The sequence below is a fragment of the Marinococcus halophilus genome, from assembly GCF_900166605.1.
GTDB lineage: Bacteria > Bacillota > Bacilli > Bacillales > Marinococcaceae > Marinococcus > Marinococcus halophilus.
Window position 1 is genome coordinate 1,490,161 of the sequence record NZ_FVZD01000006.1, and the last position, 57,344, is coordinate 1,547,504.

Sequence of the window (57,344 nt, forward strand, 5' to 3'; positions counted from 1 at the left end):
AATGTCGAGCAGCAATTTTCCGAGGAATTTACCGGCCGAGACAGCATCAGCATCCGGATCAAAACTGAAGAAGCGGAGTACCAGGGGCTCGTTCAATTTAAGAATATCGAAGGCAGCGATAAGAAGCACTGCCACCTGGACGGCCTTGACGAACTGGTGCAGGTGTAGCGAGTGCCTGGAACGAGGGCGGCAGCTGGGGCTGCCGTTCGTTTTTTATATAGCTGGCCTCCCGATGGACGTTTAATACGCGTAAAATAGGGGATTATAGCTGTGAAAAGAAGATCGATGATTGGAAAGGAGAGAAAAACATGAGTCCAAGAAAAGAAGCGATGGCCCAGCTGGCCGGAAGAGTGGAACGGGGAGAAATTGGAGCGGAATGGTCGCCGGTGGATGAAATCGAGCAGGATCGTTTCCAGGAGCTTGTCGAGCACGGCTACGTCACGTACGCCGACGCTTCCGGGGAAAAGGAAGAGGCGGTCTACAGCGGCATTGCCATCACAAAAGAAGGCCGGGAGCTGTTTGAAGAATATAAGCGCCAGGTAGATGAATAACCTGAACGTATCCGGCGGGCGGTGTTAAACCAGCCGCCTTTTTTCATAGACGCTGGTGAATGCGAAGAAATTTGAAGATTGAACCACCGCCTGGGACGGGAATGGAAGCAGACAGCAACCATAAAACCCAGGAGGATGCAATGCCGACATTAACGCTGGAATCTATTAAAACAGTTACTACAAATGAAGTAATTCATATAAACGATGGCAAGCTCTACGCAGGAGAAGGACCGTTGGAGCGCTGGACAGTGTCCATTATGGACTGTGAAAACAAAGAATTTTTCTATCAGGCATTCAACAGCGCTTCTCCCGCGCTGGATTTGTTTTTCCGGACCGGGGAAGGCTTTCATTTTGGCGGCCAGGTGTACATCACCCGGGCGGATGAGGAAAATATAGAGCTTGAAGGAAGCAGCGCGCTTCAGGAACAGTCTTAATCCCTTCATTAAAAATCGGATCTAAGGAGGATGACTATGCCACAGGAACCGGATTTTTCCCGGGAAGGCTGGAAAGGCTACCGGGTACGCCCGCTCCATTTTGCCGGTGAATCGCTCGAAGTGTATCACGAAACAGAACTGGAGCTGCTCGTCCAGGTGACTACCTCGGCGATGGCAGCTGAAGCAAGTTTAAAGGAAGAAAACGTGCCGGAATGGTTATGGGAGATCGGTATCGATTATCTGACCAGCAAACAGCCGGAGGAAAGAAAACGCCTGGTAATAACTGTGCAGGACGTCACGGACGGCGAAGTAAACAAAGCGTATGAGAATTTACTACGGGATTTTGAAGCACCCTCGATCTGAGAGGGTGCTTTTTGCTTCTATTATATAGAAGAAACAAGGGGAGAACTGGCAGAGAGAGCCGCAGGAGGAGCTTTTCGCTCGCGGACAGGGAAATTCTTTCAGAAAAAACGGGCAGGTGGCTTCTCGAACGGAAAAAACTGTGGTATAAATAAGTAGAGGGGGTGGATGACAGTGGCTTTAGTGGAATTCAAATGCAGAACGCAGCCGCAGGTGACGTACAGCAGTGACGGTCATGAAATTCATTACAAGGTGATTGAATACGCCGACGGCTATGAAGTGGTGCTTCATTCGATGAGTGATTTTCAGCCGGCCGATGAAAAACTGCTGTTTCATCAGGGAAGTCAGGTCATTCACGCCAAAGAGCATACTTACGTATTAGACACCTGTGATTGTGTATACAGCGGGGAGTCCGATGAAACGATCGATCACTCGATCTGTCACAAACCATATTCTAAATCCATGTAGCGGTTAAACGGAGCTTTCCTTCCCGGGAGGCTCTTTTTTGTGGTAGACGCTTGCGCGCATACAGGCTCATATTTGTAATCATTCCGGAAAAGAGAAAGGGGCATACACATGCTGCATTTTGAAAAAAAGGACCTGCACAATTTAAACCACGCGGAGGCGCCGTACGTCTCCATTTACCAGTACGGAAAAACGGATATCAGCAGCCATCCCTCCGACAGCAGCCGCGTGGGACTGTCCAAGCAGGGTATGATGAAGCTGGTGAACTACTGGATCCAGGAAGGCAACCTTGATGATAACGACAAACAGCAGATTAAAGAATGGCTTGACGAGTAACCTCCGGAAGGCGCGGCAGTGAAATTTCGGGTTTAGCAGGAAGGGCGCCGGGAAAAGGAATCACAATTCACCAATCGAAAAACGAGCTTCGGGCACAGCTCAGTGCTGAAGTCGTTAAAGGGGGCAATCGTGATGGCACGCCTGCTTGACTTTTACCAGGGACCGTATGAAGGGAGCCCGGGAGAGTCGGAACATTTCAATGGACCGGTGCTCCACATTTTTGAGCGCGGTCAGCTGCTGCTGTCGATGCAGATTACGGCAGAAGCGCTCCAGAAAAATGAGCTCAGCGTAGACATGATGACGGTGTATGAGTGGCTCTGGCACCGGGGGCTTGAATTTATTGAACGGGAAAACATTACGGCAGCCACGGTGGTAATAATAACCGACCGGGATATCGAAAAGGACGAAATCATTACGGATTACCGGACGCTTGCTTTTCGGAGATAGAACAAAACAGGGCGCCTGCATTCAGTGCAGGCGCCCTGTTTTATGGGATTAAAAGATGGTGCGGAAAACGCCGGTGACTCTGCCGAGTATCGTACAGTTTTCTAAAATAATTGGATCCATGGTGGCATTTTCAGGCTGCAGCCGGATAAAGTTTTCTTCTTTATAGAACCGCTTAACCGTCGCTTCCATTTCGTCTGTCATTGCAACAATGATATCGCCATTATCTGCGGTCTGCTGTTTTTGAACAACGACAAGGTCCCCGTCAAAAATCCCGGCTTCAATCATGCTGTCACCCTGGATGGTAAGCATGTAGACCTGCTCCTCATCGGTCACCATCCGCTCTGGAAGAGGGATGTATTCTTCAACATTTTCCACCGCAGTAATAGGCTCCCCGGCCGTGACTTTACCGATGACCGGAACATACACGGCTTTGCTTTCGTGAATCGGCTCGCTGCCCTGTTCTTCAAGCTCAAGTACTTCAATCGCCCGTGGCTTTGTCGGGTCGCGGCGGATTAGATTTTTGTTTTCAAGGCGGGCGAGGTGCCCGTGAACCGTGGAACTCGAAGCGAGTCCGACAGCTTCCCCGATCTCCCGTACCGAAGGCGGATAGCCTTTTTCTTTTACTTCTTCTTTTATATAATCAAGAATTTGCTGCTGGCGCTTGGATAGCTTCATCTCCGCACCTCCTTTTGAGGAATTTTTCTGAATAAAGTATAGCATGAGGGGAACAAAAACGCAAACACCCGTTCTAATATTTTTGTTGACGGGAACAGGCATTCTGGTATACTGGATGAATATAAGAACATACATTCTCATTAAGGGGGAACGCACACATGAATAAACTAAAAACTTTTACTTCCACGGACTGGACCATGCTTGCCTTGTTTGCATTTGCGCTTATGTTTCTGGTATATTCAGCGGACGCTTCAATCACTCCGGAAACGCTGGACGGCACGGATACAGACCGGCCGGCAGAAATCGTCCATGAAGAACAGCATCCGGTTTTAAAAGACAAGTTAGTCTACCAGGAAGAGCCGTGGGAACGGACAGTGACATTTGACGCTCCCGAACAGTAAAACCCGAACGGAAAGGACCGCAAAGACATGAAAACATGCATTATCTATGCCCGGGTAAGTACGGAAAAAGAAGAACAGCAGTCCTCGCTTGCCAGGCAGCAGGAAGAGCTGGAGGCTCTTGCGGCCGCGAATGGCTGGGCTGTGCAGCAGGTCATTACCGAACAGGAAAGCAGCTATTCGGTGGAACGGGACGGGCTTCTCCGCGTGTTTGAGCTTCTTGATGATACCGAAGCGGATACGCTGTTAATCACGGACGATACGCGGCTTGGACGTGGAAATGCCAAAATCGCCGTGCTTCACGAACTGCAGAAACGGGGCACGTTCATCTATACGGTAAAAGAGGACGGAGAGCTCGAAATTGCGGATACTGACCATATGATTATGGATATTTTGTCCATCGTCGAAGAACACCAGCGCCGGCTCCATAATTTCAAAATTAAGCGGGGGATGCAGCGGGCGGTGGAAAACGGCTATCATCCGGAGGAAAACTTCGGACTGAACCGGAGCGGCGGGCGAAAGAAAAAAGAAGTGCCCATTGAAGAAATTGTTAAACTGAAGCAGCGGGAGCTGACGTTTAAAGATATTGCCTCTACGCTCCGCGGCCTCGGCTACGATATTTCCAAAGCGACGGTGCACCGCCGTTATAAAGAACACGAAAAGCAGGCGGCCGAAACAGAGCAGCAGTGATTTATTTGCGGGAGCGCCAGGTTTTTAATATAATGAATAAGGAACGCACAATTTAAGGGAGGCAACTTATGCTTTCGAAAGAAAAAATTGACCGGATTAATGAGTTGGCCAAACGTCAGAAATCGACAGGGCTGACAGCGGAAGAAGAAGAGGAACAGCACGCGCTGCGCCAAGAATATTTAAGCAAATTCCGTTCTTCATTCAAAAACCAGCTCGAAAACGTCAAAGTGGTGGACGAAGAAGGCACGGATGTCACTCCGAACAAGCTTGAACGTGTGAAACGACGGAACCGCAGCTTCCGGCATTAAGAAAAGGAGGCCTGGTCTTGAAAAAGAGCAGGCCTTTTGATTTTGTTCTTTCTCCGCTAACCCGCTTGTGTAATCGTTTTAAAACCTTTATCATAAAAACGTACATGTACACGGAACCCCCTGCTGAGCCACTTGAGTGGCACGGGTTTCCATAAAAATACATACTGTGGAGGGACATATGCATGGCAATTAGCACAGAACAATTAGCAATTAACACGATCCGGACGTTGTCCATCGAAAGCATCGAAAAAGCCCAGTCGGGCCACCCGGGGCTTCCGATGGGCGCCGCGCCGATGGCCTACGCACTCTGGACCAAATCCATGAACCATAATCCGGGCAACCCGTCCTGGTTTAACCGCGACCGCTTCGTGCTGTCGGCCGGCCACGGATCGATGCTTCTATACAGCATGCTGCACCTGAGCGGCTACGACCTGTCGCTTGACGAACTCAAGCACTTCCGCCAGTGGGGAAGCAAAACACCGGGGCATCCGGAATACGGCCACACCCCGGGCGTGGAAGCAACGACCGGCCCGCTCGGGCAGGGACTGGCCATGGGCACCGGCATGGCGATGGCCGAACGCCACCTGGCGGCCAAGTACAACACGGACGATCACGCCGTGGTGGACCATTTCACGTACGTGCTCTGCGGCGACGGCGACCTGATGGAGGGCGTGTCCTCCGAATCGGCGTCGCTGGCCGGCCACCTGCAGCTTGGCAACCTGGTGGTGCTGTATGACTCCAACGATGTCTCCCTGGACGGCGCCCTGAACCAGTCGTTTTCGGAAAACGTGCTGCAGCGCTACGAGGCGTACGGCTGGCATACCATCCTGATCGAAGACGGCAACGACGTGGCGGCCCTCGAGGCAGCGATTGAAGAAGCCAAGCAGTCCCCGAAACCGTCCATGATCGAAGTGAAGACCGTGATCGGGTACGGGGCGCCGAACAAAGGCGGCACAAATGCGGCCCACGGCGCGCCGATCGGCGATGAGGAATACAACCTGGTGAAAGAAGCCTACCAGTGGGACTACGACGCGTTCCATGTCCCGCCGGAAGTGACCGAGCTGTTTGCGGAAGTGAAAGCCTCCGGCGCGAAAGCCGAACAGGCATGGAACGAGCTGTTCGCCTCCTACAAAGAGGCCAATCCGGAACTGGGCAGCGAACTCGAGCAGGCGATCGCCGGCGAGCTCCCGGACGGATGGGACGCGAAGCTGCCGGTCTTCACCGATGAAAAAGCAGCCACCCGGGCTGCGTCGGGTGATGTGCTGCAGGAAGTAGCGGCCGCGGTGCCGTCCCTGTTCGGCGGATCGGCGGACCTGGCCGGCTCCAACAAAACGCTGATCAAAGCGGAGAACGATTTCAGCCGCTACGACTACACCGGGCGCAACATCTGGTTCGGCGTCCGGGAATTCGCGATGGCCGCTGCTGTGAACGGCATCCAGCTGCACGGCGGTTTGAAGCCCTTCGGCTCGACGTTTCTCGTGTTCTCCGATTACCTGCGGCCGGCCCTGCGCCTGAGCGCGCTCATGGAGCTTCCGCTCACGCACGTGTTCACCCACGACAGCATCGCGGTCGGCGAAGACGGCCCGACCCACGAGCCGGTGGAACAGCTGGCCGCGCTCCGGGCGATTCCGAACCTGAACGTGATCCGGCCGGCGGACGGCAACGAAACGGTCGCGGCCTGGCGCGTGGCGATGGAGAGCGAAACCACGCCAACGGCGCTGGTGCTGACCCGCCAGGGCGTGCCAACGCTCGAAGACACGAAGGACAAAGCGGTGGAAGGCGTGCGCCAGGGAGCGTACGTGATCGGCGAACAGGCCGAGCGCCCGGACCTGCTGCTCGTCGCTTCCGGCTCCGAGGTGTCGCTCGCGGTGGACGCGAAAGCCCGGCTGCAGGAAGACGGCTGGACGGTGAATGTCGTCAGCATGCCGAACTTCCACGCCTTCGACCATCAGTCCGAGGACTACCGCCGCTCGGTGCTGCCGGACGGCGTGCCGGCGATGGCCGTGGAAATGGGCTCCTCCTTCGGCTGGTACAAGTACGTCGGCGCCGAGGGCGCCGTGTACGGCATTGACCGCTTCGGGGCGTCCGCGCCGGGCGGGGAAGTCGTGGAAAAGTACGGCTTCACCCCCGACAAGGTGGCCGAAGCAGCCAGACAGCTGATCAAAAAATAGCAGTGTTTGTGAAGAAAGCAGCCTGCGGGCTGCTTTCTCCTATTTTTAACCGAAAGAAAAACAGAGGAACAGGCTCGGGGACTTTCGAATCGATGCTTTCTTTACCCAAAAGAATGCGTTATAATAAACAAGGTCTGTTTAGAGACGCTAACAACACACACATATATGTTAGGTATTCGGGAAAGGGGTAAGAAGACACATGGGCTGGCTATGGTTAACAATTATCGGCATTGTCATTTTACTGGTTGGTATAGCCATCGGTTTCTTTATCGCAAGAAAAACGATGATGAACTACTTGAAAAAGAATCCTCCTATTAATGAACAAATGCTGCGCGTCATGATGATGCAGATGGGGCAGAATCCGTCCCAGAAGAAGATCAACCAAATGATGAAAGCAATGCAGCGACAACAAGATAAGAAATAACGATCAGCACCCTTCTAGCTTCTGGAGGGTGCTTTTTTATCCATAGAGAGGAGGACAACCGGATGCGCGCTTTTTGGGATTTACGCTGGTTTTTCTGGCAGGAGCGGTTCAAGTACAGCTTTGGGATCCTGCTGCTTATTATTGTGGCGCTGTTGTCGCTTCTGCCGCCGTATGTGGTCGGAGTAGTGGTGGATGCCATTGAGCAGAACCGCCTGACCACGGACATGCTTGCCGGCTGGATGGGAGCGATGATGGCGGCAGGGATATGCATGTACGTTCTCCGGTACGTATGGCGTATTATGATTTTTGGTTCCTCGCTTCATCTCGGGCGCACGCTTCGTTACAATCTGTATCAGCACTTTACACGGATGAGCAGTGATTTTTTCGGACGGAAGCGGACCGGGGATTTGATGGCGCACGCGACCAATGATATTACCGCGGTGCAGATGATGGCCGGCCAGGGGGTTTTAACGATTGTGGATTCGCTCGTCATGGGAGGCTTCGTGGTACTGGCGATGGCGGTTGGGATCAGCTGGCAGCTGACGCTGATCACGCTTTTGCCGATGCCGCTGATGGCGCTTTTGACGAGCTGGTACGGCCACCTGCTGCATCAGCGGTTTGGTGACGCCCAGCAGTCCTTTTCCCAGTTGAACAACCGGACGCAGGAGAGCATTTCCGGGGTGAAAGTGACGAAAACGTTCGGCTACGAACAAGAAGATATTCAGGCTTTTGACGAGCAGTCGCGGGACGTCGTGGATAAAAACGAGCGGGTGGCCCGGATTGACGCCCTGTTTGACCCGACCATCACACTTATTATCGGGGTGTGTTACCTGCTTGCGATTGGCTTTGGGGCCGGATATGTAACCGATGGGACCATCACGATCGGCCAGCTGACGACGTTCAGTGTTTATTTGGGCATGCTGATTTGGCCGATGCTTGCGTTCGGGTGGTTTTTTAATATTATTGAACGCGGCCACGCCTCGTATGACCGTATTCGGCAGCTGATGGCCGAGCGGACGGATATTACCGACCAAAAGGCCGGGGTGAAGGACGTACCGGCCGGGGCGGTGCAGATAGACATAGACGAGTTTTATTACCCGCGGTCGGAAACGAGGGCGCTTCACGGCATCCGTGCGTCGGTGCAGCCGGGAGAGACGATCGGAATCGTCGGGCGGACCGGCGCCGGAAAAACCACGCTTTTACGGCTGCTTCTGCGGGAGCTGAAAAGCGGGGACGGGGCCATTACAATCGGGGGAGTGCCGGCGGAAGCCTATTATCTGGATACGTACCGCCTGGCGTTTGGAAACGTGCCCCAGGAGCACTTTTTATTTTCGATGACGCTTGCGGACAATATCGCCTTTTCTAACCCTGAAGCCACCCAGCAGGACATTCAGCGCGCGGCGGGCCTTGCAGCCATTCATGACGATATCGTGGCGCTTCCCCAGGGCTATGCGACAGCGGTTGGAGAGCGCGGGGTCACGCTTTCCGGGGGGCAGAAGCAGCGCATTTCGATTGCGCGGGCGCTTCTTCAAAACCCGGAAATCCTTATCCTGGATGACGCCCTTTCCGCCGTGGACGCAACTACCGAGCAGCAGATTCTCGAAGCGCTGAAACGGGAGCGGGAGGGCAAAACGACCTTTATCGTGACGCACCGCATGAGCACGGTGAAAGAAGCGGACGCGGTATGGGTGCTGAAAAACGGTACCGTCGTCGAAAACGGCTCCCACCAGGCCCTGATGGAAGCCCGGGGCATTTATGCAGAAATGGTGAAACGCGAAGAGCTGAAGGCTCAGGTGGAAAGGGGGGACCGCTGATGCTGCATGAGGATAAAGTATTAACCAAACAGGAGCAGCGGGCGATCGTCAAGCGGCTGTTAAAGTACGCAGCTGTACACAAATGGCTGCTGGCGTCGGCCTGTACGTTTCTAGTGATCGGCGTTGGAGCGGAGCTTCTCAGCCCGTATCTCGTGAAGGTGTTCATTGACAGCTACGTGACCCCGGGCGTGTTCCCCGCGGGCGAATTGACGTGGCTGGCGTCGGTATTTGCGGCAGCTACCGTTCTTTCTGCGGTGATGGTGTACTTTCACACCTACTGGTTTCAGCGGATTGCCCTGAAAAGCATCCAGCAGATCCGGGTCGACGTGTTTTCGAGCGTCGAGGGCGCGTCGATGCGTTTTTACGACCAGACACCCTCGGGGGCGCTCGTAAGCCGTATTACTAACGACACCGAGCGTATCCGGGAGCTGTATATGGAAGTGCTCTCCACGTTTATTCAAAACGGGGTGTTTCTTATCGGCGTACTTGTGGCGATGTTCTTTCTGGACGTCCGGCTGGCAGCGGCAGCGATACTGATCATGCCGCTCCTGCTTATGTTAATGGCGCTTTACCGCCGCTACAGCTCCAGGTACTACGGGGAAATGAGCGGCAAGCTGAGCCGGCTGAATACGAAGATTAATGAAAGCCTTCAGGGCATGTCGGTCATTCAGCTGTTTCGGCAGGAAAGCCGGATGAAACAGGAATTTTCCGGTATTAATGATGCCCACTACGAAGCCGGGCTGAAAAGCATGAAGATCGACGGCCTGCTGCTTCGTCCGGCGATCGATCTCGTATCGGTGCTTGCGCTTATCGGCGTGCTCTCCTATTTCGGCATTTTGTCGTTGGAAGGGGCTGTGCAGGTCGGGGTGATTTATGCCTTTGTCAATTATTTTGAGCGCTTTTTTGAACCGGTCAATGAAATCATGCAGCAGATGTCGCTGTATCAGCAGTCGATCGTTTCCGCCGGCCGGGTGTTTCATTTAATGGATATCACGACAGAGGAAGCGGCCGCCGGGCACAAACGCCAAACGGGGGAGGCGTCCCCGAGCGGGGAAATCGAATTTGAGCATGTGACCTTCAGCTATGACGGCGAGCACCCGGTCCTCCGCGACATTAACCTGTCGGTCAAAGAGGGCGAAACGATCGCGATCGTCGGCCACACCGGCAGCGGTAAAAGCTCCATCATTAACCTGCTGCTCCGGTTTTATGACTACGATACCGGCACGGTTTTTCTTGGCGGAAAGGATCTGCAGCGCTGGCCGGAACAGGCGCTGCGCCGGCACGTCGGGCTCGTGCTGCAGGATCCGTTTTTGTTTACCGGCACGGTGCGGGAAAACATTGCGATGCACAATCACGGGCTAAGCAACGAGGAAGTGCGGCAGGCCGCTGCTTTCGTCGGCGCGGACCGGTTTATTGAAGCACTGCCGAACCAGTACGACGAGCAGGTAGGCGAGCGGGGAAGCTCGTTTTCTAATGGCGAAAAACAGCTGATTACGTTTGCCCGTACAGTCGCCCATGACCCGAAGGTGCTCGTGCTTGATGAAGCCACGGCCAATATCGACAGCGAAAGTGAAGCGGTGATCCAGCAGGCGCTTGCGAGCCTCGTAAAAAACCGGACAACCATCATGATTGCGCACCGGTTGTCCACGATCCGGCACGCGGACCAGATCATCGTCCTGCACCAGGGGGAAATTGCCGAACGTGGCACGCACCAGGAGCTGCTTGCCTCCGGAGGGCTGTACGAAAAAATGTACCGACTGCAGCACGAAAATGAAGAAGTAAGATAAAAGCGGGAACAATTGCGAGCCGCCGCTGCGGGGTGTATCATAAAGGCAGGAAAGCCTTCATGTGATACACCCTATTTTTATAGAAAGGAAGGCGGCCGAAGTGAATACACTGCTGATTATTACGACCCTGACGGCTTTTTTTATGGCTTCAGTCGTGATTGTTATCCGCATGAAAGCCATCAAACAGCCGGCAACATTTAAAAAAATCGTGCTGCCGCCGTTTTTCATGGCGACGGGAGCGTTAATGTTTGTTTATCCTCCGGCCCGTCCCACCGGAATGGAAATCGGGGAGGCACTCTTAGTTGGATTTGTTTTTTCGTTTCTGCTGATGGCAACCACGTCCTTTGAAATCCGGGAACGCGAGATCTTTGTGCGCCGCTCCAAGGCCTTTTCATTTATTCTGGTGGGCCTGCTGATTGTCCGGACGCTCATTAAGCTGATTATCGGCGATGCGATCGAGCCGGCGGTGCTTGCCGGCATGTTCTTTCTGCTCGCCTTTGCCATGCTCGTCCCGTGGCGCGTGTATATGGCCGTAAAGTACAAGCAGCTGGAAAAAGTGCTGCGGCGCGAGAGAGAGACCGGAGATTCCGTGCCTTCCCGCCATTCATCTTAACGAAAGGGAGAAGTGACCATGTCCAATGATGTAAACGAACACCTCCAAAATGAAATACACGGCAAAAAACTGCCTAATGAAGCGGAGCGCCGCCTGTACCTCGACACGTACCGCGAACGCGTCATCCTCGCGCTGACGAAAAAACAGGTAATGGAAAAGGGAATACGACAGGAAGTGCTGAACGCGATGCACGACCGGAAGGCAGCAGAAGTGCTTGTCGACGGTCATCTGAGCCTTGAGGCCCTGCGGCCGTACCGGAAAGCAGCCGAGACCCGCCGCGTGCCTTACCGGCGCGTCACGCTCGATGAGCCGGAGGGCACCTACGGCCTGGTCGTCGCCTCCGACACGGCCATTGACCGCGAGGACGTGTTTGCCGAGGACGAGCCGGATACAGAAGGCGGCAAACCGGAAGCGGACGGGAAAAAACCGTGGTGGAAAAAGCTGCTTGGCCTCTGAAAAACGAAAAAAGAGGCAAGCGTTTTCCGAATTTTTATCCGAAAATATTTATCTTTGAGGAAAGTTTTGCTATTCTATGAAAGTGGGTCGAGAAACAGATCAGGAAAGGCGGCAGTGAAGTAATACAGCTGCAGACCTTTCTGCTTATCCTCATCTACTTTTTCGACAACGTTATTGGATTGTTGTATAATAGATCAAGAAGGAGGGGTACATATGGCTCAAAATCAAGACGTATTCAATGCTCGCAAGGCTTTTGAATCGAATGGCAAAACGTATTATTATTACGACATTAAAGCTATTCAGGATGCAGGAGTTGGCGATGTATCGAAGCTGCCATATTCCATTCGTGTGCTGCTCGAATCTGTACTAAGACAGTTGGACGGCCACGTAATTAAACAGGAACACGTAGAAAGTTTAGCAAAATGGGGTTCCGAAGAAGGATCCAAGCAGGACGTACCATTCAAACCATCCCGTGTTATTCTCCAGGACTTTACCGGGGTTCCGGCAGTGGTGGACCTTGCGTCACTGCGAAAAGCAATGAATGATTTCGGGGGAGACGCGGATGTCATCGACCCGGCAATTCCAGTTGACCTTGTGGTGGACCACTCGGTACAGGTGGACCGTTACGGCACTAATGACTCGCTGAACCAGAACATGAACTTTGAATTTTCGAGAAACGAAGAGCGCTACAAGCTCCTCAGCTGGGCGACCAAAGCGTTTAACAACTACAGCGCTGTACCGCCGGCTACAGGCATCGTGCACCAGGTGAACCTGGAATACCTTGCCTCCGTCGTACACACGAAAGAAACTGAAAACGGCGAAGTGGACACGTATCCGGATACGCTCGTCGGTACGGACTCCCACACGACCATGATCAACGGCCTCGGCGTTCTAGGCTGGGGTGTTGGCGGTATCGAGGCGGAAGCGGGCATGCTGCAGCAGCCGTCCTACTTCCCGGCTCCTGAAGTGGTCGGCGTTCGTCTCGTAAACTCCCTGCCGAATGGTTCAACAGCGACAGACCTCGCGCTGCGCGTTACCCAGCGGCTCCGGGAAACGAACGTGGTCGGCAAATTTGTGGAATTCTTCGGCGAAGGCCTGGCGGAAATGCCGCTTGCTGACCGCGCGACGATTTCCAACATGGCACCGGAATACGGCGCGACCTGTGGGTTCTTCCCGGTCGACGAAGAAGCGCTCAACTATCTGCGCCTGACCGGACGCGACGAAGAGCACGTGCAGCTTGTGAAAGACTACTGCAAGCACAACCACATCTTCTTTGATCCGTCCGAAAAAGAACCGCAGTTCACCCAGGTGATTGAAATTGACCTCGCGGATATTGAACCAAGCCTGAGCGGTCCGAAGCGCCCGCAGGATTTGATTACGTTATCCGACATGAAAAAACAGTTCAATGAGGCGCTGACGGCTCCAGCCGGCAACCAGGGATTCGGCCTGTCTCCGGAGGAGATCGACAACGAAGCGACCATCGAACATCCAAACGGCAAAACGTCGACGATGAAAACCGGGGCGCTTGCCATCGCAGCCATCACCAGCTGTACGAACACGTCCAATCCATACGTAATGATCGGGGCAGGCCTTGTCGCCCGTAACGCGGTGGAGAAAGGGCTTGAAGTACCGGAATACGTAAAAACGTCGCTGGCTCCAGGCTCCAAGGTTGTTACCCGCTATCTCGACGACTCCGGCCTGATGCCGTATCTGAACGATCTCGGGTTCAACCTGGTCGGCTACGGCTGCACGACGTGTATCGGCAACAGCGGCCCGCTGCTCGAAGAGATCGAAAAAGGGATCACAGACAGCGATCTCCTCGTTTCCTCTGTGCTGAGCGGTAACCGTAACTTTGAAGGACGGATCCACCCGCTTGTCAAAGCCAACTACCTGGCATCGCCGCCGCTTGTTGTCGCGTACGCGCTGGCCGGTACGGTTGACTTCGACATGTACCGTGATTCGTTCGGCAAGGACAAAGACGGCAACGACGTATACTTTAACGACCTGTGGCCATCCGCCGCCGAAGTCAAAGACTTTATCACGCAAAACGTGTCTCCGGACCTCTTTAAAGAAGAGTACGAGAATGTCTTTGACAATAACGAGCGCTGGAACGAGCTGCAATCGGACGAAAATGCAGAGCTGTACGACTTTGACGATGATTCCACGTACATTCAAAACCCGCCGTTCTTTGAAGAAATGTCCAAGGAGCCGGAAGACATTAAACCGTTGACTGCTCTGCGGGCCGTGGCGAAATTTGGCGACTCGGTTACGACCGATCACATTTCTCCGGCAGGGTCCATCGCAAAAGACAGCCCGGCCGGCCGTTATTTGATGGAAAAAGGCCTGAAGCCGGCGCAGTTTAACTCCTACGGTTCCCGCCGCGGTAACCATGAAGTGATGATGCGTGGAACATTCGCCAACATCCGGATTAAAAACCAGCTGGCTCCTGGCACAGAAGGCGGTTATACGACCTACTGGCCGAACGGCGAAGTGCTGTCCATCTATGATGCAGCGATGAAATACAAAGAGGAAAACACTGGCCTGCTTGTAATGGCCGGCAAAGATTACGGCATGGGAAGCTCCCGTGACTGGGCAGCAAAAGGAACAAACCTGCTCGGCATTAAGACCGTTATTGCGGAAAGCTTCGAGCGTATTCACCGCAGTAACCTTGTGCTGATGGGCGTGCTCCCGCTGCAGTTCCAGGAAGGGGAAAACGCTGATTCCCTTGGTTTGACCGGGGAAGAGCATTTCGATGTGAAAATTGATAATACTGTAAAGCCGCACGACATGATCGACGTCGTAGCCACTGACGAGGACGGCAAAACGACTACCTTCCAGGTGGTCGCCCGTTTTGACAGTGACGTTGAGATGGATTACTACCGTCACGGTGGTATTCTGCAGATGGTGCTTCGTAACAACCTTGAAGCAGCAGAGGCAAAACGAAGCCAGTAATGGTGTAATGAAGCCTCCGGTTCGCCGGGGGCTTTGTCTTACATAAATTAAAAATTTCACATACCGTAATGATAAAATTTGTCACACCTTTCTCAACCTCTTATAATAAAAATGAGGACTAACGCGTGTTCAACCAGGGAATACGATAAAGATGACTACTCATTTTCGTCCTTTTCCCGATAGGGGGTGCCTTTATTGCAAATTAATGAGCAAAATAATATTTACGATATAATCGATAGATGGGAAAAAGAAGAAAACAACATTACGGTCAAACGGGCCTATGAGTGCATCCGGACGCTCGAGGAGAGCGATCAGCCTTCCGGCTGCGCCCGCGTGTACGCCCTGATGGCCAGAGACCGGTGGAAGCACCAGCGCCGGTTTGATCCGATGATCCGCAACTGGCTGCAAAAAGCAGAAGAGCTCGATGACACGGTGCCGCTTTTGCAGCAGCTGCGGCCGATGGAGCGGATCGACAGCATCCAGGAAAACATTCTGGATACCCAGCTGACGCCGCTTCGCGAAACGGACCCGGCGTCGGCCCGCTACCGGGTGGCTGAACAGCTGCGGGAGCAGTGCCGGCAGATGATCCAGTACCTGGACGATACGCTCGATACGTGGAATCCGGAAGAATTGACAGTAGACTTTTTAAACGAAGTGGAAAACGAGCATTTGCGGGAGCTTCCGTTTCTGCTTGAAAACATTAAGCAGGCGTGTGAGCGGCTGGCGTCAAGTACGCAGACCTACATGGACACTGCATCGGGGTCCTTTTATTCGCCGGAGGCCGTCCGCGAAATCAAAGAAGCGATCAGCCATGTGGAGCAGCTGAAGGAAAAGTGGAACGAAGCATCGAGCTCGCTCACGAAGGTGGGCGAGGAGTATACCGATCCGCTGGAAGAGCTGAATGACATGATCGGCCTGCACGGCGTGAAGTCCCGTGTGCATAACATGTATCATTACCTGCAGTACCAGAAGCGGCGGAAGGAGCAGGGGTACCAGTGGAAGGATGAACGAAGCCTTCACATGATTCTGACAGGAAACCCCGGCACGGGCAAAACGATGCTCGCCCGCCTGCTTGCTAAAATTTATCACCAGCTCGGCCTGCTTCAGCGCGATGAAGTGCTAGAAACCGACCGTTCGCGGCTTGTCGGCTCGTATGTCGGCCAGACCGAGGAAAAGACGATGGCGCTGATCAAGGAAGCGGTCGGCGGCGTATTGTTCATCGACGAAGCCTACAGCTTAAAACGCGAAGGCATGGCCGGAAACGATTTTGGACAAACAGCGATTGACACCCTGGTGTCTGCGATGACGAGCGGGGAATATGCCGGCACGTTCGCGGTTATCCTGGCCGGCTACCCGGAGGAAATGCGGCAGTTCCTGCATGCCAATCCGGGGCTTCGCAGCCGGTTTCCGGAAAGCAATCATATCCATCTGCCCGACTACAGCATGGATGAGCTGATGGAGATCGGGGAGAAAGTCGCGCTTGAAAACGACTTTTTCCTAAGCGAGGAAAGCAAGCGGGTGCTTGAAGAGCGGATCGAAAAAGAACAGGTGGATGAAACGTTCGGCAACGGGCGGACAGTCAAAAACATTGTGCTCGACAGCATTTTCCAAAAAGGGGCGGCGATCGGCAATCAGGACTATATCGGCATCGATGACTTTTCGCTGTTGACGGCCGGAGATATTGAGGAACCTGAAGGCGAGCAGCCGAAGGACAAACGCTCCGCCGTCCAGCAGCTTGATGACTTTATCGGTCTCAACCACGTGAAGCAGGAAATGAAAAAGCTCGCCTCCTTTATCCGCGTACAGCAGCAGCGCCGCGAAGAAGGAGCCCCGACCGTGCCGATTCAGCTGCACACCGTCTTTTCCGGGCCGCCGGGCACCGGCAAGACAACGCTTGCCCAGGTGTATGCCGGCATCCTGAAGGAATACGGCTTTTTAAAACGGGGGCACTGCATTGTGGCCGGCCGCAGCGACCTGGTGGCCGAGTATGTCGGCCAGACGGCCGCAAAAACGAAGCGGAAGGTCCGGGAGGCCCTCGGCGGGGTGCTGTTTATTGACGAAGCATACGCCCTGATGTCGAGTTCGCGGAGCGACTTCGGCCGGGAAGCGCTGGATACCCTCGTCGAAGAAATGACCAAGCACGACGAAAATCTGGTGGTTGTACTTTCCGGCTATCCGGATCCGATGAAGCAGCTGCTTGAAATGAATCCGGGTCTTGAATCCCGCTTTAAAAAAACCTTTTACTTCCCGCCGTACACGCCGGAGGATCTGGCGGAGATTACAGAGCGTTCGGTGGAGCGTTTTGGCTATCATTTTGAGCCGGAGGCGCGCGAGCTGCTTGAGAGCAGGTACGCTGTCTCGAACACGGACGGCAACGCCCGGCTCGCCGAAGACGTGGCCGAAGAAATCTTTCAGCAGCAGGCCTTCCGGCTGTTCCAGTCGGAAAAGAATGATGAAGACCTGCATGAGCTGACGGCTGAAGACGTGAAGCATGCGATTGAAGTACGGGTGAAATCTGAAGGAGAAGAAGGACATGAAGAGCGTTCATACACCAATTGAAGTACGTTATGCTGAAACGGACCAGATGGGAATCGTTCATCACGGTTCCTATGTGGTCTGGTGCGAAATCGGGCGCACGCACCATATGAAGGAGATGGGCTTTTACTATCCGGATATTGAAAGGGCCGGCTATTTGTTTCCGGTGCTCAGCATTAACATCGATTACGAAACGCCGGCCGTCTACGGCGAGGATGTGGAAATTGAAACGTGGATTGATTCTTATGACGGAGTGCGTGTAAAATATGGGTATATTGTGACTAACGCCAAAGGACAGACGTGCATCCGGGCGTTTTCAAGCCACGTGTGCGTCCGCAAGGAAACGTTCAAACCGGTAGCTATCCGAAGGGCACTGCCGGACTGGCATAAGGCGTACAGCCGGCTGGCGGAGTCCACGGCCGCCGGTTCTGCCAAAGGCGGTGGAGACGATGGCATTTGGCATTAAAGCCCACGAACTAAAAGCCTGGAAACGAAAGGCCGCGGCGGGAGAAGTGGCCCTCTTGACGCATTACTGGTATGACCCGCGTTTTCCCGACTGTGACACGGTGACGAAAGCCTCCTGCCGGGATGTGGAAACGCTCGCCCGCTGGGGCAGGCAGTACGGGTTGAAGGCCGGCTGGATCCATTACCGGGACGACTACCCGCACTTTGACCTGCTGGGAGACTATGAAGCGCATATTCTCTCGGAAGAAAAGCAGTGGACGCAGATGGAACGGTTTGGCATTCAGGCGCCCCGTTCAACTAAATAATTTAATCTGGAGGCACAATCTATGAATGCAACACAGAATGAAATTATTGAAGCATTGCAAACAACGCCGGAGATTGACCCCAAGCAGGAAATTGAACGCCGGGTGCACTTTCTGAAAGAATACGCCAAAAAAGCCGGAGTCAGAGGCTTTGTGCTCGGCATTTCCGGCGGCCAGGATTCGACGCTCGCCGGCAAGCTCGCCCAGATGGCGGTGGATGAGCTTGAAACCGAGCAGGCCGTGCCGTTCAAATTTGTCGCCCTCCGCCTGCCGTACGGAAAACAGCATGATGAGGACGATGCGGCGAAGGCGCTTGACTACATCGAGCCGCAGGAAACGTATACGATTGACGTTCAGCCGGGCGTGGACGCGTCGGTGCAGGCATTTGAACGGGCCCTTGGAACCACCATGTCCGACTTTATTAAGGGCAACACGAAGGCCCGGGAACGGATGAAGGCCCAGTACGACGTCGCCGGAGCCGAAGGGCTGCTCGTGCTCGGCACCGACCACGCAGCAGAAGCGGTTACCGGCTTTTACACGAAGCACGGGGACGGCGCCTGCGACGTGGCCCCGCTGTACGGCCTGAATAAGCGTCAGGGCAAGATGCTGCTGCGCGAGCTCGAAGCACCGGCCTCGACGTTTGAAAAGGTACCGACCGCTGATCTCGAAAGCGACCGTCCCGGCCTTCCGGACGAAGAGGCGCTCGGGCTGACGTACGACCAGATCGACGACTTTCTCGAAGGCCAAAGCATTGATCCTGATGCCCATGACCGGCTCGTGGATATGTATAACAAAACGGCGCATAAACGGGAAATGCCGGCAACGTTATACGATACGTGGTGGAAAGAATAAAAAGCGACTGCGGATGGTCCCCTTGCGGCCATCCGTTTTTCACAAATACGGGAAAGACTAGACGGCGGCCGCGATGTTTGATATATAGATAAAAGAAAGAAAAGGAGAGAACACCGAAATACGTTAAAGGAGAACGATAGCGCCATGCCTATTAAAGTACCTGACTATCTGCCGGCCAAAAATACGCTGGAAAAAGAAAATATTTTTATCATGAATGAAAGCCGGGCCTACCTGCAGGACATCCGCCCGCTGAAAATTGTCATTTTAAACCTGATGCCTTTAAAAGAGCGGACGGAGACCCAGATCCTCCGGATGCTCAGTAATACGCCGCTGCAGGTGGATGTGTCGTTTCTGCATCCGGATACCCACCGGTCCAAAAACACGCCGCGCGAGCATCTGTCGTCGTTCTACAAAACGATCGATGAAGTGCGGAGCCGGAAATTCGACGGCATGATCATCACCGGGGCCCCGCTTGAGCAAATCCCGTTCGAAGAAGTGGATTACTGGGAAGAGCTTCAGAGCATTCTGGACTGGAGCGACCAGAACGTCACCAACACGATGCATATCTGCTGGGGGGCCCAGGCCGGCCTGTACCACCATCACGGCATCGATAAGCATCCGCTTCCGAAAAAACAGTTCGGCGTCTACCCGCACTATATTAACGGCCAAAACGAAAAGCTTCTGAGCGGGTTCGACGACCAGTTTTACGTGCCGCACTCCCGGTACACGAAAACAAGACGGGAGGACGTGGAGGCCTGTCCGGACCTGGACATTTTATCCGAATCCGACGAAGCCGGCCTGTATATCGTAGCGACCAAGGACCGCAAGCGGATTTACGTGACCGGCCACAGCGAATACGATGCGGACACCCTGCGCGATGAATTTGAGCGCGATATGCGCCGCGGTCTGGGAACCGAGGTGCCGGAAAACTACTTTCCGGAGGACAATCACCTGTATTCCCCGCTGAAAATGTGGCGCGCCCATGCGACGCTGTTGTTTACGAACTGGCTGAACTATTATGTGTATCAGGAGACACCATTCGACTTTGCCTGAAACTGTTTCCAATCCGGAAACAGTTTTTTCAGTCCGGGGAAAAAAGATGATATAATAGATGCGTGCAAAAACAGCCGGGAACGACAACTAGGCAGAGACGCCGAAGAATGTGAGCGGAAGATTGGGTGATGGAGTTGGATGCGCTAGACGTATTGATGAATAAAGAACAGATTTTGGTGTACTTTCAGCCGATACTGAGCGCAGATAAGCTGGAGATTTCTGCGTATGAAGTGCTCGGCCGTTTTCGAAATGAGGACGGGAGTGTCGAGACGCTCGAGAACTGCTTTCGGGACCCGGGAGTGCCGTGGGAGTATAAGCAGGAAATTGACCGGGAGGTGCACCGGGCTGCGCTGGAAACGTTTGTAGCTGGAGAGCGGACGGATATGGTTTTTTTAAACGTGGACGCGTCCACCATTCTCGGAGACGGAGGAGACGGCCTGGTTGAATTTCTGCTTGGGTACGAGGAATGGGGCGTGGCTCCGGCCTCGATCTGCCTGGAACTGAAAGCGACCGATTTTCAGCAGGACCTGTCGCGCCTGAAGCACTTTATACAGTATGCCCAGAGCGCCGGCCTTTCGGTTGCGATTGATAATCTCGGCAAGGAAGCGATTCATCTGGAACAGCTTGCCTACTTGAAGCCCAATGTGCTGAAGGTGGACGTGACGCTTTCCGAAAGTTTTGCGGTACCGAGCATTTACCGGGACGTGCTGCATTCGCTGTCGACGCTGTCGAGAAAAATTGGAGCTTCGCTTTTGTTTGAAAAAATTGAATCGTTTAATCAGCTGAATTATGCCTGGCGCAACGGCGCCCGGTATTACCAGGGATTCTACCTTGATAAGCCGAAAGAGACGTTCATTGAAAAAGACCAGTTTCAACAACGGATGAAAAAGGACATCCATCATTTTATCGATGTGGAGCGTAAAAAAATCGAAGCCCAGATCCAGTTAACCGCCGAGCTGAACAAGCGGCTGAACGAGCGCCTCAAGCATTCAGACGTGATGGAAGACATCGACGGCTGGACGCTTCGGACCGCAGAGTCGCTCGAGGAAATGAGCTTCCGCGTGTACGTGTGCGACCGGGAGGGATACCAGCTTTCTGGGAACGCCTCGCGCCAGAGCGGCGGCGCTTGGGAATACCGGACGGAAGAGCGCCACCGCAACTGGAGCTGGCGGCCGTATTTTCTGGAAAACATTGTGCGCATGAATTTTGAACAAAGAGGCATTCTTTCCGACATGTATACGGATTTCCACAGCGATGAAATGATTCGGACATATTCCCATCCCATCACGGAGGATTTGTACGTATTTGTGGATATTCCGTACGCATTTTTATATGAAAAAGACTATCTGCTGTAACAGCGCCGGCTTCTCCTGCTACGGAGGAGCGGCGTTTTTGCATCAAAAGGAGAGCGGTAACGGTGCAGCGGCCAACCCTTGAAATGTATCAATGGAATAATGACGCAGTCCGGGCCTTTTTTTCCCGGCATACGTTTTCGCCGTCTGCGGTCGGTGAAGGAATCGAAAAGCTCGAAGGCGCCTCCGGGCTCACGGCAGGCGAAAAGAGAGATTTGCGCCGGCTGAAGGCAAAAAACAGCGCGTCGGCGTACCATGTGCTTGTCTGCGGCCACTTTTCCGCGGGGAAAAGCACGCTGATCAACCGGATGCTGGACGGGGAATGGCTGCCGGCCCACCCGGTGCCGACAAGTGCGAACGTCGTTTCCTTTTCGGCTGGAGACGCTGCCTCCTATAAGGTGACCACCGGCGGACAGACTTCAGCGGTACCGGCCGGAGCGTGGACGAATGCATGGATGATGGCCAAGGAAACCGAGCGGGTGGAAGTGAGGCATCCCGAATTGCCGCTGCCGCCGGGAGTGACGCTTTTTGATACGCCGGGCATTGATTCCACCGAAGCCGCTCATCAGCGGGCCGCGGAGTCGGAATGGATGATAGCCGATGAGCTGTTTTATGTGACTGACTACCAGCAGGTGGAGTCGGAAGAAAATTTTTTGTTTCTGCAGCGGTTGAACGAGCAGTATGTCCGACCATGCCTTATCGTTAACCAGGTGGACAAGCATGAGGAAGGGGAGCTCTCCTTCCAGGCCTACCAGGACCGGATCCGGGAAAGCCTGGACCGCCGGCAGATCGAATACGAAGCTGTTTTTTTCGTGTCTGCGCTTTACCCCGAACGCACGGCCGCTTCCTGGGAAGCCCTGCAGAAGAGAATGCTGCCTGCCGCTGCCGGCCAGCGGACGGAGCGCATTCGGCAGACATGCGCGGCGAGAGCGTATTACCTCACCGTGTCCCATCTGCGCCGGCGTCTTTCTGCAGCGGAGCCGGGCGAAGACATCAAGGGCGTTTGGGAAGCGTTTACCACGCCCGGAGACCTTTACGAGGCGGTAGAGGCAGACCAGAACGCCGCCGGACAGTTCAGGCACTGGGAGGCGCAGGGAGAAAAAGCGATGCGCCAGACCATCCTCGATGCCTTTGCCCGTGCCAAGCTGATGCCCTACCATACGCGGGCGGCAGTGCGTGACTATCTGGAATCCCGCCTGGTGACCTTTCGTGTTAAAAGCTGGCTGGGCACCCAAAAAACGACTAAGGTTCGCAGGGACCGGGAAGCCCGGCTGATCAAAGAGCTGAATGAAAACATCAAAAACGAACTCGAAAATCATTTAAAACGGGACATGAAGCAGACCGCCGAACGCTACGCCGGCAGAAGCCCGCAGGTGGAAGCCGCGATTGACGCTATGGAAGTGCGGGCGGATGCTGCCATGCTCCAGGATGCGGAAAACAAGGGGGCACGCCTCACGGAAGCCTATGCAAGAACTTACTGCCGCAACCTGGAAGAAAAAATGCAGACGGCGTACCGCCGGCAGCTTGCTGAATGGATGCCGCTCTTTTTAGAAGCGGCCCGGGACCAGAAGCAGACGGAAGCCCGGCAGCAGGAAGCACAAGCAGCAGCCAACCGGAAAGCCTGGCGGACTTATGAAGACTGGCGCCGCGAATTTTATCAGGCAAAGGACCTGCTTGAGGCCCAGCAGCAGTGGTGGTCCGGGCATGCGGTGCCGCTGTCTCAGGCCGGCCTCGAGACAGAACCGGCAGCGCAGGCAGTAGCCCCCTCTGCGGAGAATAAAACCTATTCGGTAAAAAAATGGTACGAAAACTACCTGGCCGCTTCTGGGGGAAGCCGGGACAGCCGCCCCGATCCGGAGGCGACGGCAGAGCAGTGGCGAAAGCTTGCCCGGCTGGTGAAGCCGTACGTACCGCTTGAAGGCTTTGCCCAGCGGCTGGAGGCCCGGGCGGCAAGGCTCCGGGAGCAGTCGTTCCGGGTGTCCTTTTTCGGCGGCTTCAGTGCCGGGAAATCCACGGTAGCCAACGCCATGGCGGGAGAAACCGTCCTGCCGGTGTCGGCGAATCCAACTACAGCGGCGATCACTCATTTGAAAGCACCGGACGGCCGGCATCCGGACCGGAGCGCAGTGATTTATTACAAGCAGCAGGCCCATGTGCTTCAGGACATGAACGACCTGCTGGCCCCGTTTGAGGTGCGCCTGGATCATGTCACAGAGTGGCACGACCGGTACGATGCTTACGAAGAACAGGCCCGGGCACGGGCGGAAAAAGCAGAAAAGCAGAAGCGGACCGAGCTGGAACAGGAGCAGCTGGAGCCGCTCGCCTTCGATGCGATGCGGGAGGAAGAAAAAAGAATGCTTGATCAGTACGCCTCCTCCTACGAACAGCAGCAGCGCAGCGCGGGCCATTCGGAGGCAGTCTCCCTCGAAGCCTTTCAGCAGGCGGCTGGAACAGAAGCGCAGGCGATGATGATTGAACGGGCGGACGTTTATCTTGCTTCTCCGTGGACCGGGCAGGGCATGGAAATAGTCGATACCCCCGGTATTCATTCGGTGTATCAGCGCCACGCGGACATTTCCTTCCAGGAAATGCAGCGGGCGGACGCCATTTTGTTTTTATCGTATTACAACCATGCATTTTCGCGTGGGGATAAAGCATTTTTGGAGCAGCTGGCTGCGGTGAACCAAACGTTTTCCTACGATAAATTGATTTTTCTCGTAAACGCAGCGGATCTTGCTTCTAACCGGCAGGAGCTCGAGGAGGTGCTTTCGTATGTGCGCGAAGAGCTTGCCGCCATTGGTGTCCGAGATCCGCTTGTCCTGCCGGTTTCCGGAAAAGTGTCGCTGCAGGACAAAACGGCCGGCGGCCTGGAAGGGTTTGAGGCCGTGTTTGAAGAGTTTCTTTCCACGACGCTTGAAACCACTGTGATCAAAGAGGGAAACCGGGAGGCCGAAGAGCTCCGCTCCTACGTGGAACGAACGCGGGCACAGGTGGAGCGGACGGATGCCGAACAGGCGCGGGAGAGACAAAACGAAATCATGCAGCTGGAGCAGTTCCTCGCACAGGACAAGTGGACAGAGTCATGGAAGCGTATTGACAAGCGGCTTGCTGAGGAAACAGAGGAGCTGTTTTTCTACGTCCGCCAGCGGTTGTTTTATTATTACCGGGAAGAATTTATGTTTTGGTTTTCGCGGGCGTACTTTCATGACCAGTCCTCGTTTCGTTCCCAGCTGCGCCGGAAAACGACAGAAGCAGTCCAGCAGGTGCTGCAGCGGTTCATGCAGGAAACAAGGGTTACGACGGCGCGGGTAGAACGGTGGGTCCAGCAGGCGATGAATGAAGAGGAACAATACTGGAGGCAGCAGCTGCCGAACCATTTTCGTTATGTGTTTTCGGGAGAGGACGAAGCTTTTCCGGCAATCGAATTTTCTCCGCCGGAGGTGCCGTTGGTCGCCGAAGCGGTGGAGGGGGAGTGGAAAACGCTCTCGCACCATGATTTCTTCCTGAGAGGGGAAAACAAAGCGTACCGGGAAGTGCTCGAACAAAAGCTGCGGCCCGTGGTCGAAGAAGAGCTGCAAATAGTGAAAGCAAACGTCTATGCCTGGGCGGAAGCGGCAGCGGGAGCCCGGTGGAAGCAGCGCACGGACGGCTGGGAGGCGGCGGCAGCCCGGCAGACAGAGTGGCTGAAGCAGGAAAAAACAGAAGATAGCGAGCGGGAATGGGCGCGGCTGGAAGCAGAGCTCCGGAGGCTGGTTGGACAGACGGAGTGAGTGTGTTATACTACAAGTACTCTGCAAGATAAAGGATGGGGACATGAACGGAACAAATATTTTTTTAGACGACGTCCGACAGTCTCCGGATAATCACGTATTGGTGAAAACAGCGGAAGAATGCATGCGACTGCTGCAAAACACGGCTGACGTCAGCCATCTGTCGCTTGACCATGACTTGGGAACGAAGTATTTTAACGGTTTTTCCGTTGTGCTGTATTTACTCGAAAAACAAATTATACCTTCAAAAATTACCATACACTCAGCGAATGCAGTGGGCGGCAAACGGATGTACCGGAGACTAATGGAAGCGCGCAAGTCCGGGGAGCTTCCGGAACGAGTAAAGATCCTGCACCGGCCGCTGCCGTTAAACGCCTAAAAAGAAGCCTTCCGGGGCTTCTTTTTTATATAACGGGGGAAGCTTTGCTATAATGGACAATGAAAAAGGAGGGGTAAGCTATGCAAATACAGCTGACCGACCGGGCGGCCGACGCGATTCGCCGCCTGGAGGACAAACAGACGATTACGATTGCCTACGAATTTACGGGCGGGTGCCAGGGGCTGCAGGAATTCCAGCTGCATGCCTCTCCCGGGACAACGCCGGAAGCCAGAGCGGCCGACGAAGATACGTGGCATCTGCTGGAGCCGTCGCCGGTGCTTGACTATCATCCAACTCTCAAATGGATGCTGAAAAATAAAAATCAGACCATTGCCAACAACATTCATTTGTATGAACAGACGGAGGCGTAAGGAGGACAGGTGATGGAGCGTTTAGTGGATATAAAAAACGTCAGCGTGCGGACGAACGGGCGGAGCCGGCTGGAGGACGTTTCGTTTGCAGTCAATCAGGGCGAACACCGGGCTCTTCTCGGCTTAAATGGTTCCGGCAAAACCACGCTGCTGCAGGTGATTTTAGGGCAGGTATGGGCTACGGAAGGAGAAGTGCACACCTGGTTTGGCCGGCATGGCAGGGTGAACATGCAGGAGCTCCGCCGGGAAATCGGCATTGTCAGTAACGCCCTGGACGATCAGTACCAGCACCGCGCGGGGGAAACTGCCCGCAACGTCGCCTTAAGCGGTTATTTTGCGAGCATCGGTGTTTACGAACAGGCACCGGAGACGGCCATGGAACGGGCGGAGGAAGCTCTGCGCACGTTCGGGGTATCACAGTACAGAGACGTACCGTATGCCGCGCTTTCCCAGGGGGAGAAGCGCCGGGTAATGCTTGCGAGGGCGTGGACGACAGGAGCAAAGCTGCTCCTTCTTGATGAACCCTGTACCGGCCTTGATGTGAAGGGAAGAGAGGAGCTGATCGAAGGGCTTGAAGCGTCGCTGCAGGTCCCGGAGGCACCGACCGTGCTGTATGTAACCCATCACCTTGAAGAGCTGCCGGGAGCCGTAGAAGCTGCAACGATTATGAAAAATGGCCGGGTTCAGGCGGATGGAAAGAAACAGAACGTGCTGACGGATGAAGAGGTTTCCAGCGCGTTTGATGTAGCCGGGAGCATCCAATGGCATGAGCAGCGGCCGTGGTTTATTACGGGAGGAGCCCCGATACGCTGACCGCCGAACGTAGCCGTTCGGTTCTTAACTAAAATTTCAATTACCGTATTTATTATAGAAATAAAACTAAAAAGTTAAAAAAAAAAGCAAAAATGAAGCCCCATCCTTTTTTAGGAAAGGGCTTGAGAGCATATTCACGTATCAAATGAGGCCACAATTTTCCCGCGTGTATGGCCGTCCTGCATTTCCTGTAGTGCTTTCGGGATCTCCTGGAAGCTGATCGTGCGGTTGAGGGAAGGCTTCACTTTTCCCTGCGAAGCAAGCTCTCCAAGCTCCCGTGCCATATAGCCGAGGTCTTTAATCTGTGCTTCATCATCCGAACGGTACACAAATCCAAGTGCCACTTCATGAATCGAAGGGGCGAGCGTTTTTGCTACGTAGTGGGAAAGGTCAGGCCATTCAACCACAGCAATCAAATGCCCGTTAAACGCGAGGTAATCCAGGGCTTCGGTGGCTGTTTCGCGGCCGACCAGATCAAGAACCACATCGACCCCACGGCCGTCGGTTAATTTGTGTACTTCTTCCACCACGTTCTGGCTGCGGTAGTCAATCACCTGATCGGCCCCCAGCTCTTTCACGTAGTCCGCATTTTCGTCCGAACAGGTGGAAAACACGGTGAGCCCAAGATGCTTGGCAAGCTGTACGGCAAAGCTTCCTACGCCGCCGGACCCAGCCTGAATCATAATCGTCTGGCCAGGGCGGAGCGGGGCCTTCCGGTACAGCGACTGGTAGGCCGTGAAACCGGCCGTCGGCATCGACGCTGCTTCCACATGCGTCAGGCCTTTCGGCACTGATGACACCACGTCCGCCCGCGTAGTCGTAAATTCCGCAAACCCACCGTCTTCTGTCATATTTCCATGATAATACACTTCATCCCCGGCTGACCAATCGGTTACATCCGCGCCAACTGCATCGACTACCCCGGACACGTCCAGTCCCGAAACGTGAGGGAACGACCATTCCGGGAGAGGAGATTCCATTAATTTATAATCGACCGGATTTAATCCCACAGCGTGAACTTTGATGCGGAGCTCATGAGCTTCCGGCTCCGGCACCTCCATATCGGTTTCCTGCAGCTGGCCGGGGCCGCCGGCTTCATTTATAACAAGTGCTTTCATTTTATCAGCCTCCTGCTCCTTCTATACCTTCCCGATACGAGACAAAAACATCCAAAAATGAAAAACTCCTGGCTGCAAATCTTTAACACCGGCCGGGCGGGGCCGATATATAAAGTAAAGAGAACTGGGAGGGAAACGGCATGTCTTTAGCAAGTGAAAAAAATATTCTATTGGAATCAGGAACCAACGAGCTCGAAATCGTTTTATTTTCCGTCGGAAACAGCCAATTTGGCATTAATGTCTTAAAGGTGCGCGAAATCATTCATCAGGTGGAGGTCACTCCGGTGCCGAACCATCATGAGCACGTCAAAGGAATTGTGCGCCTGCGCAATGAAGTCATTCCGGTCATTGACCTGAAAAAAGTACTGCGTTACGACGGAGCCGACGATGCCCGCCACGATAAATACATTATCGCAGAGCTGAACCAGGTGAAAGTAGCCTTTCACGTCGAAGAAGTGTCGCGTATTCACCGGATCAGCTGGGAGGATATTGAAAAGCCCAATGCTTTGTCCCAGGGGATTGAAGCCCGCTCCATCGGTATTGTCAAAATGGAGCATGCGATGGTCTTTCTGCTCGACTACGAACGAATTATCAGCGATATCTCCCCGGACACGCTGTTTGACCAGCATCTGCCGGCCTATACGCCGGAACGGGAAAATGCGACCGTGCTGATCGCGGAAGATTCCCCTGTGCTCAAACACTTGATTGCCGATACCCTTGCAGAAGCCGGATACAAGCGCCACCGTTCCTTTGAAAACGGACAGGAAGCCTATGAATACCTCGAGGAATTACTGAGGGACGGGGGAGCCGCAAGCCTTCCAGATCTAGTGATTACTGACATTGAGATGCCCCAGATGGACGGCCATCATCTTACCAGGAAAATCAAAGAGCACGACCATCTCCGCCACGTCCCGGTCGTTATTTTTTCTTCGCTGATTACAGCGGATTTGTTCCATAAAGGGAAAAACGTTGGAGCTGACGCCCAGGTAAGCAAGCCGGAAATTAATACGCTGGTCAAAACGATCGACAGCTGCATCCGTGCCGCGACCGGTCGCTGACTCCCTGTCCGGACGCCCTCTGCCATCAGGCAGGGGATTTTTTTATAAAAAAATTCGAAAAATATTGAAATAACCGTTGACTGTATTATAACAATGGTATATACTTTGAATTACATTATAACAACTTTAACAAAAAGGAGCGATTTAGGATGCGTCATTTCACAAGATCGAAAGAAGACCGTTACACCCCGGAAGAGGAAAACCGGACGATTCTCGATATGATTAATGACTACCATACCAACACTAAATAACGCTCACGTCTCGAAAAGGCTTCCCGTATGCAAATGCGGGAAGCCTTTTCTGTGTTATAACACTAAAAACAGCCGGGATAGAAAAACAAACATACATTCGCTATAATGGAAGTATGCTGAGGTGAACAATCATGAAAAAACAATCCTTACAGGAGTTAATGCAGTGGATGAAAACTGACTCGTCCATTGCCCCCAATATAGAATTCTGGCACACCGTTGATGAACGGCCGGCGAAAACGGCTGATTTCCCGGCACAGCTGCATGAGCGCCTGCGCGCCGGGCTTGCCGCCCGCGGCATCGATTCGCTCTACACTCATCAGCATTCGGCGTTTGAAGAGGCCTACGGCCGGAGGAACAATGTCGTCACTATTACGCCGACCGCCTCCGGGAAAACCCTCTGCTATAACCTCCCGGTGCTGCAGACGATCATGGACGAGCCGGAAGCGCGCGCGCTGTACCTGTTTCCGACCAAGGCTCTCGCGCAGGACCAGAAAAGTGAAATTAATGAATTTATCGAGGAGATCGGGGCTTCCATTAACAGCTACACGTATGACGGGGACACCCCGCCGACGATCCGACAGTCGATCCGGCGCGCCGGCCATATTGTCATGACTAACCCCGACATGCTGCACTCGGCCATTCTGCCGCATCATACGAAATGGGTGTCGCTGTTTGAACACCTCCGCTATATCGTCATTGATGAAATTCATACGTACCGCGGTGTGTTCGGGAGCCACGTGGCGAACGTGCTCCGCCGGCTGCTGCGCATTGCCCGCTACTACGGGGCAGAGCCGACATTTATCACCACCTCTGCGACGATCGCCAATCCGCGCGAGCTCGCCGAGACCCTCACCGAACAGCCCTTCACACTCGTAGACAACAACGGGGCGCCGCAGGGGAAGAAACATTTTGTGTTCTACAATCCGCCGGTGATTAACGAAGCGATGAATATCCGCAAAGGCGTCCTCTCCGAAGTGAACCGGCTCGCCAACACATTTCTCGAGCAGCACGTCCAGACGATCGTGTTTACGAAAAGCCGGGTGATGGTGGAGGTGATTTTGAGCCACCTGCAGCATTTAAACAGCAAACAGACCGGCCAGCAGAGCCTTGTGACCGGCTACCGCGGCGGCTACCTGCCCAACCAGCGGCGGGCCATTGAGGAAGGGCTTCGCTCCGGCGACATCATGGGCGTGATTTCCACCAACGCGCTCGAGCTCGGCGTCGACATCGGGCAGCTGCAGGTATGCATCATGTCCGGCTACCCAGGCTCGATTGCAAGCGTCTGGCAGCAGGCCGGGCGCGCGGGACGGCGTCAGTCGGAGTCGCTGATCGTAATGATCGCAAGCTCCAATCCGATCGACCAGTACATGATCCAGCATTCCGACTATTTTCTGGAGAAAAATCCGGAAACGGCTCGCATCCATCCCGATAACCTGATCATTCTCGTGGATCATGTGAAATGCGCCGCCTTTGAGCTGCCGTTCCGGGACGATGATACGTTCGGCGGCGTTGACGTGCGCGACGTGCTCGAGTACCTGTCGGAGGAAAATGTCGTGCACCACCGGGGCTCCAAATGGTACTGGATGAGCGATTCCTTTCCGGCGCACGGCATCAGCCTGCGCTCGGCCTCGCAGGAGAATGTTGTCATCATCGACCAGACGGTGCCGTCCGCGTCGAAGGTGATCGGGCAGATGGACCGCTTCAGCGCGATGACCCTGCTGCATGACGAAGCCATCTACATTCACCAGGGCGTGCAGTACCAGGTGGTTTATCTGGACTGGGACGAGAAAAAAGCGTACGTGGAAGAAGTGCGGGTGGACTACTATACCGATGCCAACATGGCCGTCGAGCTGAAAGTGCTCGAAGAGGACAACACGGCGGACTATCCGTCGTACCACGCCGGTTTCGGCGACGTGATGGTGCATGCCAAAGTGACGATTTTTAAAAAAATCAAGCTGGCGACGTTTGAAAATATCGGCTCCGGCACCGTGCACCTGCCGGAGGAAGAATTGCATACAAATGCCTGTTGGATCCATTTCCCCGAAGACACCGTCCAGGAATTTGGGCGCGACACCCTGGAGCAGGCAATGATGGGGCTGGCAAACGTCCTCCGGCATACGGCACCGGTGCGGGTCATGTGTGACCCGTCCGACATCCATGTCGTCCCGCAGATGAAGGCGACCCATTCAGAGCAGCCGACGATCTTTCTGTACGACCGCTACCCGGGCGGCGTCGGCCTGTCGTCCACTATTTTTGCCGACCTGCCCGAGGTGCTCCGCGACTGCGCATCGTTGATTGACGCCTGTCCGTGCCATGACGGCTGCCCGTCCTGCATCGGGTCGGATATTATGCTGAGCGGAAACACGAAAGCGACCGTGCTTGCTTTCATTCACCGGCTTCAGGCCGAACAGGAGGTGAGCCCCGCCCGTGAACATGAAAAATAAACTCAAGCGAATGAAAACGCACCTGCAGGAAGAATCCCCGGCCGCTCCCGCTCCCGCAGAACCAGCCGCCGGCATCAGGCATCTGGAGGAGTGGGAGGCCTTTGGTGCTGTACCGAAACAGTACGACGGAGAAACGATTTTAAAACGCACCGTGACGTATCCGCTCGACTACGTTCACGGCAGCGCTTCGTTTGGCGAGCTGTTTACGGTGTTTGACCGCTGGCAGCAGGAACCCGCCTTTCATCCACTGCATCCGGAAGGGCGCCGGCCGGAGGATCTGCTGTTTTTTGATACGGAAACGACCGGGCTGAAAGGGGGGACCGGCACCACCATCTTTCTGCTCGGCGGCGCGCGCGTGTACCCCGACCGGGTCGAGGTAACACAGTACTTTCTCCCCGGGCCCGAGCATGAAGTGGCGCTGTATCATTATTTTCTGACCGAATGCTATTCGGCGGAAAACCTGGTCACCTATAACGGCAAATCCTTTGACTGGCCCCAGGTGCAGACCCGCCACACCCTCGTGCGCAACCAGGTGCCGAAGCTTCCGGCCTTTGGCCACTTTGACCTTTTGCACGCGAGCCGGCGCCTGTTTGCTGACCGGCTCGAATCGTGCCGGCTGAGCGTGGTGGAACGGGACATTCTCGGGTTTGTCCGCCACGACGACACCCCGGGCTACCTCGCCCCGATGCTGTACTTTGACTATGTGAACGAAGGACTTCCCGAGTTTGTGACCGGCATCCTGGAACACAATGAACAGGATATTTTATCGCTTATTACGCTTTACATTGATATTTCCAAACGAATTCTTGCCGACGGGGGCAGCGAAAAACAGTCGCTTGCCGTCGCCAAATGGTTTGACCAGCAGAAGGAATGGACCAAAAGCGCCCAGCATTACACGGCGATGGTCGAAAACGGGGAAGGTGATGGGGAAACGATGCACCGCTACGGCGTCAACCTGAAGAAACAGCACCGGTACGCCGAGGCAGTCCCCTGGTTTGAAAAGGTCTGGGAGCGTAACGAGGATTCCCGGTATACGCTCGAGGCCGGGGTGGAGCTTGCCAAATGGGAAGAGCACCAGGCGAAAAATCCCGAACGCGCGCTTCTGTATGCTTTAGGTGTGCAGAGCAAGGCGGAACGGGCAGGGCTCAAGCTTCCTGCCGGCAAGCAGGCCGATCTGCACAAACGGCTGGAGCGCCTGATGGCCAAACGGGGGCGGACGTCTTGAGGCGCCTGGCAGCGACCGGCTACAAGCCGGCCGAACTCGGCATCTTCAAAGACGACGCCCCGGAAATTGCCTACATCCGGAAAACGCTCGAGAAGCGGCTGCGGGCCCTGATTGAAGAGGGCAGCGAATGGCTGATTATTTCCGGCCAGCCCGGGGTGGAATGGTGGGCGGCCGAAGCCTGGAACGGGCTGCGGGAGGAGTACGACCATATCCGGCTCGCCGTGCTGGAACCGTTTCTTGAACAGGACTCCATCTGGCCGGAGCACGTCCGCACCGCCTATGCGGAATTAAAACAGAGCGCGGACTACGTGGACGCGATTTCCAAGCGCCCGTATGTGAATCCGTCGCAGCTGAAGGCCAAAAACGACTTTATTATTTCCCATACGGACGCGCTCCTGATTTTATATGACGAAGAGCAGGAGGGCGTGCCGAAGTATATGCTTGCCTCCGCCGAGCGCCGGCAGCAGAGCGACCATTATCCAGTCTATACGATCGTTCCGGAGGACCTTGAGGAAACGGTCCGGGAGGAAGCCGAGCGGGAATGGGACGAATAGGCGCAGGAAGGAAATTGACTTTTTTCATGTATTCTGAAAGAATGTAAGCAGATAAATGCGCGGACGTCCGCCCGGCAGGCGCCGGCGCCCGCGAATGTATCATACAAATAAAGCAGAGGTGGTCCTTGCTGATGGAACAGACACAGTTAACTGCCAAAGACATTTTAGACAAAGATTTCAAAAACAGTGTCAAAGGCTACAACAAAGACGAAGTCGACCAATTTTTGGACATGATTATTCAGGACTATGAGCAGTTCGAACAAAAGGTACGCGAGCTTGAAGACCAGCTGAACCGCTCGCCGGAGCAGCGCACAGCCGCGTCGCCGGAGGGCGACTCCCGCTACCAGCGCACCGTGACGTCGTCGATTTCCACCCGCTCCGAAAGCGGTGCCGGCAATGCGGACACCCCATCGAACGCCGCCGCAGCCGAACCGGCAGCCGGGACAACCAATTACGATATTTTAAAGCGGCTCTCGAACCTCGAAAAAGAAGTATTCGGCAAAAAACTATACGATTAAAGGCGGGAACCGGAAGATATGCGCACCATTCACATTGACGGGGCCAGCGCCGGCCAGCCCGGGCCTTCCGGCGTCGGGATTTTCGTCAGGCACGACGACGGCAGCGTGGAGGAATTTTCCCGCCCGCTCGGATGCCTGACCAACAACGAAGCGGAATTTGAGGCGTGCGTGTACGCGTACGAGCTCTGTCGCGAGCGTGGCTGGCATTCGGCCTCTATCCGTACGGATTCGCAGCTTGTGAATGCCTCGGTGGAAAAACAATTTGTGAAACGAAAGCTGTACCAGCCGTATTTAGCCAAAATCCTGCGTGCTGAAGAAGAACTGCCTCTTTGTTTTCTGAAATGGGTGCCGTCCCGGGAGAACCGGGCCGCCGACCGGCTCGCCAGGCAGGCCGTGCTCGCTTCGCGCAGGGAGGATTCGTGCTGAGCGGCAATTTCTTTTCTTGCTTCTCCCGCCCGGAACCGATATAATGGTTCATGGTCATACAGAGCCGGGAGCCGTTCAGGTGATCGCTGCATGTACCCATGCAGAGGAAAGTCCATGCTCGCACAGCCTGAGACGGCTGTAGTGTTCGTGTCTGACGAAACCATAAGTCAGAGCAGCTCCGTTTCGGGGCTGACGGCGGGGAAACAGCCTGTGTCCCACCGGATATGGCTGGAGTCCCCTGAACAGTGCCACAGTGACGTAGTCCGGCGGGAAACGGCCGGAGTGGAACGCGGTAAACCCCTCGAGCGAGAAACCCAAAATTAGGTAGGGGCGCCTTTCGGAAGGAATACAACGGAACGAAAGGGCAGAAGTTTTCTGCAGATAGATGATTACCACCCGAGTGCAAGGTGAACAGCCGCTGGCAGCACAAGGGAACAGAACATGGCTTACACGAACGGCCCCGGCTTCTTGAAGCAAAACCCCTGGAGGAATTCAGGGGTTTTTTTAGTAGATATGAACGGATATTTCACTCCAAGGAGGAACCTATGACACAACCAACATACACCTTAATCGCCACGGCAACGATGGGGCTCGAAGCCCTGGTCGCCAAAGAAATCAAAGCGCTCGGCTACCGGCACCTGCGCACCGAAAACGGCCGGGTGGAATTCGAAGCGCCCGCCGAGGGCATCGCCCGGGCCAACCTGTGGCTGCGGACCGCCGGCCGGGTTAAAATCAAAATCGGCTCGTTTACCGCCGAAACGTTTGATGAGCTGTTCGAACAGACGAAGGCTCTCCCGTGGGAGAAGTTTCTGCCCGAAAATGCCGAATTCCCCGTCAGCGGACGCTCGGTCAAATCTACCCTGTTCAGCGTCTCGGACTGCCAGGCAATCGTCAAAAAAGCGATCGTGGAACGGCTGAAGCAGTCCTACCAGAGCGAATGGTTCCCGGAAAACGGAGCGCTCTTTAGGCTCGAAGTGGCGCTGCATAAGGATGAAGCCGTCCTGTCGCTCGACACGTCCGGAGCCGGACTGAACCAGCGCGGCTACCGGGAAACGCATGCCCGGGCCCCCCTCAAGGAAACGCTCGCCGCGGCCCTGATCACACTCGCCAACTGGCACCCGGACCACCCGCTGGTGGATTTATTCTGCGGCTCGGGGACAATCCCCATCGAAGCGGCCATGATCGGCCAGAACATGGCGCCCGGCGTAAACCGCTCGTTTGTCAGCGAAACGTGGCCGTGGGCCGAAGCCATGCAATGGGAAACCGCACGCCAGGAGGCCGAAGACCTTCTTCGCGACGACCAGCCGCTGATGATTATGGGCAGCGACCTAGACCCCAAAGCGATCGAAGTCGCCGAGGAAAATGCCAAGGAAGCCGGCATGTACGGCCTGATTACGTTTAAGCAGATGGCGGCACGGGATTTTAAGCCGAAAGGCGAGTACGGGGCGGTGATCAGTAATCCGCCGTACGGGGAAAGGATCGGGGAGCGCGACGAGGTGGAGAAAATGTATCAGGCGCTCGGCCAGATCGCCCGGGAGACGCCGACCTGGTCCTACTACGTCCTGACGTCGCACGAACGGTTTGAAGCGCTGTTCGGCCGGCAGGCGACCAAACGGCGCAAGCTTTACAATGGCAATCTCAAGACGGATTATTACCAGTACTGGGGACCAAGGTCCCCGCGCCCGTCTTAATTGTTCGGGTGGTCGGTGTCCCCGAGCCGGGGGTTATCGAAATGAAGATAGTCGATGGCCGGATGATAGCTGATGGTCATGCCGTCGAGGTACCACTGGTCCTGCGGCTCGACAAAAAAGCGGAGGCCGCCTGCTTCTGTCTGGTAACTGACGGCGGACGGCTCGCCGGGGTCAACCCCGATGGAAAATCCGCCGGAGCCAACGCCGCCAATGCGGACAAACAGGCGCACCGCGGCACCGTCGGCCAGATCCATTTCCTGCTTGTAGTGCTGGCCGGCTTCTTCGGTAATGGTCATTTGCATACGTATCTTTCGCTCCCTTCCACTCTTTGTTATATCATGAAGGAAGGAGCCATACCAAACAGAGTTCATATCAAGGAGGAATCGTCATGCCGGATTATGCACAAATCGAACAGGAGTTTTTGAACGAACAGCGCAGCCTGAATGCCTACGACCAGGCGCTCAGCCTGCTTGGCTGGGACGCGCGGACCGGCGCGCCCAGAAAAGGCGTGGAGGAACGCTCGGAGGTGGTGGGGGCTCTTGCCGCTGAATTGTTTGCCCGAAAAACCTCCGGGCACCTGAAGGACATGAGCCAGCATCTGCTCGAACCGGAAGCGGCGGAGCAGGTCTCCGCCGTTGCGCGGCGGGCTGCGGAAGAGACCCTGGTGGATGTGGAGCGGATGGAGCGCCTGCCCCGGAACGAGTATCAAGCGTTCACCACGCTCACTTCCAAAACGGAATCATACTGGGAAGAGGCGAAAGCCTCCGGGGATTTCGAAAGTTTCCGCCCCTACCTGGAAGAAATTGTGGCGTACCAGCGCCGGTTCGCCGATTACCTCGGGTACGAGGCGCATCCATACGACGCGCTGCTGCATGACTTTGAGCCCGGCATGACCGTCTCGACCCTCGATGATACATTTTCCAAGCTCCGGGACGGCCTGCTGCCGCTTGTGGAACAGGTGAAAGCAGCCCCGGCCCGGCCCGATACATCGTTTCTGCATGCCCATGTTCCAAAGGACCGGCAACGTGCCTTCAGCGAGCACGTGCTCCGGCAGATGACGTACGACTTTGATGCCGGACGGCTTGATGAAGCCGTGCACCCGTTTGCCGTCGGCCTGAACCACAACGACGTGCGGGTCACGACCAAATACGACGAACACGATTTCCGCACCGCCGTGTTCGGTACGATCCATGAAGGCGGCCATGCGCTGTATGAGCAGAACCTCGGCACGGACCTGGCCGGCACCATTTTAGCGGACGGGGCGTCCATGGGCATTCATGAGTCGCAATCGCTCTTCTGGGAAAATTTCGTGGCGCGGACCCGCTCGTTCTGGGAAAACAACTACGGCAAACTCCAGGAGCTTAGCGGCGGCCAGTTTCAGCACGTGGCCCTCGATGATTTTTATTTTGCCGTCAACAGCGTCGAGCCGTCCCTGATCCGGATCGAAGCTGACGAAATGACGTATTCGCTGCACATCATTCTCCGCTACGAGCTGGAAAAAGCTCTGATCGAAGGCAGCCTGCAGGTAAAGGACCTGCCGGAGGCCTGGAATGAAAAAATGAAGCAGTACCTCGGCGTCCTGCCATCCAATCACGCGGAAGGCGTGCTGCAGGACGTGCACTGGGCAGGCGGGGCCTTTGGCTACTTTCCGTCGTATGCGCTTGGCTATATCTACGCCGCCCAGTTTCAGCAGGCCATAGTCCGTGACCTTCCGGCATTCGACGATCTGGTTGCAAGCGGCGACCTTGCGCCGATCCGGCACTGGCTGACCGAACGCGTGCACCAGCATGGGCGGATGAAGCGCCCGGCCGAGATCGTTACGGCCGCCACCGGGGAAGGGACGAACCCGGAGCCGCTGCTCGCTCATTTGTCCCACAAATATCAGAGCCTGTACCGCTGGTCCTGATCCCGCCGGTGCCTCCGGCGGCGAATTTCCGTCCCGGGACGTTTGAAGGAGGCGCTTTTGTGAAATAAAGTAGAGACTCTAATATTTTAGATGTCCCTTGCACCAGAACCATTAGAGGGGGATTGGCATGATTACATTCACTGACATTGCAAAGACGTTTCCGGGCGCTGAACACCCGGCCGTCCAGAACTTCAACGCCACGGTCGAGCAGGGGGAATTTTTCGTCCTGATCGGCCCGAGCGGCTGCGGCAAGACGACGACGCTGAAAATGATCAACCGGCTGATTGAGCCCACCGCCGGCACGATTCATATTCAGGGCAAGGATATCCGGGAATGGGACCGCCACGAGCTGCGCTGGAACATCGGGTACGTACTCCAGCAGATTGCGCTGTTTCCGACGATGACCATCGCGGAAAACATTGCGGTTGTTCCGGAAATGCGGCGCTGGAAGAAAAACGAGATCAAGGACCGCGTCGATGAACTGCTGGAGATGGTCGGTCTCGACCCGGATACATACCGCAACCGGAAGCCGTCGGAACTCTCCGGCGGCCAGCAGCAACGGATCGGGGTCATCCGGGCCCTTGCTGCCGATCCGGACATTATTCTGATGGACGAGCCGTTCAGCGCGCTCGATCCGCTGAGCCGGGAGCAGCTGCAGGAGGACATCCGGGCCCTCCAGCAGAATATCCAGAAAACGATCGTCTTTGTTACCCACGACATGGACGAAGCACTCGCCCTCGGCGACCGGATCTGTCTCATGAAAGATGGCGACGTCGTCCAGACCGGCACGCCCCGGGAGCTGAAAAATGAACCGGCCAACGATTTTGTGCGCGACTTTATCGGCGACCGCCGGGACGAATGGGATACCCCGGTCCGATCGGTCATGAGCGGGCGGGACAGCCAGTACATTGCAAGCGTCCACGATATGCCCGAGATGCCGCTGTACCCGGCGCCGCTCTATATTTTCGACCAGAATGACACGTTTCTCGGCCGGCGGGACGGCGACTCGATCACGTCCCAGAAAACCGTGATTTCCCCGGATCACGTGCTGTACGACGCCCTTAGAACCTTTAATGACACCGAGGCCGAAGCGCTGCCGGTGCTCGAGGAAGGGCGGCTCGTGGGGGCGCTCAGCTACAAAGACGTCATGCAGTTTCTGCAGAAAGCAAAGCTCGCATCCGCAGGAGGTGACACGAAAGCATGAACCTTCTCGAAAATACGTATCAGCTGTTTACTGATGAACAGGGACAGTTCTGGACCCTCGTGTGGGAGCACGTCAATATGAGCCTGATTTCGCTTTTGTGCGCGTCGTTTATTGCGGTGCCGGTCGGCGTGCTTTTAACCCGGCGCCGGTCGATTGCCGAACCAATCATCGGCGTCGCCGCTGTGCTGCAGACGATCCCGAGTCTGGCCCTTCTCGGGTTTATGATTCTCATACTCAACCAGATCGGCACGGTGCCGGCAGTGGTCGCGTTGACCGCCTATGCGCTGCTTCCGATCCTGCGTAACACCTACACCGGCATCGCCGGCGTGGATCCGGCTCTTGTGGAAGCGGCCACCGGCATGGGGATGAATTCCTTCCGGCGCCTGCGCAAAATTGAGCTGCCGATGGCCATGCCGGTGATCATGGCCGGGATCCGGACCTCCATGGTCTTGATTGTCGGGACCGCCACCTTGGCGGCTCTGATCAGTGCGGGAGGCCTCGGTGATTTCATCATGACGGGCATCGACCGGGCAGACAACGCCTATATTCTGCTCGGCGCCATTCCAGCTGCTCTGTTGGCCCTGTTTTTTGACCTGGTGCTACGGATCACAGAACGCACCTCCCAGGGCAAAGCGCTTGCTCCCGTAGCAGTTGTTCTCGGCGTGGCCCTGTTAGTCGTCATCCCCCCGGCGCTGGCCTCCACCCAGCAGGAAGAGCTCGTGATCGGCGGGAAGGAAGGGGCCGAACCTGAAATTCTCGCCAACATGTATTCGCTCCTGATTGAGGAAAACACCGATCTTGAGACGAGCGTTGAGGCCGGCCTGGGGAGCACCAGCATCGCGTTTAACGCCCTGGAGTCCGACGACATTGATATTTATCCGGAGTTTACCGGGACCGTTACCGCCAACCTGTATGACCAGGGGGTGCCGGCCGGAAGCACCCGCGAGGAAGTATACGAAGAGGCGCGCAGCCTGCTTGAAGATGACGGCCTGGCCTACCTGGAGCCGATGGAGTACAACAATACGTATGCGCTGGCGCTCCGGCAGGAAGAGGCGGACCGCCTCGGAATTGAAACGATTTCCGAGCTCGAGCCGCATACCGATGAGCTTGTGCCCGGGTTTACCTTCGAATTTGCTGACCGTCAGACCGACGGCTATCCCGCGATTGTCGAGACGTATGGGTTTGAGTTTGACGAAGTGGAAACTCTTGATGCCGGCCTTCGTTCGAATGCCCTGCAGGAGGGCCAGATCGATTTAATTGACGCCTACTCCACCGATGCGTATATCATAGAGTACGGGCTTACCGTACTAGAAGACGACGAAAATGTGTTTCCGCCGTACCAGGGCGCTCCGCTCTTGAAGCAGGAAACCCTGGATGACAACCCCGGCCTGGAAGAGGCGTTAAACCGTCTTGGCGGCCAGATTACCAATGAAGAAATGCAGGAAATGAACTACCAGGTGGACTATGAAAACGCGGATCACCGGGAAGTTGCCCGGACGTACCTGGAGGAAAACAATCTGCTTGGCGGCAATTAACCGCCTGCTAGTTAGTATTTAAAGGAGGAATTCCCAATGAAAAACCCTGAACGACAGGAAATACGGGCCATTCTTGACCGCAGCCAGCGTATCGCGGTCGTCGGCCTGTCAGATAACCCGTACCGGACGTCGTACCAGATCAGCAAAGTCATGCTTGAAGCCGGCTATGAGATCATCCCGGTGAACCCAACGGTGGAGAAAGTGTTTGACATTCCGGCCGTGGACTCCCTGAAAGACATCGAAGGGCACATTGATATCGTGAATGTGTTCCGCCGCAGCGAGTTTCTGAAAGGTGTGGCCGAAGAAGCCGCCCAGGTGGATGCGGACGTCTTCTGGGCCCAGCTCGGCCTGGTGAGCGAAGAAGCGTACGACATTGCAGCCAATGCGGGCATGACGGTAATCATGGACCGCTGCATCAAAGTGGAGCATGCAATCGCATAGCACGATTATATCAACCAGCATTCAACCTTGGCAGGGCTTTCCTGCCAAGGTTTTCCTGTCTGCGGGCAGAAACAGGCCAAAATCGAAACATATGTTCCCGTTCATTGACAAACTGTGTTAGTATGAAATATAACTAGAACGGAGAAGGAAGAAGGGAGAGACAGGAGTGGCAGCAGATAAATCCTATCAATACAATGATGAATCCATTCAGGTACTGGAGGGGCTTGAAGCGGTCCGGAAACGGCCGGGCATGTATATCGGCAGCACGGACAGCCGCGGGCTTCACCACCTGATTTTTGAAATCGTCGATAATTCGGTGGACGAAGCGCTTGCCGGTTACGGCAGCGTCATTGAAGTAACCCTGCACAAAGACGGAAGCGTCGCCGTTTCCGACCACGGCCGGGGCATGCCGACCGGCACCCACAGCTCCGGAAAGCCGACCCCGGAAGTCATCCTGACCGTGCTGCACGCCGGCGGGAAATTCGGGCAGGGCGGCTATGCGACGAGCGGCGGGCTTCACGGCGTCGGCGCCTCGGTCGTAAACGCGCTGTCAGAGTGGCTCGAAGTCACCATTTACCGCGACAACCAGATTTTCACGCAGCGCTTTGAGAACGGGGGCCGGCCCGTCACCACCCTCGAACAGAAGGGCAGCACCAAAAAAACCGGCACGACGATCCGGTTTAAGCCGGACGCTTCGATGTTCAATGCGGTGCACTACCAGTTTGACGTCCTCGCCGAACGCCTGCGTGAAGCGGCATTCCTGCTGAAGGGCACAAGCATCCGCCTGCATGACAAGCGCGACAAAGAAACGGTGTCCGAGGAATTTCAGTTTGAAACCGGCATCCAGGCGTTTGTGGAATACTTGAACGAAGACAAGGAAACGCTCCATCCGGTCGTATCGTTTGAAGGCCAGGCCCAGGACATTCAAGTGGATTTTTCGTTCCAGTTCACCGACGGCTACACTGAAAACATGCTGTCGTTTGTGAACAATGTCCGCACCCGGGACGGGGGCACCCATGAGTCCGGCGCCCGTTCGGCGTTCACCCGTGTACTCAATGACCATGCCCGCAAGCTCCAGCTGCTGAAGGAGAAGGACAAAAACCTCGACGGCAGCGATATCCGCGAAGGCTTGACCGCCGTGGTCTCCATCCGGATTCCCGAGCATCTGCTGCAGTTTGAAGGCCAGACGAAAAGCAAGCTCGGCACCCCGGAAGCCCGGTCTGCCGTGGATCAGTATATTACAGATCGGTTGACGTATTTTCTCGAAGAAAATTCCACGGTCAGCACCATGCTGATCAAAAAGGCGATCAAAGCGGCCCAGGTGCGGGAAGCGGCGCGCAAGGCCCGCGAAGAAGCCCGGAATGGCAAAAAGAACCGGAAAAAAGACGCGCTCCTGAGTGGCAAGCTCACCCCGGCGCAGTCCAAGAACCCGGAGCGCAACGAGCTGTACCTCGTCGAGGGCGATTCGGCCGGCGGCTCCGCCAAGCAGGGGCGCGACCGGAAGTTCCAGGCCGTACTCCCGCTTCGCGGCAAGGTAATTAACACCGAAAAAGCCAAGCTCGATGACATCATGAAAAACGAAGAGATCCGCACCATTATCTATGCACTCGGGGCCGGGGTTGGTACGGATTTCACCCTCGAGGACCGGAATTACGACAAAGTTGTCATTATGACGGACGCCGATACCGACGGCGCTCATATCCAGGTGCTTTTGCTGACGTTTTTCTACCGCTACATGCGCGAGCTGGTGGAAGCGGGAAAAGTCTATATTGCGCTGCCGCCGCTCTATAAGGTCAGCAAGGGCAGCGGGGCCAGACAGAAAGCCGAATACGCCTGGGAGGAAAACGGCCTCCAGGAAGCCATTCAGCGTGTTGGCAAAGGCTACGCCATCCAGCGCTATAAAGGTCTCGGGGAAATGGACGCCTCCCAGCTGTGGGAAACGACGATGAATCCGGAGAGCCGGACCCTTATCCGGGTGACGGTGGAAGACGGCGCCCGCGCAGACCGACGCGTATCCACGCTGATGGGCAATAAAGTAGAGCCCCGGCGCAAATGGATCGAATCCAACGTGGCGTTCGGCATGGAAGAGGACTTGAATATTTTAGATAACACTGATTTGCAGATTATTAAGGAGGAACCGTAAGTGGCTGAGGCAGAACAATACTTGGATCTGCGCCTTGAAGACGTTCTCGGGGAACGTTTTGGGCGCTACAGCAAATATATTATTCAGGAGCGTGCCCTCCCGGATGCGCGTGACGGGTTAAAGCCCGTCCAGCGCCGGATTCTGTTTGCGATGCTTCAAGACGGCAACACCGCGGACAAACCATTCCGCAAAGCCGCAAAAACGGTCGGGAACGTGATCGGGAACTACCATCCCCACGGCGACTCCTCGGTGTATGAAGCGATGGTGCGGATGAGCCAGGAATGGAAGGTACGCGCCCCGCTCGTTGAAATGCACGGCAACAACGGGTCCGTCGACGGGGATCCGCCGGCGGCGATGCGGTACACGGAAGCACGGCTGGCAAACGTTTCGTCGGAGCTGTTGAAAGACATTGAAAAACAGACGGTGGAGCATGTAACGAACTTTGACGATACCCAGGAGGAGCCGACCGTCCTGCCGGCGAAATTTCCCAATCTGCTGGTGAACGGATCGACCGGTATTTCCTCCGGGTACGCCACCGATATTCCGCCGCACCAGCTGGGGGAAATTATTGATGCGGCCGTTGCCCAGCTGGAAAATCCGGCGGTGGCCACCGATGAACTGATGCAGTACGTCCAGGGGCCCGATTTTCCAACCGGCGGCGTGATCCAGGGCAGGGACGGCATCCGCCAGGCGTATGAGACCGGGCGGGGCAAAGTCGTGGTCCGTGCCAAAACGAGCATTGAGCAGGTGCGGGGCGGCCGGGAGCAGATCCTGATTACCGAACTTCCGTACGAAGTAAATAAATCCTCGCTTGTAAAGAAAATGGACGAGCTCCGGTTCGACCGTAAAGTCGACGGGGTCGCAGAAGTTCGTGATGATACGGACCGCACGGGACTGCGGGTCGTCATTGAGCTGAAAAAAGACGCCGATGCCCAGAGCGTGCTCAACTTTTATTACAAAATGACCGACCTGCAGGTGTCCTACAATTTCAATATGGTCGCCATCAACAACCGGACCCCGCAGCTGATGAATCTAAAGCAGCTGCTGGATGCCTACATCAGCCACCGGCGGAGCGTCGTCACCAACCGCTCCCAGTTTGAGCTCGATAAAGCGGAGCGGCGCCAACATATCGTCGAAGGGCTGATTAAGGCGATCAGCGTACTCGACCAGGTGATTGATACGATCCGCCAGTCGGAAAACAAGAAAAACGCGAAGGAAAACCTCGTGGAGCAGTTTGCCTTTACGGATGCCCAGGCCGAAGCGATCGTGAACCTTCAGCTGTACCGACTGACAAATACTGACGTCACCCAGCTGGAGAAGGAAGCCGGGCAGCTGGAAAAGGAAATCAAACGTCTCCGCGGCATTCTTTCAAGTGAAAAAAAGCTGCAGCAGGTCGTGAAAAAAGAGCTGCAGGAAGTGAAAAAACAGTATGATGATACCCGTCGTACCGTGATTGAAGCGGAAATCGAAGAGCTCAAAATTGACCGCGAGGTGATGATCCCGTCCGAAGACGTGATTGTTACGGCTACGGCGGAAGGCTACATCAAACGCACGAGCCAGCGGTCCTATGCGGCTTCGAACACCGAACCGCCAGGGATGAAAGAAGAAGACGCCCTGTTGTTTTTCAGCGACATGAATACGACAGAGATGCTGCTGTTGTTTACGAAAAAAGGACAGTTTATCTACCTGCCGGTGCACATGCTCTCTGATATCCGCTGGAAGGATAACGGCCAGCATATCGGCAACATTTCTCCGCTCGATCCGGGAGATGCACTCGTGGCCGTGGTACCGGTGCAGGAATTCACCGATGAGGATTATTTTGTGTTTATTACCCGCCAGGGCATGATCAAAAAAACCGCGATGAGCGCCTATCAAGCTTCACGCTACGGACGTTCCATGATCGGAATGAATGTCAAGGACGGAGATGAAGTGCTTGCCGTATACCAAACGAACGGGGAGCAGGAACTGTTTCTTACCACCCATCAAAACTACGGCCTTCGCTTCCACGAACAGGAGGTTTCTCCTGTCGGTGTGCGGGCTGCCGGGGTTAAGGCAATTGACTTGAAAGAAGACGATGCCGTGACCGGAGCGCATGTGACGTCGGCGTACGAAACTGAGGATGCCATCATGGTGACCCAGCGCGGCGGTGTTAAACGCATGAGCCTGGATGACATTCCAATAACAAACCGGGCCAAACGAGGCGTTGTCCTGTGGAAAGAGGTCAAATCCAAGCCACACCGGATTATTGCAAGCTACATTATGGCCAGCGAGCCATTTGTGCTCCAGGCCCGCACGAAACACACAACCGTGACGATTGATCCAGCCAAGTACCGGCGGGTCGACCGTTACAGCAATGGCTCCTATGTCATTGATACGAAAAAGCACGGGGTGATTGAAGCGGTATGGAAGGACGTACCTTACCAGTAAACCAGACTCCAGCTGCTTTTATAAAGGACGCTGAACAACCATGAAAGCAGGAACACATGTGATAGGAGCTGTCACAGGAGGGCTTGCCGTGCAGTGGCTGACGCCGGTGCCGTTTGCCTTTTTTGAATGGGAAACAAGCATCTACGTCGCAAGCCTTGTGTTTGGGGGCCTGGTGCCGGACATCTGTCAGCCCAATTCCTGGATGGGGAGGCGGGTGCCGGGCGTGTCCCATCTGATCTCGAAGCTGGTGGGGCACCGCACGTTTACGCACAGCCTGCTGCTCGTCCTGCTCGTCTTCCTGTCCCTTGCCCAGTGGCAGGAGGGATGGGGCCTGGCGCTGCAGTGGGGTATTAGCCTTGGCATTGCCAGCCACATTGTACTCGACATGATGACCACCAAAGGCGTTCATTTGCTGTTTCCGCTGCATTACGCCTTTCGGTTCCCATTCACAACAAAAACCGGATCCACCTTTGGCGAAGGGCTGATCAACGCACTGCTTATCGCCGGATTATTTTATTTGAGCTTTCAGCTGTTTTCCGTCGATCTCACGCTGTAAGCCACAGCAGGCAGAAGAACCTGGGAAGAAGCATCGGTACGAATCTGTACTGGTGCTTTTTTCTTTTTTTGTCTCAAAACATTAAGTTATCTTTGATATTGAAACAACATATCCATAACTTCCGATAATATATATTATGTTAACTAGAAATAAATCAAGCGCCGCGGGCGCTGATGTCAGCTTGATATCTTCGCCTTCCCTTTCAGTCCTCAGCTTTACCTTGCTCACCCTAGCACGTTGACACTGTCTCCTCCGGCAAAATGCGGGATAGTCGCTTCGTTCGTTTCCATTGATGATAATTAATGTCTTCTTCTGTGCGAGGTTTGTCTCCCAGTATGCCTTCGGGCCAGCAAGAATCACGGTTCCTGCTCAAAGCGATTTATTTAAGTGAGCTGTCAGCGGACTTTTGGATTGTCGAGGGTTTTTTGTGAGTCGATGAAAAACAATCGGTTTGCCGTGACGGCATTTTCGTCAGCAAGTGAAATCTCCTGTAGACTCTGATTTTCTTTAAGCTGTTCCCGCTCCAAATGGATTTTTATCTCATTTGCTGTCCCATAATTACCGGCTGCTGTCCCGCTCTCCAATATTTTTGTATTAGTCCCCAGTTCCGCCTGCGTCTCAGAACAAAATGAGACGGCCCCTGTTTCAATTCTTTCCCGTTGCCAATTGGAAAGGGAGATATTATCAATACCCAAAGACAGCAAAAAAGACCCCCGGAGGAGTCTTTTTTGGTTATTTCTGACTAAATCACTGGAAAAATGGCGTTCTATTTTTAGATCACCGCGTGCAAAAGCTGTTTGTATAGCCCTGAGACGCCGCGCACGGACTGGTACGCTTCAAAGGCACGCTTGTATGCCCTGCCTGTAGTTAAATTCATGAGAGCGGGCTGTTACGATAAGCATGGCATTGTCCGCTCTTCGCTTGATTAACAAAACTGGCACAGGTTCTACCACGGCTGCTCAGTGATTTCCTGGACTGTCCCCATGTCCTCACTCCGGTTAACTGTAAAGGTAATTTCGTCGCCGGACTGCATCAGCACCGCGTCCGCATCGTTTGAGGTATTGTAGACGTAAAGCCTCTCATCTCCTTCAAGCTTGAACTGAACGAGATTGGCATCTTCGGGTCCAGGAGTAATGGCCATTCGGTCCACTGTCCCGCTCGCTTCTTCCCGGTTTGCTTCACTCGCTTCGACGCCCTCCTCGGTGGAAGCAAGCGCCGAACGGTAATTCTCCAACGCTCCCTGCGCGGTATCGCCAAACGCGTATACATCGGCATCGTTGGCTTTAATGTAGGCATACTGGCGGAACAGCCCTGCAGGGTCAAGTGTATTCACCACCCAGGTAGCGGTGCCGTCGATGTTGTACATGATCGGCATGCTGCCGGTCCATTCTTTCTCCGGGAACTGCCGGTTCACAATGCCACGGGCGCCCTGGGTATCCATCGCACCTGTGTACTCCTCACCGTTATACAGGCGGAGCTCTCCTGTGCGGGCATTGATGAAGGAAACACCGAGCGTGGAATCGGAGTCTTCATTCGGGCTTGTGAAGTCTGTAAAGTAGCTCATATTGCCATTTTCATCAAAGACGGGCGTCACTTTATTCTCCGTGCCGTTCTCATTTGGAATAAGAACATCCTCTTTTCCAAACATATAGTTGAGAAGCCCCTGGCCGTATTTTCCGTATTTGTCATTCATGTCACTTGCCATCGCCGGGCTGTACGAGCTTTCAATAAACGACGGGGCGTTTTCAGGTTTGTGCTTGGACGCTTCCCCTGTTTGGGGATCAACGACAACGACCTGGGCATTAGTGTGGTCGGTATGCCACGTCCAGTCACGGTTCTGGTAAACCGTCTGCACGTACCACGGCTTGCCCTCCTCATCTACTTCCAGGTACGTGCTCCCGCTTTGGTACCAGGCCGGAAAAGCGCTGTAAATGACCCGGTTTAGTTTTTCATTAAAAAAACTGCTGCTCGTGTACTGCATGGAAGCTTCCACAAAGGTCGGGTTGTCGCCTGGGTCCACGGCAGAAATCTGAAAATACCCCGGCGTCCCGTCGCCGCGGAGCCAGCGGAACAAGTTCGTGTAATCGACGTTGGCAACATACATCGGCTCCCCGTCAATCACCTGGGCCTGAATATCCCCAAAATCATAAAACTGCGCATTATCCACTTCCGACATCGCTTTCTGCATTTTATTGCGGGCGGACTCGGGTGCCACCTGCACCGGCGTTTCCTCTTCGGAAAATAAAGGCGGATTATCGGCCACCTGACTGTTGTTATCGATCGCCTCATGGGTTTTTTCATAGCCGAACAGGCTCCGTACAAGCAGCACGACTAAAAATAGAAGAAGTACCGCCCCGCCCACCGCAGCGATATTGATGCTTTTCGCAGGCATCCCTTCTCCTGAGGCATTGGCGAGGGCGTAAAAAATACTGCTAAACACCAACAGAGCCACGAGGTTGGGAGCAGCCAAGGACAGCATGGTCCACTGCGGGAGAAAGAAATAGCTGGCAATGACGGCTAAAACAAACGTCAGCCCAAGCGCTGGCAGCACTGCCTTCAGCAGGAGACGCGGACGCATTAAAGAAATAATGAGAGCGGCCGCAAAAGAAAATATCATCACAAGTAACGCAGTAAGTAAAATCGTCAAAAAAACACTCCAAGCATCATAAAATTAGGTATAGGAATCATTGTCGCTGCCGGCTTGCCCCTGGTTGTTCTTTTCTCATGACAGTGCTTATTGCACTTTCCCCAGGAGTTTTTGCTGAGGCATGGCCCGCCGCTTTTTTATGTATTTGCCTGTCTCCGGGTGTTCCTGAAGTGTGATCCCCCCTTTTTCTGAATGGATGTTGGAAACGGGGATTCCCTCCATCGTCGCACCACCGCATGCCGCTGAATATTCGAAAACCGCAGCCGGAGACCTTATGAACACAGGATTCTCCCTCCTTTTTTCGAATTTATGCTATAGATCCCTTGCGAAATTCGCAGCCAGCGCAAAAGTAAATGAATAACTCTATAGTAAAAAAATTACTTTAGAGGCGCAAAAACCTCGTGTTTGCCAAAGGGACCTGCGGAAAACCAGCCAAAAGAATTATATCAAACGTTCGGATATGATAACATGGACCGCTGCAGAGAATTAAAAAAAGCCCTGCTTCCAGGGCTTAAAATTCCACTCGGTCCTGATTGGTGACTACAAGCAGCGTTTTGCCTTTTTGCAGTTCTTCTTCCAGCCGCTCTGACTTTTCCGAGTCAAAGCCAAGCTTCTGCAGCTTGGTTAAAATGGTCTTTGTTTTTCCGCGGAACACATTTTTCAGGCTTGTTCCGAATCCGACCACCTTTACCCCTACTTTTTTCGCGTCCGTTTCTTTTCTCGTCCGGCGGTCATGGTCGTTATCATAGGCCAGGATGTACATGTCTTCATCCCGGATGCCATCGTTACGCAGCTTATCAATCGTTTCGCTCAGTGTTTCATCGTTATGGAAAATCTTGAATTTAGGTTCCATTCGCTTCACCTCATTTAATTAATATACGCAGCTTTAGGTATTGGATACTTTTTTTAATTTCTTCAATGTTTTCGCCGGCTTTTGCGCCGGGGCGTTCGTGCCTTCAAATTTTTCTTCCTCGTATTCCTCTTCCTGCTCCCAGGCGTCATTGGTCCCGCTGCTGGCTGACTCCTCCGAAGCGGCGGCTTCGTCCGTTCCGGACGGCGCCTGCACTTCACTTTCCGCTCCGTCTGCAGGGGGTCTCTCCGGATCGTACGCCCCCTGAATTTTTTCGCCGGTATGAATGACGGCTTCCCCGATGTGATAGCGCAGGGTATAAATTTTCTTCTTAATCTTTTTCGGCACCTTGGCCATCGCAAATGCAGACGTCGATACCTTGGCTGCGCGTTTTACATTTTTCACTGCGCATTTGGCTTTTTTCTCCGTATGCTGCCCGGATTTAATGGCCTGGCTCAAGGGCTCGGGGCTCAGCTTCCGGGCTTTTTTCGCCGCCTGATCCACATTTTCTTCCACTTTTTTGCTGAGGTCTTTGCGCAGTAATGGCAGGGCCCCGCCGATTAAGCTGCCGGCAGCCATGAACGCGTAAGTGAGGTTGTCATTGCCGTTGGAGCTTTTTTTCCTGCTGCTCACTGTTCCACCACCATTCAAAAGTATGATTGCATGTACCATACCCTTATCCCTCTGTTCTTAAGCTAAACTCATACCATAAACATACTTTAGGTCTAGAGCAACGAATGAACTGCTCCCGCTCAAACGCCGGCGTTTATCGTATGTACAGCAAACAAGCGGCCCTCGTAAGGCCCGCTTTTCTATCCCTGTATGCTACCTGTCAACGCATAAAAGTTATTAATCGGTTCGCTTCTCCGAAGACTCGAGAATCAGGGTATTGTTTTCCTGGCGGATCCGCTGGTCTTTTAACAGCGCCCCCACCGCCCGCTTAAACGCGGCCTTGCTGAGTCCAAATTCCTTCCGGATGGCTTCCGGACTGCTGCGGTCCCCGAACGGGAGCTTCCCGTCTGCCTGCTGCAGCCGCTCAAGAAGCAGCTGAGCATCCGAGCCGATCGCTACTTCTTTCGGCGGGTACATCGAGGCGTTTAGCGATCCATCCTCCTGGCGGTGCGTAATCCGGACCTTCAGTTCCTCTCCGACGCGTGGACGGTGCGTCCACTCCGATTCGTGCACAAAGATCTTATAGCGGTCGGCAGTTAACAAAAAGGCACCGAACGGCGGCGAACTATAGACTGTTGCGTTAACCCAGGCGTGGTGCAGGTCCGCCGGTGCCGGCGCCATCAGATGCTGCACATCGTTTTCACTGGCCGGAAAAGCTTTCAGGCCGCTCGCAGTGTACTCCAGGTGCACAAACAGGTTTTCGCCGGGAGCGGGCCAGTACGTCTCATCCTGCAGGTAGTCGTGCCGCTCCACCGGAGCCTCCCACCGGTCGTCGACCGCTACCTCGATGCCGTGGTCCGCGTCGCTGGTGACGACCTTCCGCCACATAAAAACCTCTTCCTGCACATCGGGCAGATGCACGTCCAGCCGCTTGTTTCCTGCCCCGTCAAACCAGCTGATTGCTTCTACTTGCTCCCCGGAGGAAAGCTCCCTGGAAACATCCTCTTTGTACAGGCGGGCAATCTGGGCTCCCGAAGCGAGCACATAATATTCCCCTTTGTCATTTAATACGTTCCATCGCTGCATACGTGAAAATAATTGTTTCAATGAATTAGTCCTTTCGTTGTTCAAAATGTTTGGATAAGGCGACAATCATCGCACCCATTCGTTCGTTTTCCGGCACGACATAGTCGTCGACGCCTCTTTCGCGTAAGGCTTCCGCCGTTACTTTCCCCACAGCCGTTGGTACTACCTGGTGCCGGAGCGCTTCCTGCAGCTGTCCGGCCCGGCCGGCGTGCTCTGCATACTGAAACAAGGCATGAACCTGAATCGCGGTCGTAAAACAGATGGCGTCACTTTCTGCATGCAGTAGATTTTCAAGGCACGCAGCTGCCACGTCTTCCTCAGGAGGCGTATGCTGGTACGGCAAAATATCGTACACTTCAGCGCCGCGTTCCTCCAGGTACTTCCGGAGCCGGGGGTTTTCCATCCCATGCAGCTGGACCGTGACCTGTTTGTGCTGAAAATCATGACCGTCCAACGCCCGCAGTATGCCGGCCGTCGTGCCGTCATCATCCCGGGCGGCAATATCACACTGCAGGCTTTTTAAAACATTAGCGGTTTTGTAGCCGCGGGCCGCTACGCTGCTCTGCTGAATTTTTTGGACAAATGCTTCCCGAATCCCTTCTTCCTCCGCAATATCCAGCATGGCATTCAGCCCCATGCCGGTCATAAAAATACTCCAGTCCACCGGCTGCTCCAGGTATGCCTGCATTGGCGCCCGCAGCTGTTCTTTATTCAGAAACGAGGTGCCCTGGAGCGGGAAGTTCAGCGTCTCTCCTCCCTGCCGGCGAATCAGCTCTTCCATTTCCTCTGTTTTTCGGGACGCAGCAAGAATTACCTGCCGTCCGCTTAATCCTTTGGCCACCCAAATGCCTCCTCTGGTCTTTCTCCGTTTTCTGCATTTACTATATCATGCTTTTTCAGTCTCTGACAGCGGCGCCGCTCTTCTTTTCTGCGGAAAACCTCCCCTTTCCCTGTTCATTTCAAGCCGCCCCGTGTTAGTATGAAACAGACTGTTATTTATAAAGGAGATATGAACATGATCGATGTACAAAACGTTGGGCTCCGGTTCGGAGATCAAATTTTATTTGAAGACGTTAATATAAAGTTCACTCCCGGCAACTGCTACGGCTTGATCGGAGCAAACGGGGCCGGCAAGTCCACATTCTTAAAGATTCTTTCCGGTGAAATTGACTCTCAGAACGGCAATGTAATCATGGATAAAGATTCAAGACTCGCGGTGCTGAAACAGGATCACTTCGCGTACGAAGAATATACGGTTATCGACGTGGTCATTATGGGCCACAGCCGCTTATATGAAGTCATGAACGAAAAGAACGAAATTTACATGAAACCGGACTTTTCCGACGAAGATGGCATGAAGGCCGCCGAGCTTGAAGCGGAATTTGCAGAGATGAACGGTTATGAAGCGGAAACGGAAGCCGCGCAGCTGCTGCAGGGCCTCGGCATTAAAGAGGATTTGCACCAGAAGCCGATGGCTTCGTTAAGCGGTTCCCAGAAAGTAAAAGTTCTTCTCGCCCAGGCGCTGTTTGGCGATCCGGATGTGCTGCTTCTGGACGAGCCGACCAACAACCTTGACGTGCAGGCGGTACATTGGCTCGAAGAATTCCTGATCAACTTTGAAAATACCGTTATTGTCGTTTCCCACGACAGGCACTTCCTGAACCAGGTGTGCACGCACATTGCGGATCTCGACTTTAATAAAATTGAACTGTATGTTGGCAACTATGACTTCTGGTACGAATCCAGCCAGCTCGCCCAGAAGATGGCCCGCGAACAGAACAAGAAAAAGGAAGAGCAGATCAAGGAACTGAAGGACTTTATTGCCCGCTTCAGCGCGAACGCTTCCAAGTCCAAGCAGGCGACGTCCCGGAAGAAAACGCTCGATAAAATTTCACTGGATGATATTAAGCCATCCTCGAGAAAGTATCCATTCGTGCAGTTTAAGCCAAACCGGGAGCTTGGCAAGGATTTGCTGACAGTGGAAAACTTGTCGAAAACGATCGACGGCGTTAAAGTGCTTGATAATGTCAGTTTCACTCTTAACAGCGGCGACAAGGTAGCTTTCGTCGGCGAAGAGGAAACGAAAAAAACCGTACTGCTGCAGATTTTGGCCGGCGAATTGGAGCCGGACAGCGGTGATTATAAATGGGGGCTGACCACCAGCCGTTCCTACTTCCCGAAAGATAACTCTGCATACTTTGAAGGCCTGAATATTAACCTGGTGGATTGGCTGCGCCAATACTCCCCGGATGACCAGAGCGAAACATTTATCCGCGGCTTCCTCGGCCGGATGCTCTTTTCCGGTGAAGAAGTGTTTAAAAAAGCGGACGTCCTCTCGGGTGGCGAAAAAGTCCGCTGTATGCTTTCCAAAATGATGCTGAGCGGTGCAAACGTTCTTATCATGGACGAGCCCACCAACCATCTGGACCTCGAAGCTATCCAGGCGCTGAACAATGGCCTGAAGTCATTTAACGGCTCGGTCCTCTTTACTTCTCATGACCATGAGTTTGTTCAGACCATCGCCAACCGGATTATTGAATTCACTCCGGATCGCATGATCGACAAAGAAATGAGCTACGATGAGTATATTGAAGAACAGTATGCACGTGCATAAATTTATATATTTATTTTCAGCACCAGAGCGCGCATGCTCTGGTGCCTTTTTTATGTTTATTCATGTTTCTATTCTGCTAGTGGTATAATTTATTAATATAATTATTACGGTAAATGAAATTTTAATTTATTCGAAAAACCCACGACTCTGCACTTAGTCGCGGCGTTGCCGTCATTTTTATTTATTTTCTGTTTCATTGATCAGTTCGTGTACCCGCTCTACCGGTACTGCGAGCCCGTAGCGGCCGTTTTCTTCTGTACTACTCGCAAAAACCACTCCGGTCACTTTTCCAGCTTCTGTGATTGCAGGACTGCCACTGCTTCCGTTAAACACAGGAGCGTCAAGCACAAGCCGGCTTTTCTCTGTCTCGACGATGGATCCCCGATTGGCTACATCTGAGAACCCGAGAGGATTTCCGATGATGATAACGTCTGAACCGGCAGACGCACTCGTTTTTGCAAGTGTAATGCCTCCTTCCCACTTCTCTTTTAACATCACGACAGCAAGATCAGCCTGCTCATCTACAGCTTCCACGGTTCCTTCTGCAAGATCCCCCTCTTCAGTTTCAACCGCTACACTGTCCGCTCTTTCCACGACGTGATAATTTGTTATAAAAGCATCCGGGCCTTCTACGAAAAACCCTGTTCCAAAAGACGTTTCCCCATTTTCTGTTGCTCTTATTTTCGTGACCGCCTGCTGCCACTGCTGTACATCCTCCTGCTTGGAAAGCTGATATGAAGCGGTTAAAAAGGACCACGTGTCCAGACGAAAGGTATCAATTAAGTAATAAGCAGATTGGAAAATCAGCATTCCTGTCATCAGCACTGCTACTGCCCGGAACAGACCCCGACGCTTATTTTTTGACGAACGTGGCGGTCCCGGCTCAAAATCTTCCGGCTCGGGTTCGCCTTCGACATGCTCGTCATTGCCTTCGTCTCTTCTCATATAACGCTCCTTTTCCCGCACCTCTTCTCATACTCTACTTCTGTATTATAATGAGAAAAAGAGATTTCCGCAAAAAGGAGGGACTTAACTGGTGAATTTTCTCCAATCATTCTTTAAAAAAAGCATCGAAGACAAAATTTATGACATTGCTGCCCAGCTGGCTTATTACTTTCTTCTGGCCATGCTCCCCCTTTTAATGCTGCTGATCAGTATTATTGGCTTTTTTTCCATCGATACGGACGGTATTCTTTCACTCATCAACGCCTATGTTCCTGGAGGAGCCTTTGCAATCATTCAAAACAATCTGAACGCCATTTTGAATTCACAGTCTGTTGGTCTGTTATCTCTCAGTACAACAGCTACACTCTGGCTGAGTTTGATGGGCACATTCGCTATCATCCGTGCAATTAATGCTGCCTATCGCCTGAAGATTCCTTCGTTGCTATCCATGTTGGGAAAAGGCATCATTCTCGTTTTGTCTCTGCTTCTCGCCATCATTATATCCTTGTTGCTTCCTATCTACGGCGAACCACTCGGTGCCTTTGTTTTTCGTTTTATCGGCCTTGATGATTATTTCCTGCAATTGTGGAGCTGGATTCGCTGGATCATCAGCTTTTTGGTGATAGGTGCAATCCTTGGCATAATTTACAAAGTAGTACCTAACCGTAAGACCACCTGGCGAGAATCGCTGCCCGGCGCTACACTCGCTCTATTAACCTGGCAGGCTGCTTCCTTTGGATTTTCTTTTTACGTCAGCGTTAGTGATTATTCTATGATTTATGGAAATCTGGGCAATTTAATCGTCTTAATGCTCTGGTTTTACCTTACAGGATTCGCAATCCTGCTTGGAGGAGAATGGAATGCCTGTCTCTACGAGAGGGACAATAAAGCTATCGAAATATAACTTTACCAGCCTAGACGTTTTTCTTAGGAAGACAATAAATGAGTACGCCAGGACCCGGAAGGAATAAGTGGATAATGTTTTGCCTTAGAAAGAGGGTATACATAAATCCATCCTTCCGTTTCCCCTTCGGCATCTTTTACCCATACCCTTTCGTATTCATTTATCTGTCCCGGCTGTTCGTACTGCTCAAGCCAATCCAATACACTTATAGCTGCGTCATTTATTTGTATCCATTCACCTACAACATCCATTCCGTTTTCGTCAACAAGAGCCGCAGGGTACGGTCCGGTGTTGTATAAAAATCCCTTCACTTTTCCGCGAACCACATCATATACACTGTTTTCAATGTAGTGATAGTTGTTTAATTTTTGCAACAGTGTACCGTATACAAATACTACCTGCATTATATACCTCCTCAAATTGACAAACCTTGCGCCTGAAGCTATAATAATCCTTAGTAAATTAATCAGGATAGTTAACTTTAAAAGGAGAGGATGCTCATGTCTCAAAACCCAAGGGTATTGGACGGCGCTGGGTCACTTTATTTTCCCGGTGGTCCCACGGCAGTGCTCGTCTGTCACGGTTTTTTAGGTGCTCCCCAAAGTGTCCAGTATGTGTGCCGCCAATTAGCCCGAAAAGGGTTTACTGTTTCTGCCCCAAGACTACAAGGACACGGCACCTCCTATCAAGACCTTGCGCGCTATACGCACCAGGACTGGATTAAAGATATCCATACAGCCTATCAGTCGCTGCGCGTTAATCACAGCAGCGTTTTCATCGTGGGACAATCTATGGGAGGAACTCTCGCCCTTCATACCGCCGCTTCCTTCCAGGATACTGCTGGCATTGCCTTAATTAATCCCGCTCTCGATGTTCCCGGGATGCAGAGGGCAGTGAGAGAAACTTCTGCTTCCTTCATTAAAGAAGACCGGCCTGATATCCGGTGTCCCCAGGAAGAAGAAATTACGTATTCGCACGTTCCGACAGCTTCCGTGCGCTCGCTGCTTCAACTAACAGCTGCTGTGCGCCCAAAGGTGCGTTCAGTTTCATGTCCCGCGCTTGTCGCAGCATCCCGGATTGATCATGTCGTACCGCCTGCAAATGCAATAGCTATCTATGAAAATCTCTCTTCCGCCTCCAAGGCGTTTGAATGGCTTGAACAATCCTACCACGTGGCCACGCTCGACGCTGATCGGGATTTTCTCGCCGACCGCCTGTCCTTATGGATAGCTTCGGTCACTTCCAGCCGCCTTTCTGCTTCTCATAATTAGATTATGTAAACCAAAAGGAGCCGCAGCGTCTGCAGCTCCTTTTTATGCTTCTTCAAAGTAGTCTTTATAAAACCCGCCGATGCGGCCAGTGTTGTCGATAATGAAAATGAATTCGTCCGTTTCGTTTTTAACCGGATACTGCTTT

At 54.0% G+C, this 57,344-nt stretch carries 56 protein-coding genes and 1 other RNA gene (2 of these 57 only partly in view); 45 read left to right on the forward strand and 12 right to left on the reverse strand.

The annotated features are described in order from the left end of the window. The 7 genes from B5066_RS13625 to B5066_RS13655 form a co-directional block, all read left to right on the forward strand. Nucleotides 1–168, forward strand: the 3' portion of a protein-coding gene (locus tag B5066_RS13625) for a hypothetical protein (RefSeq protein ID WP_079476448.1). 135 nt of this gene lie to the left of the window's left edge; the window shows 168 of its 303 coding nt (coding positions 136–303); the start codon falls outside the window, past its left edge; the stop codon is at nucleotides 166–168. 140 nt (nucleotides 169–308) lie between these two features. Then, nucleotides 309–551, forward strand: coding sequence for a hypothetical protein (locus tag B5066_RS13630; RefSeq protein WP_079476449.1), 243 nt, complete (start codon nucleotides 309–311; stop codon nucleotides 549–551). Nucleotides 552–691: 140 nt separating this feature from the next. Continuing rightward, entirely contained in the window at nucleotides 692–985 is a 294-nt protein-coding gene (locus B5066_RS13635; RefSeq protein WP_079476450.1) for a hypothetical protein, read from the forward strand. A gap of 36 nt (nucleotides 986–1,021) precedes the next feature. Then, nucleotides 1,022–1,348, forward strand: a complete 327-nt coding sequence (locus tag B5066_RS13640) for a hypothetical protein (protein WP_079476451.1) — start codon at nucleotides 1,022–1,024, stop codon at nucleotides 1,346–1,348. Between the two features lie 171 nt (nucleotides 1,349–1,519). Further along, complete coding sequence (locus B5066_RS13645; RefSeq protein ID WP_079476452.1) at nucleotides 1,520–1,813, forward strand: hypothetical protein; 294 nt, start codon at nucleotides 1,520–1,522, stop codon at nucleotides 1,811–1,813. Between the two features lie 108 nt (nucleotides 1,814–1,921). Beyond that, nucleotides 1,922–2,146: a hypothetical protein gene (locus B5066_RS13650; protein WP_079476453.1), complete on the forward strand. Its 225-nt coding sequence runs from the start codon at nucleotides 1,922–1,924 to the stop codon at nucleotides 2,144–2,146. 132 nt (nucleotides 2,147–2,278) lie between these two features. Beyond that, a complete protein-coding gene (locus tag B5066_RS13655; RefSeq protein ID WP_079476454.1) occupies nucleotides 2,279–2,593 on the forward strand; it encodes a hypothetical protein in 315 nt (104 codons plus the stop codon). Between the two features lie 48 nt (nucleotides 2,594–2,641). Here the strand turns inward: B5066_RS13655 and lexA are convergent, their stop codons facing one another. After that, nucleotides 2,642–3,268, reverse strand: coding sequence for a transcriptional repressor LexA (gene lexA, locus B5066_RS13660; RefSeq protein WP_079476455.1), 627 nt, complete (start codon nucleotides 3,266–3,268; stop codon nucleotides 2,642–2,644). Between the two features lie 158 nt (nucleotides 3,269–3,426). Here lexA and B5066_RS13665 point away from each other — a divergent pair, with 158 nt between their 5' ends. From B5066_RS13665 to B5066_RS13760, 20 genes are all read left to right on the forward strand, one after another. Beyond that, on the forward strand, nucleotides 3,427–3,669 hold the full coding sequence (locus B5066_RS13665; protein ID WP_079476456.1) for a hypothetical protein: 243 nt from the start codon (nucleotides 3,427–3,429) through the stop codon (nucleotides 3,667–3,669). A 27-nt stretch (nucleotides 3,670–3,696) separates the two neighbouring features. Further along, the gene (locus B5066_RS13670) at nucleotides 3,697–4,356 is read left to right on the forward strand and encodes a YneB family resolvase-like protein (RefSeq protein ID WP_079476457.1); all 660 of its coding nucleotides are present in this window, start codon (nucleotides 3,697–3,699) and stop codon (nucleotides 4,354–4,356) included. A gap of 68 nt (nucleotides 4,357–4,424) precedes the next feature. Beyond that, on the forward strand, nucleotides 4,425–4,664 hold the full coding sequence (locus B5066_RS13675; protein ID WP_079476458.1) for a DUF896 domain-containing protein: 240 nt from the start codon (nucleotides 4,425–4,427) through the stop codon (nucleotides 4,662–4,664). A 182-nt stretch (nucleotides 4,665–4,846) separates the two neighbouring features. Beyond that, nucleotides 4,847–6,835 carry a transketolase gene (tkt, locus tag B5066_RS13680; RefSeq protein WP_179124117.1) on the forward strand — a complete coding sequence of 663 codons (1,989 nt, stop codon included), beginning with the start codon at nucleotides 4,847–4,849 and terminating at the stop codon, nucleotides 6,833–6,835. Between the two features lie 199 nt (nucleotides 6,836–7,034). Next, complete coding sequence (locus B5066_RS13685; protein ID WP_022792130.1) at nucleotides 7,035–7,259, forward strand: YneF family protein; 225 nt, start codon at nucleotides 7,035–7,037, stop codon at nucleotides 7,257–7,259. Between the two features lie 62 nt (nucleotides 7,260–7,321). Then, nucleotides 7,322–9,073 (forward strand): ABC transporter transmembrane domain-containing protein, encoded by a 1,752-nt coding sequence (locus tag B5066_RS13690; protein ID WP_079476459.1) that lies wholly within the window; start codon nucleotides 7,322–7,324, stop codon nucleotides 9,071–9,073. Then, the gene (locus tag B5066_RS13695) at nucleotides 9,073–10,860 is read left to right on the forward strand and encodes an ABC transporter ATP-binding protein (RefSeq protein ID WP_079476460.1); all 1,788 of its coding nucleotides are present in this window, start codon (nucleotides 9,073–9,075) and stop codon (nucleotides 10,858–10,860) included. The genes B5066_RS13690 and B5066_RS13695 overlap by 1 nt, the downstream gene beginning before the upstream one ends. A 100-nt stretch (nucleotides 10,861–10,960) precedes the next feature. Then, nucleotides 10,961–11,473 (forward strand): CcdC family protein, encoded by a 513-nt coding sequence (locus B5066_RS13700; protein WP_261763924.1) that lies wholly within the window; start codon nucleotides 10,961–10,963, stop codon nucleotides 11,471–11,473. A gap of 18 nt (nucleotides 11,474–11,491) precedes the next feature. After that, complete coding sequence (locus tag B5066_RS13705; RefSeq protein ID WP_079476461.1) at nucleotides 11,492–11,929, forward strand: YueI family protein; 438 nt, start codon at nucleotides 11,492–11,494, stop codon at nucleotides 11,927–11,929. A 213-nt stretch (nucleotides 11,930–12,142) separates the two neighbouring features. Next, on the forward strand, nucleotides 12,143–14,881 hold the full coding sequence (gene acnA / locus B5066_RS13710) for an aconitate hydratase AcnA (protein ID WP_079476462.1): 2,739 nt from the start codon (nucleotides 12,143–12,145) through the stop codon (nucleotides 14,879–14,881). Nucleotides 14,882–15,076: 195 nt separating this feature from the next. Next, nucleotides 15,077–17,440 (forward strand): AAA family ATPase, encoded by a 2,364-nt coding sequence (locus tag B5066_RS13715; protein ID WP_079476463.1) that lies wholly within the window; start codon nucleotides 15,077–15,079, stop codon nucleotides 17,438–17,440. Further along, the gene (locus tag B5066_RS13720; RefSeq protein WP_079476464.1) at nucleotides 17,415–17,882 is read left to right on the forward strand and encodes an acyl-CoA thioesterase; all 468 of its coding nucleotides are present in this window, start codon (nucleotides 17,415–17,417) and stop codon (nucleotides 17,880–17,882) included. The genes B5066_RS13715 and B5066_RS13720 overlap by 26 nt, the downstream gene beginning before the upstream one ends. Further along, nucleotides 17,866–18,186: a hypothetical protein gene (locus B5066_RS13725; protein ID WP_079476465.1), complete on the forward strand. Its 321-nt coding sequence runs from the start codon at nucleotides 17,866–17,868 to the stop codon at nucleotides 18,184–18,186. Before B5066_RS13720 ends, B5066_RS13725 begins: the two co-directional genes overlap by 17 nt. A gap of 21 nt (nucleotides 18,187–18,207) precedes the next feature. Further along, complete coding sequence (nadE, locus tag B5066_RS13730; RefSeq protein ID WP_079476466.1) at nucleotides 18,208–19,035, forward strand: ammonia-dependent NAD(+) synthetase; 828 nt, start codon at nucleotides 18,208–18,210, stop codon at nucleotides 19,033–19,035. A gap of 144 nt (nucleotides 19,036–19,179) precedes the next feature. After that, the gene (gene metA, locus B5066_RS13735) at nucleotides 19,180–20,088 is read left to right on the forward strand and encodes a homoserine O-acetyltransferase MetA (RefSeq protein WP_079476467.1); all 909 of its coding nucleotides are present in this window, start codon (nucleotides 19,180–19,182) and stop codon (nucleotides 20,086–20,088) included. A 128-nt stretch (nucleotides 20,089–20,216) separates the two neighbouring features. Next, nucleotides 20,217–21,443, forward strand: a complete 1,227-nt coding sequence (locus B5066_RS13740; protein WP_079476468.1) for an EAL domain-containing protein — start codon at nucleotides 20,217–20,219, stop codon at nucleotides 21,441–21,443. Nucleotides 21,444–21,505: 62 nt separating this feature from the next. Beyond that, nucleotides 21,506–25,210 (forward strand): dynamin family protein, encoded by a 3,705-nt coding sequence (locus B5066_RS13745; RefSeq protein ID WP_079476469.1) that lies wholly within the window; start codon nucleotides 21,506–21,508, stop codon nucleotides 25,208–25,210. 43 nt (nucleotides 25,211–25,253) lie between these two features. Then, a complete protein-coding gene (locus B5066_RS13750; protein WP_079476470.1) occupies nucleotides 25,254–25,589 on the forward strand; it encodes a cyclic-phosphate processing receiver domain-containing protein in 336 nt (111 codons plus the stop codon). 80 nt (nucleotides 25,590–25,669) lie between these two features. Beyond that, nucleotides 25,670–25,960 (forward strand): iron-sulfur cluster assembly accessory protein, encoded by a 291-nt coding sequence (locus B5066_RS13755; RefSeq protein ID WP_079476471.1) that lies wholly within the window; start codon nucleotides 25,670–25,672, stop codon nucleotides 25,958–25,960. A gap of 12 nt (nucleotides 25,961–25,972) precedes the next feature. Further along, a complete protein-coding gene (locus B5066_RS13760) occupies nucleotides 25,973–26,773 on the forward strand; it encodes an ABC transporter ATP-binding protein (RefSeq protein WP_079476472.1) in 801 nt (266 codons plus the stop codon). Between the two features lie 134 nt (nucleotides 26,774–26,907). Here the strand turns inward: B5066_RS13760 and B5066_RS13765 are convergent, their stop codons facing one another. After that, entirely contained in the window at nucleotides 26,908–27,891 is a 984-nt protein-coding gene (locus tag B5066_RS13765) for a zinc-binding dehydrogenase (protein WP_079476473.1), read from the reverse strand. A 140-nt stretch (nucleotides 27,892–28,031) separates the two neighbouring features. Here B5066_RS13765 and B5066_RS13770 point away from each other — a divergent pair, with 140 nt between their 5' ends. The 8 genes from B5066_RS13770 to B5066_RS13805 all read left to right on the forward strand — a co-directional run bounded on the left by B5066_RS13770 (nucleotide 28,032) and on the right by B5066_RS13805 (nucleotide 36,058). Further along, nucleotides 28,032–28,949: a chemotaxis protein CheV gene (locus tag B5066_RS13770; RefSeq protein ID WP_079476474.1), complete on the forward strand. Its 918-nt coding sequence runs from the start codon at nucleotides 28,032–28,034 to the stop codon at nucleotides 28,947–28,949. A gap of 382 nt (nucleotides 28,950–29,331) precedes the next feature. Further along, nucleotides 29,332–31,644, forward strand: a complete 2,313-nt coding sequence (locus tag B5066_RS13775; protein WP_079476475.1) for a DEAD/DEAH box helicase — start codon at nucleotides 29,332–29,334, stop codon at nucleotides 31,642–31,644. Further along, nucleotides 31,634–32,869 carry a ribonuclease H-like domain-containing protein gene (locus tag B5066_RS13780; protein WP_079476476.1) on the forward strand — a complete coding sequence of 412 codons (1,236 nt, stop codon included), beginning with the start codon at nucleotides 31,634–31,636 and terminating at the stop codon, nucleotides 32,867–32,869. The genes B5066_RS13775 and B5066_RS13780 overlap by 11 nt, the downstream gene beginning before the upstream one ends. After that, nucleotides 32,866–33,423, forward strand: coding sequence for an SLOG family protein (locus tag B5066_RS13785; protein WP_079476477.1), 558 nt, complete (start codon nucleotides 32,866–32,868; stop codon nucleotides 33,421–33,423). Before B5066_RS13780 ends, B5066_RS13785 begins: the two co-directional genes overlap by 4 nt. A gap of 131 nt (nucleotides 33,424–33,554) precedes the next feature. Next, nucleotides 33,555–33,941 carry a cell division regulator GpsB gene (gene gpsB / locus B5066_RS13790; RefSeq protein ID WP_079476478.1) on the forward strand — a complete coding sequence of 129 codons (387 nt, stop codon included), beginning with the start codon at nucleotides 33,555–33,557 and terminating at the stop codon, nucleotides 33,939–33,941. A gap of 18 nt (nucleotides 33,942–33,959) precedes the next feature. Further along, complete coding sequence (locus B5066_RS13795) at nucleotides 33,960–34,367, forward strand: ribonuclease HI family protein (RefSeq protein WP_079476479.1); 408 nt, start codon at nucleotides 33,960–33,962, stop codon at nucleotides 34,365–34,367. A gap of 72 nt (nucleotides 34,368–34,439) precedes the next feature. Beyond that, an RNA gene (gene rnpB / locus B5066_RS13800) (RNase P RNA component class B) lies at nucleotides 34,440–34,821 on the forward strand. A gap of 91 nt (nucleotides 34,822–34,912) precedes the next feature. Beyond that, nucleotides 34,913–36,058 (forward strand): THUMP domain-containing class I SAM-dependent RNA methyltransferase, encoded by a 1,146-nt coding sequence (locus tag B5066_RS13805; RefSeq protein WP_079476480.1) that lies wholly within the window; start codon nucleotides 34,913–34,915, stop codon nucleotides 36,056–36,058. Here the strand turns inward: B5066_RS13805 and B5066_RS13810 are convergent. Next, a complete protein-coding gene (locus B5066_RS13810; protein ID WP_079476481.1) occupies nucleotides 36,055–36,360 on the reverse strand; it encodes a HesB/YadR/YfhF family protein in 306 nt (101 codons plus the stop codon). The genes B5066_RS13805 and B5066_RS13810 overlap by 4 nt on opposite strands. An 86-nt stretch (nucleotides 36,361–36,446) precedes the next feature. Here B5066_RS13810 and B5066_RS13815 point away from each other — a divergent pair, with 86 nt between their 5' ends. From B5066_RS13815 to B5066_RS13845, 7 genes are all read left to right on the forward strand, one after another. Then, nucleotides 36,447–37,964, forward strand: a complete 1,518-nt coding sequence (locus B5066_RS13815) for a carboxypeptidase M32 (RefSeq protein WP_079476482.1) — start codon at nucleotides 36,447–36,449, stop codon at nucleotides 37,962–37,964. A 127-nt stretch (nucleotides 37,965–38,091) separates the two neighbouring features. After that, on the forward strand, nucleotides 38,092–39,168 hold the full coding sequence (locus tag B5066_RS13820) for an ABC transporter ATP-binding protein (protein ID WP_079476483.1): 1,077 nt from the start codon (nucleotides 38,092–38,094) through the stop codon (nucleotides 39,166–39,168). Then, entirely contained in the window at nucleotides 39,165–40,703 is a 1,539-nt protein-coding gene (locus B5066_RS13825; protein ID WP_079476484.1) for an ABC transporter permease/substrate-binding protein, read from the forward strand. Before B5066_RS13820 ends, B5066_RS13825 begins: the two co-directional genes overlap by 4 nt. 36 nt (nucleotides 40,704–40,739) lie before the next feature. Continuing rightward, complete coding sequence (locus B5066_RS13830; protein ID WP_079476485.1) at nucleotides 40,740–41,144, forward strand: CoA-binding protein; 405 nt, start codon at nucleotides 40,740–40,742, stop codon at nucleotides 41,142–41,144. A 166-nt stretch (nucleotides 41,145–41,310) separates the two neighbouring features. Further along, the gene (gene parE / locus B5066_RS13835; protein WP_079476486.1) at nucleotides 41,311–43,287 is read left to right on the forward strand and encodes a DNA topoisomerase IV subunit B; all 1,977 of its coding nucleotides are present in this window, start codon (nucleotides 41,311–41,313) and stop codon (nucleotides 43,285–43,287) included. Continuing rightward, nucleotides 43,288–45,714 carry a DNA topoisomerase IV subunit A gene (gene parC / locus B5066_RS13840; protein WP_079476487.1) on the forward strand — a complete coding sequence of 809 codons (2,427 nt, stop codon included), beginning with the start codon at nucleotides 43,288–43,290 and terminating at the stop codon, nucleotides 45,712–45,714. It abuts the gene before it with no gap. Nucleotides 45,715–45,754: 40 nt separating this feature from the next. Further along, nucleotides 45,755–46,270, forward strand: a complete 516-nt coding sequence (locus B5066_RS13845; RefSeq protein WP_079476488.1) for a metal-dependent hydrolase — start codon at nucleotides 45,755–45,757, stop codon at nucleotides 46,268–46,270. Nucleotides 46,271–46,665: 395 nt separating this feature from the next. On the opposite strand, the gene B5066_RS13855 is transcribed toward B5066_RS13845, so the two are convergent. From B5066_RS13855 to B5066_RS13885, 6 genes are all read right to left on the reverse strand, one after another. After that, nucleotides 46,666–46,974: a hypothetical protein gene (locus B5066_RS13855; RefSeq protein ID WP_079476490.1), complete on the reverse strand. Its 309-nt coding sequence runs from the start codon at nucleotides 46,972–46,974 to the stop codon at nucleotides 46,666–46,668. A 242-nt stretch (nucleotides 46,975–47,216) separates the two neighbouring features. Further along, nucleotides 47,217–48,917, reverse strand: coding sequence for an FUSC family protein (locus B5066_RS13860; protein WP_079476491.1), 1,701 nt, complete (start codon nucleotides 48,915–48,917; stop codon nucleotides 47,217–47,219). 511 nt (nucleotides 48,918–49,428) lie between these two features. Beyond that, complete coding sequence (locus B5066_RS13870; protein WP_079476493.1) at nucleotides 49,429–49,770, reverse strand: YflT domain-containing protein; 342 nt, start codon at nucleotides 49,768–49,770, stop codon at nucleotides 49,429–49,431. 33 nt (nucleotides 49,771–49,803) lie between these two features. Then, entirely contained in the window at nucleotides 49,804–50,439 is a 636-nt protein-coding gene (locus B5066_RS13875) for a hypothetical protein (RefSeq protein ID WP_079476494.1), read from the reverse strand. A gap of 177 nt (nucleotides 50,440–50,616) precedes the next feature. Next, the gene (locus B5066_RS13880; RefSeq protein WP_143745444.1) at nucleotides 50,617–51,486 is read right to left on the reverse strand and encodes a S1 RNA-binding domain-containing protein; all 870 of its coding nucleotides are present in this window, start codon (nucleotides 51,484–51,486) and stop codon (nucleotides 50,617–50,619) included. Nucleotides 51,487–51,490: 4 nt separating this feature from the next. Next, nucleotides 51,491–52,306, reverse strand: coding sequence for a uroporphyrinogen-III synthase (locus B5066_RS13885; protein ID WP_179124118.1), 816 nt, complete (start codon nucleotides 52,304–52,306; stop codon nucleotides 51,491–51,493). 174 nt (nucleotides 52,307–52,480) lie between these two features. On the opposite strand from B5066_RS13885, the gene B5066_RS13890 reads away from it, so the two are divergent. Next, the gene (locus B5066_RS13890; RefSeq protein ID WP_079476497.1) at nucleotides 52,481–54,079 is read left to right on the forward strand and encodes an ABC-F family ATP-binding cassette domain-containing protein; all 1,599 of its coding nucleotides are present in this window, start codon (nucleotides 52,481–52,483) and stop codon (nucleotides 54,077–54,079) included. A 177-nt stretch (nucleotides 54,080–54,256) separates the two neighbouring features. Here B5066_RS13890 and B5066_RS13895 read toward each other — a convergent pair whose 3' ends face one another. After that, the gene (locus B5066_RS13895) at nucleotides 54,257–55,024 is read right to left on the reverse strand and encodes a S1 family peptidase (RefSeq protein WP_079476498.1); all 768 of its coding nucleotides are present in this window, start codon (nucleotides 55,022–55,024) and stop codon (nucleotides 54,257–54,259) included. 91 nt (nucleotides 55,025–55,115) lie between these two features. On the opposite strand from B5066_RS13895, the gene B5066_RS13900 reads away from it, so the two are divergent. Beyond that, complete coding sequence (locus tag B5066_RS13900; RefSeq protein WP_179124119.1) at nucleotides 55,116–55,928, forward strand: YihY/virulence factor BrkB family protein; 813 nt, start codon at nucleotides 55,116–55,118, stop codon at nucleotides 55,926–55,928. A 23-nt stretch (nucleotides 55,929–55,951) separates the two neighbouring features. Here the strand turns inward: B5066_RS13900 and B5066_RS13905 are convergent, their stop codons facing one another. Continuing rightward, nucleotides 55,952–56,332 (reverse strand): gamma-glutamylcyclotransferase family protein, encoded by a 381-nt coding sequence (locus B5066_RS13905; protein WP_079476500.1) that lies wholly within the window; start codon nucleotides 56,330–56,332, stop codon nucleotides 55,952–55,954. A gap of 96 nt (nucleotides 56,333–56,428) precedes the next feature. On the opposite strand from B5066_RS13905, the gene B5066_RS13910 reads away from it, so the two are divergent. Further along, entirely contained in the window at nucleotides 56,429–57,199 is a 771-nt protein-coding gene (locus tag B5066_RS13910) for an alpha/beta hydrolase (RefSeq protein WP_179124120.1), read from the forward strand. A gap of 42 nt (nucleotides 57,200–57,241) precedes the next feature. Here the strand turns inward: B5066_RS13910 and B5066_RS13915 are convergent, their stop codons facing one another. Next, nucleotides 57,242–57,344: the 3' portion of a DUF6501 family protein gene (locus B5066_RS13915; protein WP_079476502.1), read on the reverse strand. The gene runs 101 nt beyond the window's last position; the window shows 103 of its 204 coding nt (coding positions 102–204); the start codon falls outside the window, past its right edge; its stop codon occupies nucleotides 57,242–57,244.

What these genes read in the sequence shown, in the direction of transcription:
- B5066_RS13630 (WP_079476449.1), top strand. Translation starts at nt 309, where the DNA reads ATGAGTCCAAGAAAAGAAGCGATGGCCCAGCTGGCCGGAAGAGTGGAA.
- B5066_RS13635 (WP_079476450.1), top strand. Translation starts at nt 692, where the DNA reads ATGCCGACATTAACGCTGGAATCTATTAAAACAGTTACTACAAATGAA.
- B5066_RS13640 (WP_079476451.1), top strand. Translation starts at nt 1,022, where the DNA reads ATGCCACAGGAACCGGATTTTTCCCGGGAAGGCTGGAAAGGCTACCGG.
- B5066_RS13650 (WP_079476453.1), top strand. Translation starts at nt 1,922, where the DNA reads ATGCTGCATTTTGAAAAAAAGGACCTGCACAATTTAAACCACGCGGAG.
- B5066_RS13655 (WP_079476454.1), top strand. Translation starts at nt 2,279, where the DNA reads ATGGCACGCCTGCTTGACTTTTACCAGGGACCGTATGAAGGGAGCCCG.
- lexA (WP_079476455.1), bottom strand. Translation starts at nt 3,268, where the DNA reads ATGAAGCTATCCAAGCGCCAGCAGCAAATTCTTGATTATATAAAAGAA.
- B5066_RS13665 (WP_079476456.1), top strand. Translation starts at nt 3,427, where the DNA reads ATGAATAAACTAAAAACTTTTACTTCCACGGACTGGACCATGCTTGCC.
- B5066_RS13670 (WP_079476457.1), top strand. Translation starts at nt 3,697, where the DNA reads ATGAAAACATGCATTATCTATGCCCGGGTAAGTACGGAAAAAGAAGAA.
- B5066_RS13675 (WP_079476458.1), top strand. Translation starts at nt 4,425, where the DNA reads ATGCTTTCGAAAGAAAAAATTGACCGGATTAATGAGTTGGCCAAACGT.
- tkt (WP_179124117.1), top strand. Translation starts at nt 4,847, where the DNA reads ATGGCAATTAGCACAGAACAATTAGCAATTAACACGATCCGGACGTTG.
- B5066_RS13685 (WP_022792130.1), top strand. Translation starts at nt 7,035, where the DNA reads ATGGGCTGGCTATGGTTAACAATTATCGGCATTGTCATTTTACTGGTT.
- B5066_RS13690 (WP_079476459.1), top strand. Translation starts at nt 7,322, where the DNA reads ATGCGCGCTTTTTGGGATTTACGCTGGTTTTTCTGGCAGGAGCGGTTC.
- B5066_RS13695 (WP_079476460.1), top strand. Translation starts at nt 9,073, where the DNA reads ATGCTGCATGAGGATAAAGTATTAACCAAACAGGAGCAGCGGGCGATC.
- B5066_RS13705 (WP_079476461.1), top strand. Translation starts at nt 11,492, where the DNA reads ATGTCCAATGATGTAAACGAACACCTCCAAAATGAAATACACGGCAAA.
- acnA (WP_079476462.1), top strand. Translation starts at nt 12,143, where the DNA reads ATGGCTCAAAATCAAGACGTATTCAATGCTCGCAAGGCTTTTGAATCG.
- B5066_RS13720 (WP_079476464.1), top strand. Translation starts at nt 17,415, where the DNA reads ATGAAGAGCGTTCATACACCAATTGAAGTACGTTATGCTGAAACGGAC.
- B5066_RS13725 (WP_079476465.1), top strand. Translation starts at nt 17,866, where the DNA reads ATGGCATTTGGCATTAAAGCCCACGAACTAAAAGCCTGGAAACGAAAG.
- nadE (WP_079476466.1), top strand. Translation starts at nt 18,208, where the DNA reads ATGAATGCAACACAGAATGAAATTATTGAAGCATTGCAAACAACGCCG.
- metA (WP_079476467.1), top strand. Translation starts at nt 19,180, where the DNA reads ATGCCTATTAAAGTACCTGACTATCTGCCGGCCAAAAATACGCTGGAA.
- B5066_RS13740 (WP_079476468.1), top strand. Translation starts at nt 20,217, where the DNA reads ATGGAGTTGGATGCGCTAGACGTATTGATGAATAAAGAACAGATTTTG.
- B5066_RS13750 (WP_079476470.1), top strand. Translation starts at nt 25,254, where the DNA reads ATGAACGGAACAAATATTTTTTTAGACGACGTCCGACAGTCTCCGGAT.
- B5066_RS13755 (WP_079476471.1), top strand. Translation starts at nt 25,670, where the DNA reads ATGCAAATACAGCTGACCGACCGGGCGGCCGACGCGATTCGCCGCCTG.
- B5066_RS13760 (WP_079476472.1), top strand. Translation starts at nt 25,973, where the DNA reads ATGGAGCGTTTAGTGGATATAAAAAACGTCAGCGTGCGGACGAACGGG.
- B5066_RS13765 (WP_079476473.1), bottom strand. Translation starts at nt 27,891, where the DNA reads ATGAAAGCACTTGTTATAAATGAAGCCGGCGGCCCCGGCCAGCTGCAG.
- B5066_RS13770 (WP_079476474.1), top strand. Translation starts at nt 28,032, where the DNA reads ATGTCTTTAGCAAGTGAAAAAAATATTCTATTGGAATCAGGAACCAAC.
- B5066_RS13775 (WP_079476475.1), top strand. Translation starts at nt 29,332, where the DNA reads ATGAAAAAACAATCCTTACAGGAGTTAATGCAGTGGATGAAAACTGAC.
- B5066_RS13780 (WP_079476476.1), top strand. Translation starts at nt 31,634, where the DNA reads ATGAAAAATAAACTCAAGCGAATGAAAACGCACCTGCAGGAAGAATCC.
- gpsB (WP_079476478.1), top strand. Translation starts at nt 33,555, where the DNA reads ATGGAACAGACACAGTTAACTGCCAAAGACATTTTAGACAAAGATTTC.
- B5066_RS13795 (WP_079476479.1), top strand. Translation starts at nt 33,960, where the DNA reads ATGCGCACCATTCACATTGACGGGGCCAGCGCCGGCCAGCCCGGGCCT.
- B5066_RS13805 (WP_079476480.1), top strand. Translation starts at nt 34,913, where the DNA reads ATGACACAACCAACATACACCTTAATCGCCACGGCAACGATGGGGCTC.
- B5066_RS13810 (WP_079476481.1), bottom strand. Translation starts at nt 36,360, where the DNA reads ATGCAAATGACCATTACCGAAGAAGCCGGCCAGCACTACAAGCAGGAA.
- B5066_RS13815 (WP_079476482.1), top strand. Translation starts at nt 36,447, where the DNA reads ATGCCGGATTATGCACAAATCGAACAGGAGTTTTTGAACGAACAGCGC.
- B5066_RS13820 (WP_079476483.1), top strand. Translation starts at nt 38,092, where the DNA reads ATGATTACATTCACTGACATTGCAAAGACGTTTCCGGGCGCTGAACAC.
- B5066_RS13825 (WP_079476484.1), top strand. Translation starts at nt 39,165, where the DNA reads ATGAACCTTCTCGAAAATACGTATCAGCTGTTTACTGATGAACAGGGA.
- B5066_RS13830 (WP_079476485.1), top strand. Translation starts at nt 40,740, where the DNA reads ATGAAAAACCCTGAACGACAGGAAATACGGGCCATTCTTGACCGCAGC.
- B5066_RS13845 (WP_079476488.1), top strand. Translation starts at nt 45,755, where the DNA reads ATGAAAGCAGGAACACATGTGATAGGAGCTGTCACAGGAGGGCTTGCC.
- B5066_RS13870 (WP_079476493.1), bottom strand. Translation starts at nt 49,770, where the DNA reads ATGGAACCTAAATTCAAGATTTTCCATAACGATGAAACACTGAGCGAA.
- B5066_RS13875 (WP_079476494.1), bottom strand. Translation starts at nt 50,439, where the DNA reads ATGGTACATGCAATCATACTTTTGAATGGTGGTGGAACAGTGAGCAGC.
- B5066_RS13890 (WP_079476497.1), top strand. Translation starts at nt 52,481, where the DNA reads ATGATCGATGTACAAAACGTTGGGCTCCGGTTCGGAGATCAAATTTTA.
- B5066_RS13895 (WP_079476498.1), bottom strand. Translation starts at nt 55,024, where the DNA reads ATGAGAAGAGACGAAGGCAATGACGAGCATGTCGAAGGCGAACCCGAG.
- B5066_RS13905 (WP_079476500.1), bottom strand. Translation starts at nt 56,332, where the DNA reads ATGCAGGTAGTATTTGTATACGGTACACTGTTGCAAAAATTAAACAAC.
- B5066_RS13910 (WP_179124120.1), top strand. Translation starts at nt 56,429, where the DNA reads ATGTCTCAAAACCCAAGGGTATTGGACGGCGCTGGGTCACTTTATTTT.